This window comes from Bradyrhizobium sp. DOA9, assembly GCF_000617845.2.
Taxonomy (GTDB): Bacteria; Pseudomonadota; Alphaproteobacteria; order Rhizobiales; family Xanthobacteraceae; genus Bradyrhizobium.
Genome location: NZ_DF820425.1, coordinates 1190907 through 1246348, shown reverse-complemented (window position 1 = coordinate 1246348; position 55442 = coordinate 1190907). Strand labels below are relative to the sequence as shown.

The 55442-nt window shown below is 64.8% G+C and carries 57 protein-coding genes and 2 tRNA genes (2 of these 59 cut by a window edge); 33 read left to right on the top strand and 26 right to left on the bottom strand.

The window, feature by feature from the left end; translation table 11 throughout:
• From pheS to rpmI, 3 genes are all read right to left on the bottom strand, one after another.
• Positions 1 to 196, bottom strand: the 5' portion of a protein-coding gene (pheS, locus tag BDOA9_RS05765; RefSeq protein WP_025032996.1) for a phenylalanine--tRNA ligase subunit alpha. 887 nt of this gene lie to the left of the window's left edge; 196 of the gene's 1083 nt are visible here — the first part of the coding sequence; its start codon is at positions 194 to 196; its stop codon lies off the left edge, out of view.
• Positions 197 to 413: 217 nt separating this feature from the next.
• On the bottom strand, positions 414 to 773 hold the full coding sequence (gene rplT, locus BDOA9_RS05760; RefSeq protein WP_008143961.1) for a 50S ribosomal protein L20: 360 nt from the start codon (positions 771 to 773) through the stop codon (positions 414 to 416).
• Between the two features lie 89 nt (positions 774 to 862).
• Positions 863 to 1063, bottom strand: coding sequence for a 50S ribosomal protein L35 (rpmI, locus tag BDOA9_RS05755; RefSeq protein WP_008539890.1), 201 nt, complete (start codon positions 1061 to 1063; stop codon positions 863 to 865).
• Between the two features lie 275 nt (positions 1064 to 1338).
• Here rpmI and BDOA9_RS05750 point away from each other — a divergent pair, with 275 nt between their 5' ends.
• Positions 1339 to 1734 carry a hypothetical protein gene (locus tag BDOA9_RS05750; protein WP_025032995.1) on the top strand — a complete coding sequence of 132 codons (396 nt, stop codon included), beginning with the start codon at positions 1339 to 1341 and terminating at the stop codon, positions 1732 to 1734.
• A 65-nt stretch (positions 1735 to 1799) separates the two neighbouring features.
• On the opposite strand, the gene infC is transcribed toward BDOA9_RS05750, so the two are convergent.
• The gene (gene infC, locus BDOA9_RS05745; protein ID WP_082847910.1) at positions 1800 to 2339 is read right to left on the bottom strand and encodes a translation initiation factor IF-3; all 540 of its coding nucleotides are present in this window, start codon (positions 2337 to 2339) and stop codon (positions 1800 to 1802) included.
• A 251-nt stretch (positions 2340 to 2590) separates the two neighbouring features.
• Here infC and BDOA9_RS05740 point away from each other — a divergent pair, with 251 nt between their 5' ends.
• Together BDOA9_RS05740 and BDOA9_RS05735 are read left to right on the top strand one after the other, a co-directional pair.
• Positions 2591 to 3379, top strand: coding sequence for an alpha/beta hydrolase (locus BDOA9_RS05740; protein ID WP_025032993.1), 789 nt, complete (start codon positions 2591 to 2593; stop codon positions 3377 to 3379).
• 142 nt (positions 3380 to 3521) lie between these two features.
• Positions 3522 to 3989, top strand: a complete 468-nt coding sequence (locus tag BDOA9_RS05735) for a nuclear transport factor 2 family protein (RefSeq protein WP_025032992.1) — start codon at positions 3522 to 3524, stop codon at positions 3987 to 3989.
• Between the two features lie 53 nt (positions 3990 to 4042).
• Here the strand turns inward: BDOA9_RS05735 and BDOA9_RS05730 are convergent, their stop codons facing one another.
• The 3 genes from BDOA9_RS05730 to BDOA9_RS05720 are packed head-to-tail and all read right to left on the bottom strand — an operon-like array spanning position 4043 to position 6693.
• A complete protein-coding gene (locus BDOA9_RS05730; RefSeq protein WP_025032991.1) occupies positions 4043 to 4840 on the bottom strand; it encodes an acyl-CoA thioesterase domain-containing protein in 798 nt (265 codons plus the stop codon).
• Positions 4841 to 4876: 36 nt separating this feature from the next.
• Positions 4877 to 6052 carry a tRNA epoxyqueuosine(34) reductase QueG gene (gene queG / locus BDOA9_RS05725; protein ID WP_025032990.1) on the bottom strand — a complete coding sequence of 392 codons (1176 nt, stop codon included), beginning with the start codon at positions 6050 to 6052 and terminating at the stop codon, positions 4877 to 4879.
• Positions 6001 to 6693 (bottom strand): glutathione S-transferase family protein, encoded by a 693-nt coding sequence (locus BDOA9_RS05720; protein ID WP_025032989.1) that lies wholly within the window; start codon positions 6691 to 6693, stop codon positions 6001 to 6003. Before BDOA9_RS05720 ends, queG begins: the two co-directional genes overlap by 52 nt.
• 169 nt (positions 6694 to 6862) lie before the next feature.
• Here BDOA9_RS05720 and BDOA9_RS05715 point away from each other — a divergent pair, with 169 nt between their 5' ends.
• The 4 genes from BDOA9_RS05715 to BDOA9_RS05700 all read left to right on the top strand — a co-directional run bounded on the left by BDOA9_RS05715 (position 6863) and on the right by BDOA9_RS05700 (position 11041).
• A complete protein-coding gene (locus BDOA9_RS05715) occupies positions 6863 to 7669 on the top strand; it encodes an undecaprenyl-diphosphate phosphatase (RefSeq protein WP_025032988.1) in 807 nt (268 codons plus the stop codon).
• 167 nt (positions 7670 to 7836) lie between these two features.
• Complete coding sequence (locus tag BDOA9_RS05710; protein ID WP_025032987.1) at positions 7837 to 9162, top strand: FAD-binding oxidoreductase; 1326 nt, start codon at positions 7837 to 7839, stop codon at positions 9160 to 9162.
• 3 nt (positions 9163 to 9165) lie between these two features.
• Positions 9166 to 9906 (top strand): SDR family oxidoreductase, encoded by a 741-nt coding sequence (locus BDOA9_RS05705; RefSeq protein ID WP_025032986.1) that lies wholly within the window; start codon positions 9166 to 9168, stop codon positions 9904 to 9906.
• Between the two features lie 121 nt (positions 9907 to 10027).
• Positions 10028 to 11041: an IS5 family transposase gene (locus BDOA9_RS05700; protein WP_025032985.1), complete on the top strand. Its 1014-nt coding sequence runs from the start codon at positions 10028 to 10030 to the stop codon at positions 11039 to 11041.
• Positions 11042 to 11288: 247 nt separating this feature from the next.
• On the opposite strand, the gene BDOA9_RS05695 is transcribed toward BDOA9_RS05700, so the two are convergent.
• Positions 11289 to 12254 carry a complex I NDUFA9 subunit family protein gene (locus BDOA9_RS05695; RefSeq protein WP_025032984.1) on the bottom strand — a complete coding sequence of 322 codons (966 nt, stop codon included), beginning with the start codon at positions 12252 to 12254 and terminating at the stop codon, positions 11289 to 11291.
• A 150-nt stretch (positions 12255 to 12404) separates the two neighbouring features.
• Between BDOA9_RS05695 and BDOA9_RS05690 the strand changes: the two genes are divergently transcribed.
• Positions 12405 to 12491, top strand: a tRNA-Leu gene (locus BDOA9_RS05690).
• 125 nt (positions 12492 to 12616) lie between these two features.
• Here BDOA9_RS05690 and BDOA9_RS05685 read toward each other — a convergent pair.
• Both BDOA9_RS05685 and BDOA9_RS05680 read right to left on the bottom strand, forming a co-directional pair.
• Complete coding sequence (locus tag BDOA9_RS05685; RefSeq protein ID WP_025032983.1) at positions 12617 to 13129, bottom strand: lysozyme inhibitor LprI family protein; 513 nt, start codon at positions 13127 to 13129, stop codon at positions 12617 to 12619.
• 88 nt (positions 13130 to 13217) lie between these two features.
• On the bottom strand, positions 13218 to 14489 hold the full coding sequence (locus BDOA9_RS05680; protein ID WP_025032982.1) for an MFS transporter: 1272 nt from the start codon (positions 14487 to 14489) through the stop codon (positions 13218 to 13220).
• Between the two features lie 705 nt (positions 14490 to 15194).
• Between BDOA9_RS05680 and BDOA9_RS05675 the strand changes: the two genes are divergently transcribed.
• The 13 genes from BDOA9_RS05675 to BDOA9_RS05615 all read left to right on the top strand — a co-directional run bounded on the left by BDOA9_RS05675 (position 15195) and on the right by BDOA9_RS05615 (position 28924).
• Positions 15195 to 16454: a beta strand repeat-containing protein gene (locus BDOA9_RS05675; RefSeq protein WP_244521452.1), complete on the top strand. Its 1260-nt coding sequence runs from the start codon at positions 15195 to 15197 to the stop codon at positions 16452 to 16454.
• Positions 16454 to 17029 carry a hypothetical protein gene (locus BDOA9_RS05670; RefSeq protein ID WP_025032980.1) on the top strand — a complete coding sequence of 192 codons (576 nt, stop codon included), beginning with the start codon at positions 16454 to 16456 and terminating at the stop codon, positions 17027 to 17029. The genes BDOA9_RS05675 and BDOA9_RS05670 overlap by 1 nt, the downstream gene beginning before the upstream one ends.
• Positions 17030 to 17235: 206 nt before the next feature.
• Positions 17236 to 18552, top strand: a complete 1317-nt coding sequence (locus BDOA9_RS05665) for a UbiA family prenyltransferase (protein WP_025032979.1) — start codon at positions 17236 to 17238, stop codon at positions 18550 to 18552.
• A 105-nt stretch (positions 18553 to 18657) separates the two neighbouring features.
• Entirely contained in the window at positions 18658 to 19272 is a 615-nt protein-coding gene (locus BDOA9_RS05660) for a ribonuclease D (RefSeq protein WP_025032978.1), read from the top strand.
• A gap of 162 nt (positions 19273 to 19434) precedes the next feature.
• The gene (gene lptC, locus BDOA9_RS05655; RefSeq protein ID WP_025032977.1) at positions 19435 to 20166 is read left to right on the top strand and encodes an LPS export ABC transporter periplasmic protein LptC; all 732 of its coding nucleotides are present in this window, start codon (positions 19435 to 19437) and stop codon (positions 20164 to 20166) included.
• Between the two features lie 5 nt (positions 20167 to 20171).
• The gene (locus tag BDOA9_RS05650) at positions 20172 to 20876 is read left to right on the top strand and encodes an LptA/OstA family protein (protein WP_025032976.1); all 705 of its coding nucleotides are present in this window, start codon (positions 20172 to 20174) and stop codon (positions 20874 to 20876) included.
• Between the two features lie 224 nt (positions 20877 to 21100).
• Positions 21101 to 22117 (top strand): LPS export ABC transporter ATP-binding protein, encoded by a 1017-nt coding sequence (lptB, locus tag BDOA9_RS05645; protein ID WP_025032975.1) that lies wholly within the window; start codon positions 21101 to 21103, stop codon positions 22115 to 22117.
• 91 nt (positions 22118 to 22208) lie between these two features.
• Positions 22209 to 23834, top strand: coding sequence for an RNA polymerase factor sigma-54 (rpoN, locus tag BDOA9_RS05640; protein ID WP_025032974.1), 1626 nt, complete (start codon positions 22209 to 22211; stop codon positions 23832 to 23834).
• Between the two features lie 81 nt (positions 23835 to 23915).
• The gene (hpf, locus tag BDOA9_RS05635; protein ID WP_025032973.1) at positions 23916 to 24521 is read left to right on the top strand and encodes a ribosome hibernation-promoting factor, HPF/YfiA family; all 606 of its coding nucleotides are present in this window, start codon (positions 23916 to 23918) and stop codon (positions 24519 to 24521) included.
• Between the two features lie 228 nt (positions 24522 to 24749).
• Positions 24750 to 25211, top strand: coding sequence for a PTS IIA-like nitrogen regulatory protein PtsN (gene ptsN / locus BDOA9_RS05630; RefSeq protein WP_025032972.1), 462 nt, complete (start codon positions 24750 to 24752; stop codon positions 25209 to 25211).
• Between the two features lie 335 nt (positions 25212 to 25546).
• On the top strand, positions 25547 to 26830 hold the full coding sequence (locus BDOA9_RS05625; protein WP_025032971.1) for an O-antigen ligase family protein: 1284 nt from the start codon (positions 25547 to 25549) through the stop codon (positions 26828 to 26830).
• 13 nt (positions 26831 to 26843) lie between these two features.
• Entirely contained in the window at positions 26844 to 27863 is a 1020-nt protein-coding gene (locus tag BDOA9_RS05620) for a glycoside hydrolase family 5 protein (RefSeq protein ID WP_025032970.1), read from the top strand.
• Positions 27864 to 28084: 221 nt separating this feature from the next.
• A complete protein-coding gene (locus BDOA9_RS05615; protein ID WP_025032969.1) occupies positions 28085 to 28924 on the top strand; it encodes an outer membrane protein in 840 nt (279 codons plus the stop codon).
• A 213-nt stretch (positions 28925 to 29137) separates the two neighbouring features.
• Here the strand turns inward: BDOA9_RS05615 and BDOA9_RS05610 are convergent, their stop codons facing one another.
• A complete protein-coding gene (locus tag BDOA9_RS05610) occupies positions 29138 to 29773 on the bottom strand; it encodes a TetR/AcrR family transcriptional regulator (RefSeq protein WP_025032968.1) in 636 nt (211 codons plus the stop codon).
• 315 nt (positions 29774 to 30088) lie between these two features.
• On the opposite strand from BDOA9_RS05610, the gene BDOA9_RS05605 reads away from it, so the two are divergent.
• Positions 30089 to 30892, top strand: coding sequence for an SDR family NAD(P)-dependent oxidoreductase (locus BDOA9_RS05605; RefSeq protein WP_025032967.1), 804 nt, complete (start codon positions 30089 to 30091; stop codon positions 30890 to 30892).
• Positions 30893 to 30930: 38 nt separating this feature from the next.
• Positions 30931 to 32061, top strand: coding sequence for a DUF5938 domain-containing protein (locus tag BDOA9_RS05600; RefSeq protein ID WP_025032966.1), 1131 nt, complete (start codon positions 30931 to 30933; stop codon positions 32059 to 32061).
• 323 nt (positions 32062 to 32384) lie between these two features.
• Here the strand turns inward: BDOA9_RS05600 and BDOA9_RS05595 are convergent, their stop codons facing one another.
• From BDOA9_RS05595 to BDOA9_RS05545, 11 genes are all read right to left on the bottom strand, one after another.
• On the bottom strand, positions 32385 to 33317 hold the full coding sequence (locus BDOA9_RS05595; RefSeq protein WP_025032965.1) for an FAD binding domain-containing protein: 933 nt from the start codon (positions 33315 to 33317) through the stop codon (positions 32385 to 32387).
• The gene (locus BDOA9_RS05590) at positions 33314 to 36001 is read right to left on the bottom strand and encodes a molybdopterin-dependent oxidoreductase (RefSeq protein ID WP_025032964.1); all 2688 of its coding nucleotides are present in this window, start codon (positions 35999 to 36001) and stop codon (positions 33314 to 33316) included. Before BDOA9_RS05590 ends, BDOA9_RS05595 begins: the two co-directional genes overlap by 4 nt.
• Positions 35998 to 36639 carry a TetR/AcrR family transcriptional regulator gene (locus tag BDOA9_RS05585; RefSeq protein WP_025032963.1) on the bottom strand — a complete coding sequence of 214 codons (642 nt, stop codon included), beginning with the start codon at positions 36637 to 36639 and terminating at the stop codon, positions 35998 to 36000. Before BDOA9_RS05585 ends, BDOA9_RS05590 begins: the two co-directional genes overlap by 4 nt.
• A 493-nt stretch (positions 36640 to 37132) precedes the next feature.
• Entirely contained in the window at positions 37133 to 37405 is a 273-nt protein-coding gene (locus BDOA9_RS05580; protein ID WP_011083553.1) for a DUF1150 family protein, read from the bottom strand.
• 50 nt (positions 37406 to 37455) lie between these two features.
• Positions 37456 to 37881: an Hsp20 family protein gene (locus BDOA9_RS05575; RefSeq protein WP_025032962.1), complete on the bottom strand. Its 426-nt coding sequence runs from the start codon at positions 37879 to 37881 to the stop codon at positions 37456 to 37458.
• A gap of 269 nt (positions 37882 to 38150) precedes the next feature.
• Positions 38151 to 39239 (bottom strand): sn-glycerol-3-phosphate import ATP-binding protein UgpC, encoded by a 1089-nt coding sequence (locus BDOA9_RS05570; RefSeq protein WP_025032961.1) that lies wholly within the window; start codon positions 39237 to 39239, stop codon positions 38151 to 38153.
• Between the two features lie 6 nt (positions 39240 to 39245).
• Entirely contained in the window at positions 39246 to 40094 is an 849-nt protein-coding gene (ugpE, locus tag BDOA9_RS05565) for a sn-glycerol-3-phosphate ABC transporter permease UgpE (RefSeq protein ID WP_025032960.1), read from the bottom strand.
• The gene (gene ugpA / locus BDOA9_RS05560; RefSeq protein WP_025032959.1) at positions 40094 to 40975 is read right to left on the bottom strand and encodes a sn-glycerol-3-phosphate ABC transporter permease UgpA; all 882 of its coding nucleotides are present in this window, start codon (positions 40973 to 40975) and stop codon (positions 40094 to 40096) included. The genes ugpE and ugpA overlap by 1 nt, the downstream gene beginning before the upstream one ends.
• A gap of 49 nt (positions 40976 to 41024) precedes the next feature.
• Positions 41025 to 42341, bottom strand: coding sequence for a sn-glycerol-3-phosphate ABC transporter substrate-binding protein UgpB (gene ugpB / locus BDOA9_RS05555; RefSeq protein ID WP_025032958.1), 1317 nt, complete (start codon positions 42339 to 42341; stop codon positions 41025 to 41027).
• A gap of 379 nt (positions 42342 to 42720) precedes the next feature.
• Positions 42721 to 43926 carry a CaiB/BaiF CoA transferase family protein gene (locus BDOA9_RS05550; protein WP_025032957.1) on the bottom strand — a complete coding sequence of 402 codons (1206 nt, stop codon included), beginning with the start codon at positions 43924 to 43926 and terminating at the stop codon, positions 42721 to 42723.
• A 179-nt stretch (positions 43927 to 44105) separates the two neighbouring features.
• On the bottom strand, positions 44106 to 44531 hold the full coding sequence (locus BDOA9_RS05545; protein ID WP_018645071.1) for an organic hydroperoxide resistance protein: 426 nt from the start codon (positions 44529 to 44531) through the stop codon (positions 44106 to 44108).
• Between the two features lie 155 nt (positions 44532 to 44686).
• On the opposite strand from BDOA9_RS05545, the gene BDOA9_RS05540 reads away from it, so the two are divergent.
• On the top strand, positions 44687 to 45145 hold the full coding sequence (locus BDOA9_RS05540) for a MarR family winged helix-turn-helix transcriptional regulator (protein ID WP_025032956.1): 459 nt from the start codon (positions 44687 to 44689) through the stop codon (positions 45143 to 45145).
• A 2-nt stretch (positions 45146 to 45147) separates the two neighbouring features.
• Here the strand turns inward: BDOA9_RS05540 and BDOA9_RS05535 are convergent, their stop codons facing one another.
• The 3 genes from BDOA9_RS05535 to BDOA9_RS05525 form a co-directional block, all read right to left on the bottom strand.
• Entirely contained in the window at positions 45148 to 45384 is a 237-nt protein-coding gene (locus BDOA9_RS05535; RefSeq protein WP_025032955.1) for a GIY-YIG nuclease family protein, read from the bottom strand.
• A gap of 157 nt (positions 45385 to 45541) precedes the next feature.
• Positions 45542 to 45617 (bottom strand) — tRNA-Ala (locus BDOA9_RS05530).
• Between the two features lie 95 nt (positions 45618 to 45712).
• A complete protein-coding gene (locus BDOA9_RS05525) occupies positions 45713 to 46120 on the bottom strand; it encodes a TIGR02300 family protein (protein WP_025032954.1) in 408 nt (135 codons plus the stop codon).
• A 158-nt stretch (positions 46121 to 46278) separates the two neighbouring features.
• Between BDOA9_RS05525 and aroA the strand changes: the two genes are divergently transcribed.
• From aroA to trpB, 8 genes are all read left to right on the top strand, one after another.
• Complete coding sequence (gene aroA / locus BDOA9_RS05520) at positions 46279 to 47616, top strand: 3-phosphoshikimate 1-carboxyvinyltransferase (RefSeq protein WP_025032953.1); 1338 nt, start codon at positions 46279 to 46281, stop codon at positions 47614 to 47616.
• Positions 47613 to 48251, top strand: coding sequence for a (d)CMP kinase (cmk, locus tag BDOA9_RS05515; RefSeq protein WP_025032952.1), 639 nt, complete (start codon positions 47613 to 47615; stop codon positions 48249 to 48251). The genes aroA and cmk overlap by 4 nt, the downstream gene beginning before the upstream one ends.
• A gap of 267 nt (positions 48252 to 48518) precedes the next feature.
• The gene (gene rpsA, locus BDOA9_RS05510; RefSeq protein WP_025032951.1) at positions 48519 to 50225 is read left to right on the top strand and encodes a 30S ribosomal protein S1; all 1707 of its coding nucleotides are present in this window, start codon (positions 48519 to 48521) and stop codon (positions 50223 to 50225) included.
• A 209-nt stretch (positions 50226 to 50434) separates the two neighbouring features.
• Entirely contained in the window at positions 50435 to 51415 is a 981-nt protein-coding gene (sppA, locus tag BDOA9_RS05505; protein WP_025032950.1) for a signal peptide peptidase SppA, read from the top strand.
• A 172-nt stretch (positions 51416 to 51587) separates the two neighbouring features.
• Positions 51588 to 51893, top strand: coding sequence for an integration host factor subunit beta (locus BDOA9_RS05500; protein WP_025032949.1), 306 nt, complete (start codon positions 51588 to 51590; stop codon positions 51891 to 51893).
• 82 nt (positions 51894 to 51975) lie between these two features.
• Positions 51976 to 52368 carry a lipopolysaccharide assembly protein LapA domain-containing protein gene (locus BDOA9_RS05495; protein ID WP_025032948.1) on the top strand — a complete coding sequence of 131 codons (393 nt, stop codon included), beginning with the start codon at positions 51976 to 51978 and terminating at the stop codon, positions 52366 to 52368.
• A 67-nt stretch (positions 52369 to 52435) separates the two neighbouring features.
• Positions 52436 to 53107, top strand: coding sequence for a phosphoribosylanthranilate isomerase (locus tag BDOA9_RS05490; RefSeq protein ID WP_025032947.1), 672 nt, complete (start codon positions 52436 to 52438; stop codon positions 53105 to 53107).
• Complete coding sequence (gene trpB, locus BDOA9_RS05485) at positions 53104 to 54321, top strand: tryptophan synthase subunit beta (RefSeq protein ID WP_025032946.1); 1218 nt, start codon at positions 53104 to 53106, stop codon at positions 54319 to 54321. The genes BDOA9_RS05490 and trpB overlap by 4 nt, the downstream gene beginning before the upstream one ends.
• Before the next feature lie 79 nt (positions 54322 to 54400).
• On the opposite strand, the gene BDOA9_RS05480 is transcribed toward trpB, so the two are convergent.
• Entirely contained in the window at positions 54401 to 54745 is a 345-nt protein-coding gene (locus BDOA9_RS05480) for an endonuclease domain-containing protein (RefSeq protein ID WP_025032945.1), read from the bottom strand.
• A gap of 72 nt (positions 54746 to 54817) precedes the next feature.
• Here BDOA9_RS05480 and trpA point away from each other — a divergent pair, with 72 nt between their 5' ends.
• Positions 54818 to 55442, top strand: partial view of a tryptophan synthase subunit alpha gene (gene trpA / locus BDOA9_RS05475; RefSeq protein ID WP_025032944.1) — the 5' portion only. 212 nt of this gene lie beyond the right edge of the window; the window shows 625 of its 837 coding nt (coding positions 1-625); its start codon is at positions 54818 to 54820; the stop codon falls past the right edge of the window.

The window sequence follows — 55442 nt, the reverse complement described above, 5'->3', positions numbered from 1 at the left end:
CGTCCTTGGCCTGGTTGATCGCCGCGCCCTGCGTCTTGCGCTCGTCCGGCGACATCTTGCCGAGCGTGGCGAGCAGCGCCGAGATCGAGCCCTTCTTGCCGAGGGCCGCGACGCGCACGGCCTCTAGCGCAGCCTCGTCGGCAGCCGCGGCGATGTCGGCGATGATCTGGGCTTGGAGCTGGGCAAGATCGGTCATGGCAATCCCTTTTGGCCAGGATGCTGAGCCGATGATCCTAGCCCGTCACGCCCGGTCAAAAGCGCGAAGCGCGTCTTCGCGTTAGATTCGCCGGGCATCCACGTCGGAGAAGTGTATGCGCGAGAGATGACGGCCGGGGCGATGAAAGCGCGACGCGCGCCTGTGCCCGGCCATCAGAAGCTGAACGCTGCGCAAGTCGCGCAGTGAGTGGGGCGGCTTACGCCGCCAGCGCGGCCTTGGCCTTCTCGGCGATCGCCTGGAACGCCGCAGGCTCGCTGATCGCGAGATCCGACAGCACCTTGCGGTCCACGGTGATGCCCGACTTGGCCATGCCGTCGATAAACTTGCTGTAGGTCAGGCCGAACGGACGGACGGCAGCGTTGATGCGCTGGATCCAGAGCGCGCGGAAGGTGCGCTTCTTACGCTTGCGGTCGCGGAAGGCGTATTGCTGGGCCTTCTCCACCGCCGGCTTGGCGGCGCGGATGGTGTTCTTGCGGCGGCCGTAGAAGCCCTTGGCGGCCTTGTAGACTTTCTTGTGCTTGGCGTGGGCGGTCACACCGCGTTTGACGCGAGACATGACGAAATCCTTCAGAGATGACTTTGGTTATCGGATCGCCGCGCGGGCGCGGCAGGGATGGCAATGATCTTCGACGTTCTTGGACGCGATCAGGCGTTCGGCAAGAAGTACTTCTTGACGTTGTCGCCGTCGGTCTTGAACAGCACGCGCGTGCCGCGGAGCTGACGGATCTGCTTCTTCGTCCGCTTGATCATGCCGTGACGCTTGCCGCGCTGGGCGTGCATCACTTTGCCGGTGGCAGTCACCTTGAAGCGCTTTTTAGCGCCCGATTTGGTCTTCAGTTTGGGCATTTGGCTCTCCTAATGGCCACAGAGATCCGCCCGCGAAGGCGGCTGGACCGTCAAAATTGCTCGTTAGAGCGTTGATTGTGCTCAGGTTTTGCGACCAAGCGCGAAACCCGCACGAGACACCGCCACGGCAGCCCGTAAATCAGCCGGGCGATGAAGGCTGGGCTTATGACAGAGGACAGGCCAATTGGCAACGATGAACCGCCGAAACCGGCTCGCCGACTATTGGAGGTTGCCACCCCTCATGTCCAAGCCTTCTCGCCTGAAGCAGGTCCAAAATGGCTCACTTCCCGCAACTTCTGATTTCATTCGTCCGCCCGCGCCCTCTGGCGCTGTTCGCCGTGCTCGCCGCGGCTGCGCCGCCACAAACCGCCGACGCCCGCGCCGGCGGTTATGACGGCATCTGGAACGTCACCTTCGCCACCACCCGCGGCAATTGCAGCTCGGGCTACAGCGTTCCCTTCACCGTGACAGGCACCCGCGTCTCCTCCGCCGGCGGCGGCCGGGTCTCGGGCCGGGTCAACCGTTCCGGCGCCGTCGCCGTCCAGGTCTCCGTCGGCGCATCCCACGCCAGCGGCGGCGGCCGGCTCGCCGGTGTGAACGGCGCCGGCTCGTGGAGGGGCATCATTTCCGGCGACCAGTGCAGCGGCACCTGGCAGGCGACGCGGAGCTGACACACAAACGGCCCGCCGGGGATCCGGACGGGCCGTTGAATTCTCAAGTCCCAAAGCGTTGCGCGTCAGCGCGGCGCCAGCACCATCACGACCTGGCGACCTTCGAACCGCGCGTCCTGCTCGACCTTGGCGAGCTCGGCGACGTCGGTCTTGATCTTGTCGAGCAGCTTGGTGCCGATCTCCTGGTGCGCCATTTCGCGGCCGCGATAGCGCAGCGTGATCTTGACCTTGTCGCCCTCCTCGAAGAAGCGCTGCATCGCGCGCATCTTCACGTCGTAATCGTGATCGTCGATCATCGGGCGGAGCTTGATCTCCTTGATCTCGACGGTCTTCTGCCGCTTGCGGGCTTCCGCGGCTTTCTTCTGGGCGGAATACTTGTACTTCCCGTAGTCCATGATCTTGCAGACGGGAGGACTGACGTTCGGGGAAATCTCGACCAGATCCATGCCAGCTTCCTGGGCCATCCGGATGGCGACGACTGTCTCGACCGTGCCTTTGTTGTCACCGGTCTGGTCGATCAGCTGGATCTGCGCATTGCGGATATCATCATTGATGCGCGGCCCGTCTTTGCTGGCAGCGGGCGGAGCTTTATTAGGACGGCGAATGGGTGGTTCTCCAAAGTTGTGAAAGAAGCGGCTATTTTGAAGGAAGATGCGTTTGCCGGCAAGCAATTCGCTCGTACCGCAGTCGAAAAACCGTCAAATGCGAGGCATTTTGGTCACGGCCCTCGGCACGCTGACCGACATAGACACCTTGCCTCTGTTCCGCAAGCGTCCCAAAGGACCAATAGCGATGCCGGTCGTGCCTTCGGAACAGGTCCGGACAGCTCAAACCGCACAGCCAGAGTAAACGTTCCATGACCGACGCAATTCCCGATGCCGCGCTTGAGTTCATCGATGTGAGCGAAGGGCCGTCCGCACGCAGGATCGCGGTGCGCCGCCGTCCCGGAAAAGGTCCCGGCCTGGTCTGGCTGGGCGGATTCAAGTCGGACATGCAGGGCGGCAAGGCCGTGGCGCTGGATGCCTGGGCCCACGAGCACGGCCGCGCAATCGTCCGGTTCGACTATTCCGGTCACGGCGAATCCGGCGGCGATTTCGCCAATGGAACCATCGGCAGCTGGCTCGAGGACAGTGTTGCAGTGTTCGAACGCTTCTGTGACGGCCCGCAAATCCTGATCGGCTCCTCCATGGGCGGCTGGATGGCGCTGCTGCTCGCGCGCGAGATCAGGAAGCGTGCCGGCAAAGCATCGCTCGCAGGCCTGGTGCTGATCGCGCCGGCGCCCGATTTCACCGAAGAGCTGATGTGGAAGAATTTCCCGCCCGCGGTGAAGAAAGAGATCGAGACCAAGGGCTTCTGGCTGCGGCCGTCGGAATATGGCGACGGCTCGCCCTATCCGATCACGCGGAACCTGATCGAGGAGGGTCGCAATCACCTCGTGCTCGGCAGCGCCATCGACCTCGGCTGCCCCGTCCGCATCCTGCAAGGCGCGAAGGACCCTGATGTGCCCTGGCAGCACGCGTTCGCGCTGACCCATCGCCTGCCGGCCGACGACGTCGTGCTGACCATGATCCAGGACGGTGACCATCGCCTGTCCCGCCCGCAGGACATCGCGCGCATTCTTGCCGCGGTGGCGGAGATCGGGTGAAGTGTCTCTAAACAATCGGTGTCATCGTCCGCGAAGGCGGACGATCCAGTACGCCGCGGCCGTGATGATTTAACCGAGAGGCTCGGCGTACTGGATGCGCCTTCGCGGGGCATGACGGGGAACGGGGATGGAGGCAACGCCAATGACCACCACCGCCATGCTGCGCGCCTTCTGCGACGCCGTCGAGCAGCGCAACGGCAAAGCCTTCGCCGCGCTGTTCACCGAGGACGGCGTCTATCACGACGTCTTCTACGGCGCCTTCGCCGGCCGCGCGACGATCGCCGCGATGATCGACGACTGGTTCTATCGCACGGCGACGGATTTCCGCTGGGACATGCACGATCCCGTCACCGACGGCACCACGCTCTATGCGCGCTATACCTTCAGCTACAAATCGACATTGCCGGAAGCGAACGGCGCGCGGGCGATGTTCGAGGGCGTTGCGATCATGACGCTGAGCGACGGCAGGATCGCGAGCTATCACGAGGTCGCCAACACCGCGCCGGCGTTCGTCGATTTGAAGTTTGCGCCGGAGCGGATCGCCAAGATCGCCGCCAGGCAGGGCGCCGAGCTCAAGGCGCGGCCGGAGATGCAGCGGCATTTGGATTAGGTCGTCATTCCGGGGCGCGCCACTTGGCGCGAGCCCGGAATGACGGCGGTGAGCTACCGTTTCGACGGGTTCGCCATCGGCTTGCGCTGCGCGAGCGCGGCCACCGTCGCGGTGCCGATCGGGCCCTGTTCGTCATAGAGCCAGCATTCGCCGATCGCGACGCCGTCGGTGGCGTGGTGGTTCACCACCTCGAAGCCGATCCATTCCGTGACCGGCAGTCGGTGCAGATAGATCGTGACGTCGCTGTTGATATAGCCGAGCCCCTGGTCGCCGGCATTGGCGAACGGGCTGGCGAAATCGGCGCCGGTTGCGACATGCACGAACGGCGTCATCGCCACGCCCGCGACGAGCTCGCGCACCTCGCTCATCCAGAGCCGGCGCGGGCCGAGCGAGCCCATATGGCCGACGATCGGGCGCGTCGCCCATTTTCCGTTCATGCCGAGCCTGGGATCGGTGGGCTTGGGGATCTCGGCCGGCTTCGGTGCGTCCCAGTTCGGCGGCGACCAGACATTGCCATCGGGATTTTGCGTCTTGCGCAGCAACTGGCACGAGGCGCGCGCCATGCTGATGCCGCCGGAAAAGAACTCCGCTTCCACCACGCGGATGCGCATGCCGTCGCGCACCAGCCGCGTCGTCACGTGAATCGGCTTGTCGATGGTCGGCAGCCGGAACATGTCGACCGTGAGCCGCGCCGGCACGAATTCGGGCCCGGAATGGCGCTCCTCGATGACGAAGCCGAGCAGGCCGACGATGACGCGCCCGTGCAGCGATTTCGGGTCCCATGGACCGCTCGCGACTTCCGTCGGATGGAATGTGTCGCCGTCGCGGGTGAAGAAAGGCATGTTTGTCATGCGCGCGAGATTGCGGGAATGCGTGGGGAAATCAAGTCAGGAAGCAGCCCGCCACTCCTCACGCACACTGTCGTCGTGCTCGTTGCTCGCAGCAGCAGACTTCATCGTCTGAAATTCTTCCCGCGCCAGCAACTGCCCCAGCGCCCACACCGCCGCGCCGCGCACCAGCGGGCTTGCATCGTCGAGCAATCGCCGCGCTTCGTCTGCCAGCGCGGCGTCCCCGGAGTTGCCGATCGCAATCAGCACATTCCGCAAGAATCGGTCGCGTCCGATGCGCTTGACCGGCGACTTCGTGAACAGCGCGCGAAACGCGGCATCGTCGAGCCGCGCGAGCTCAGCGAGCGAAGGCGCGCGCAATTCGTCGCGCGCGGCGAGCTTGGCCTCGCGCCCCTCTTGCGCGAATTTGTTCCAAGGGCACGCCGCGAGGCAATCGTCGCAGCCATAGATGCGGTTGCCGATGCTTTTGCGAAACTCGCGCGGGATCGGGCCCTTGTTCTCGATTGTGAGATACGAGATGCAGCGCCGCGCATCGAGCTTGTAGGGTGCCGGGAACGCCGCGGTTGGACAGATGTCGAGACAGGCCCGGCACGAGCCGCAATGATCGATCTCGGGCTCGTCGCGCGGCAGATCGAGCGTGGTGTAGATCGCTCCGAGAAACAGCCACGAGCCGAACTCGCGCGAGACGAGGTTGGTGTGCTTGCCCTGCCAGCCGAGGCCGGCGGTCTGCGCTAAGGGCTTCTCCATCACGGCCGCCGTGTCGACGAACACTTTCACCTCGCTCGGCGCGGCCGCGACCAGCCAGCGCGCCAACGCCTTCAGCCGCTTCTTGATCAGGTCGTGATAATCGTCGCCTTGCGCATAGACCGAGATCGCAGCGCGCGTGCGCTGCTTCAGGACCGCGAGTGGATCGGTGTCGGGACCGTAATTGACGCCGAGCATGATCACGCTGCGCACGTCGGCCCACAGCCCGCGCGGATCGACGCGGCGCTCCGGCTGGTTCGCGAGCCAATCCATGTCGCCATGGCCGCCCGAGGCGATGAAGTCGAGGAAGTGTTTTCCGGCACTTTCGATCGTGCCCGGCGCGGTGACGCCGATGCAGTCGAAGCCGAGCGCGTGCGCTTCGCGCGCCAGCGCCGCCTTCAGTTCAGTCGGGTCAAGGCTCAGAAATCCAGGTCCACGTAGGTCCGCGACGCCGGCACGCCGGCCAGCCATTCGCTCAGGAGCGGACGGAACGACGGGCGGGATTTCACCCGCGCGTACCACGCCTTTGCTGCGTCGTCCTCGCTCCATGGCACGTCGCCCAGATAGTCGATCGCCGAAAGATGCGCCGCGGCGGCGAGATCCGCGTAAGTGATCCGGTCGCCGGCCAGGAAGTTACGCGTCTGTGCCAGCCAGCCGATATAGGCCAGATGATAGCGCACGTTGGCTTTCGCTGCGCGCATCACGTCGGCCGAAGGCGGCCCGCCGCCGTTCTCCTCGCTCATGAAGCGCTTGTAGATGCGCTCGGTGACGAGCGGGTGCGAGACTTCCTCGAAGAACTTTTCGTTGAACCAGGCCATCAGCCGGCGCACTTCGACGCGCTCGAAGGTGGTCTCGGGCATCAGGCGCTTGGCCCCCATCCCTGCGCCATAGGCCTCGTCGACATATTCGGCGATGATGGCCGCGCCCGGGATCGGCGGCTGTTCCTCGTCCACCAGCACAGGCGTGGTGCCGGCCGCATTGAGCAGCAGAAACGCCTCGCGCCGCTCCCAGCTGCGCTCTTCGATCAGCTTCAGGTCGAGCCCGTATTCGCCCGCGATCAGGCGGATAAAGCGCGAATGCGGACAGAACGGATGATGAAACAGCGTAAACATGAAGCCTTTGACTATTTGATGGTGCTTAAGAATCCATCAATGTTTGTGCGGCGCCACACTAGCCCTTCAAAACCGCGAAGCAAGGGCGTGATGTGGCATTTTGCGATTGCGGCATGGGGTCGAATAGGCGAGAAGAGCCCCGCTTTTCCAGCCGAAATGGACCGTAAATATGTCAGACGCAATACGGGCAGTGATCCTCGGCATCATCGAGGGCGTGACCGAGTTCCTTCCCGTATCCTCGACCGGCCATCTCCTGCTTGCGGAGCGCTTCTTCCATCTCGGCGAAGGCGCGTTCTGGGATTCGTTTACAGTCCTGATCCAGCTGGGCGCGATTCTCGCGATCGTCGGGCTGTATTTCAGGAAGCTGTGGGACGTCGTGATCGGCCTGTTCACGGGCGATGCCTATGCGCGCCGCTTCGTGATCGGCGTGCTGGTGGCGTTCCTGCCGGCCGTGATCGTCGGCCTCCTCGCCGGCAAATACATCAAGCTCATGCTGTTCAATCCGTGGGTCATCTGCTTCACGCTGATCGTCGGCGGCGCCGTCCTGCTCTGGGTCGACAAGCTCGAGCTCAAGCCGCGCGAGCACGACGCCACCAGGTTTCCGCTCCTGATGTATCTCTATATCGGCATTGCGCAGTGCGTGGCGATGATCCCGGGCGTGTCGCGCTCCGGCGCCAGCATCGTCGCTGCGATGCTCTTGGGCGCCGACAAGCGCGCGGCGGCGGAGTTCTCGTTCTTCCTGGCGATTCCCACCATGATCGGCGCGTTCGCCTATGACTTCTACAAGAGCCGCGCCGAGATGACGATGGACCACATCAACATCGTCGTGATCGGCTTCGTGGTGTCGTTCATCACCGCGATCATCGTGGTGAAGACGTTCCTGACCTACGTCACCCGCCACGGCTTCGTGCTGTTCGCCTGGTGGCGCGTCATCGTCGGCACCCTCGGCCTGATCGCGCTGGCGCTGGGCCGGTAGGCATCTCTGATCGGACAATGCTGACCGGGGTTCTCGGTTCACCTCTCCCGCCGGGGAGAGGTGGGCATCGAGCCTCCGGATGGCTCCGCGCTTTCAACGCAATATAAGGTTTTGATCGGTACTCAGTTTCCCAAGCCAGGCGGCGCGCCCGGCGCAGGAGCTGAGCCATGACCCTCGTCAGCGGCTGGGGGCGCTTCCCGGTCGTCGATACCGAGATGCTGCGGCCGCGGTCGTTCGAGGCCGTAGGTGAAGCCATGGTGTCCGGCACCGTCGCGCGCGGCAATGGCCGTGCCTATGGCGATGCCGCGATCGGCGTCGCCAGGACGGTCGCGATGACGGGTTTCGACCGCATCAGGTGGTTCGATCCGGCGGCTGGCTGCACCCGCCTCGAGGCCGGCGTGCTGCTCTCGGACCTGATCGAGACCTTCGGCCCGCGCGGCTTTTTGCCCTTCGTGCTGCCCGGCACGCGCTTCGTGTCGATCGGCGGCGCCATCGCCGCCGACGTGCACGGCAAGAACCACCATTGCGAAGGCGGCTTCGGCCGCTACGTCGACGCCATCCTGCTGCGCACGGGCGCGGGCGAATTGATCGAAGCCTCGCGCGAGCAGAACTCCGACGCCTTCTTTGCGACGATCGGCGGCATGGGCCTGACCGGGGTCATCCTCGAAGCGACGATGCGGCTGCGCAAGGTCGAAACGGGGTGGATCCGCGAGCGCGTGATCTCGGCGTCGGATCTCGACGCGGCGATGCGCGCGCTCGATGCCGGCGATGCCGCGACCTATTCGGTGGCGTGGATCGACTGCGCCGCCCGCGGCAGGGATCTCGGCCGCGCGCTGATCTATCTCGGCGAGCCCGCCGGCAAGGACGAGCTGCCTGCCGGCGCCGCGGCGTTCCCCGCCGGCAAGCATCCCGGCCTCGGCGTGCCCGTCGATCTGCCCTCGATGACGCTGAACCGCTTTGGCATTCGCGCGTTCAACGAGCTGTATTACCGCATGGGCGCGCGCCGCGCCGGCGGCAGCCACGTGGTCTCGCTCTATCCTTATTTCTTTCCGCTCGACAGCATTGCCGACTGGAATCGCATCTACGGCAAGCGCGGCTTCCTGCAGCATCAATGCGTGATCCCAGAGAACGGCGCGCGCGCCGTGCTCGGCGAGATCCTCGATCGCGTGGCGCGGCGCGGCGATGCCTCCTTCCTCGCGGTGCTGAAGAAGCTCGGCCAGGGCGAGGGCATCCTGTCGTTTCCGCTGCCCGGCTACACGCTGGCGCTGGATTTCCCCGTGCGGGGCGACATCCTGAATTTTCTCGACGAGATCGACCGTCTCGTCGTCGCGGCCGGCGGGAGGCTCTATCTCGCCAAGGATGCCCGCCAGTCGCGCGCGACGCTCGAAGCCGGCTATCCCGCCCTGCAGCGCTTCAACGCGATCCGCAAAGCGCTCGACCCTGCCGGCAACATCCGCTCCAAGCTTTCACAACGCCTGTTTGATGAGGTCTAGGCCGTGACGTCGCGCAAGTCTGTACTGGTTCTGGGCGGCTCATCCGACATCGGCCGCGCCGCGGCGCGCGCCTTTGCCAGAGCGGGATACGATGTGGGGCTCGCCGGCCGCGATATCGCCGCGCTGGAGCCTGATGCCGCCGATCTGCGCGCGCGCTACAATGTCGAGGCTGGTCTTCACACATTCGACGTGCTCGACACCGCCTCGTTCGAGGGCTTCGTCGCGGGCCTTCCTGCGCTGCCCGATGTCGTCGTCTCGATCGTCGGCCTGCTCGGTATGCAGCAACAGGCCGAGAGCGATCTCGCCCACGCCACCGCGATCATGCGTTCCAACTACGAAGGTCCCTCGCTGATCCTCGGGCTGTTCGCGGAGAAATTCTTGAATCGCGGCAGCGGCACGCTGGTCGGCGTGTCCTCGGTCGCCGGCGATCGCGGCCGCGCCTCCAACTATGTCTATGGCTCGGCCAAGGCCGGCTTCTCCGCCTTCCTGTCCGGCCTGCGCGCCCGCGCCAGCCGGGGCAGCGTTCACGTCGTCACGGTCAAGCCAGGCTTCGTCCGCACCAGGATGACGGAAGGCATGAAGCTGATCGGCCCGCTCACCGTCGAAGCCTCCGTCGTCGGCGCTGCGATCCTTCGCGCCGTCGAGAGCAAGACCGACATCGTCTATGTCAGCGCAAAATGGCGCCTCGTGATGCTGATCATCAAGACGCTGCCGGAAGCGGTGTTCAAGAAGCTGAGGTTTTGACGCCCTTGCAGGAGCGGGGCTGTAACCGCGCCCGGTGGTGCGCTCCCTCCCCCGCTTGCGAGAGCTTTGCACAAGAGGAGGATTTGCGATTCTCTAGGGCCTGTGGTGGAGGCGGATTCGGATGGCATATCGAGAGGTTGGGCAACCGAGCTTCGCGGACGCGCTGGTATCGCGGCGAGGGAAGGGTAACGCGGTGCTGAAGCGGATTGGCGAACTGGTCGACTGGGCGGCTGTGGAAAGAGTGCTGGGTGGTCTTCCGGAGCCGGAGCGTGGCCCTCCGCCCTATCCGCGACTGGTGCTGTTCAAGGCGCTGCTGCTGCAGCAATGGTATGGGCTTTCCGATCCGGCGCTCGAGGAAGCGCTCGACGACCGGGCCTCGTTCCGAGCCTTCTGCGGCTTTGTGCTGAGCGACGAGACGCCTGACCACACGACGATCTGGCGATTCCGCGAGGCTTTGCAGCGAGCCGGTCTGGACGAGAAGCTGTTCGCCGAGATCCTGCATCAGATCGACGCACGCGGGCTGGTGCTGCGCCGGGGCACATTGATCGATGCGAGCCTGATCTCGGCAGCAGTAAAGCCGCCGAAGCCGCCAGAGGACCCGCAGCCGCCCGGCCCGGACGGCCGTGAACCGAGCAAGCTGGTCAACAGCAAGCGCGATCCAGATGCACGCTGGACCAAGAAGGGCGGCAAGCGGTACTTCGGCTACAAAGCCCATATCGGCATGGATCAGAGTTCGGCCATCGTCCGCCGCAGCAAGCTGACCGACGCTGCGGTCAACGACACGGTGCCCGCCGACGAGTTGGTCTGTGGTGATGAGAAGGCGGTCTATGCCGACCAAGCCTATGACAAGCACAAGCGCCGCAGCGGGCTCGCCGCGCGAGGAATCAAGCCGAGGCTGATGTTCCGGCCGAACAAGCATCATCCGCTCACCGAGCGGCAGAAGCGCTTCAACAATGCCGTGGGAAAGCGCCGCGCACCGGTCGAGCAGGTCTTCGCGCGCCTCAAGGGCAGCTACCGCTGGGCGCGCGCTCGCTATCTGGGTTTGGCGCGCAATCAGACGCATCTGCGCCTGATCTGCCTCGCCATGAACCTCAAACGATGGGCGGTGCTGTGCCCGATAGGAGCCGCAGCGTGACCACCACCCGCCGCTACCCCGCGGCCACGAAAAACAGACGCCCCACCCCTCTGGGGCTACGCGAGGCCGTTCAAAAAAAGCCCCATATCGAACTTCACTCCAGCACAACTCATTACGCAAAGCTCTCGCTTGCGGGGGAGGGTCGGGGAGAGGGTGTCTCCACGGAGAGACTCCCGATGACGAGAAAGCCCTCACCCCGCCGCTTCGCGGCGACCTCTCCCGCGCAAGCAAGCGGGAGAGGTGAAACTCACACACTCATGCGCTGGAACTGGCCCTGCGGGCGGAAGCGCCAGAGATATTGCGGGGCAATCGCCTCCAGCGAATCGGCCTGGATGCCGAGGCCTTCCAGCGTCAGCCCGGCCGCCTTCGCCGCCTCCGACACGACATTGTCGCGCTCGAGCAGCGTGACCTGGTCCGGCGTCAGCTTGAACGCGCCCGGCGCGAATTGCAGGAAGTTGGCCTTGAAGCGGGCGAGGCCGAACGGCAGCGGCACCAGCATCCGCTTGCGGTCGGTGATTTCGAGGATCGCCTCGATGATCTCGCGCATGGTCAGCACTTCCGGCCCGCCGAGCTCGTAAGTCGCGCCCGCCTTGGCCTTGCCGTCGGCCGCATCCGCGATCGCGGTGGCGACATCGCCGACATAGACCGGCTGCATCTTCGTTTCGCCGCCGACCAGGGGCAGCACCGGCGACATCCGGGCCAGCGCGGCAAAGCGGTTGGTGAACTGGTCCTCCGGGCCGAACATCACGGAGGGGCGGAAGATCGTGGCTGAGGGAACCGCGGCCAGGACCGCCGCTTCGCCGGCCGCCTTGGCCCTGGCATAGCGCGAGGGCGACTGCGCATCGGCCCCGATCGCCGAGACATGCACCAGCTGGGCGCCGGCGGCGGCCGCCGCCTTGGCGACGGTCTCGGCGCCCCTGGCCTGGACGGCGTCGAACGTCTGCCCGCCGCTCTCGGTGAGCACGCCGACCAGGTTGATCACGACATGCGAATCACGCAGCGCCGCCTCGACCGAGGCCGGATAGCGCAGATTCGCCTGCACATTGTGGACCTGCCCGACCCGGCCCAGCGGCTGGAGGTATCCGGCGAGTTCCGGCCGCCGCACCGCGACCCGGACCCGGTAATCCCGCTTGCACAGGGCGCGGACGACGCTGCGGCCCAAAAACCCCGATCCGCCGAAAACCGTGACGAGCGTGTCCAGATTCGATGCCATGGGAGCCGTTCCTGCGGAAAAGAGTGCGTCGTGCAGGCTTGTATCGGGCCGGTTTGCGATGCGCAATCGGCATCCCGACCCCGGCCTCACGCACGAATTGACAACGGCGTCACCGAACCGTAGTAACCGCCTCCGTGCCCCAAACGGCATGCCCAGGTGGTGGAATTGGTAGACGCGCTGGCTTCAGGTGCCAGTGGCTTAACGGCCGTGAAGGTTCGAGTCCTTTCCTGGGCACCATCTCCTGCTCAAGCGATTGAAATCGCTCATCCGCAGGACATCGAGCTGCTGACCGGTCCACGACACCGAACCCATGTCGGAACATGACGGCAAAGGCCGGTGAACCCCGAGCCCCCTGGGAGGCCTCAGTGCTCGTTGACCGCAGCGCCGAGCTTGATCAGGCTCAGCGTGCGGTTCGCGGTCTCGCGCAGGCGGCAGTAGCTCGCGCCGCCCCGGTACATGCCGGGGTCGACGTTGTCGAAGACCGCGCATAGGCGATCACGCGACGCGGCGAAAGTTTTCTGCGAGTCATTGACCGCCTTGATCGCGTCGGCGAAACCGCCGGCCTGAGCCTTCTTCAGCGCCTCACTGGTTTTCTGCGTCCAGACCGCGAGTTCGCGCGCCGCGCAGGCCTTCCATCTGGCGACATCGTCATTCGCGCCCTCCGCCGCCTTGATGCAGGGGTCGGCGACGAGCCCGATGCAGGCGGCGCCGAAACCGCCGGTTTTCTCCACCTTCTTCAGGCAGGCATCGATCACGGCAAGGTCGGCTGGCGCGGTGCTGCGGGTGGTGTCTTTTTGGGTAGTGTCTTGGGCGAAAGCCATCGATGCCAGCGGGAGGCCTGCGGCGAGGATCGCGGCGGCAAGTTTGAATTTCACTGGAGATCTCCGTTCGGCGCATCGATGCAACCTTGGTCACCGAAGGCTAGGGGTGGGTTCACCCGAATGTGGAGCAGGAGCCGCCCCCTCACACCACCGTCTTCCCCGTCCGCTCCGCCACCGCCTTCTGCACGAAATACATCATCACCAGCGTGACGATCGTCGTGGTCACGACGACGTAGCCGATCCGGTCGAAATGGAGCAGTGTGCCGTCCGCGCCTTGCGCGATGATCGCGCCGGCGAGTACCGAGCCGAGGCCGCCGGAGAGCTGCTGCAGCGAGGCGCTGACCGCGCTGAACGAGCCGCGCTGGCCGGGCTCGGGGATCGCCGACATCAGCGCCTGTGACGGGATCATGCGCGAGAAGATGCCGACGAACATCAGCACGTTGACCAGAATCGCGGTCGCCAGCGAAACGTGGCCGAGATGGGTGTAGATCAGCACCATCAGGACGGTCATGGCGCAGCCGAACACGAAGGTCGGATATTTTCCGAACGCGTCGCTCGCCCTGCCGACCAGCGGCCCGGTGACGATGCTGAACAGGCCGGAGACCAGATAGATCGTCGGCAGGTGCGTGATGTCGATGCCGAGATTGTGCACGGTGTAGGCGCTGGAGAACGGCATCAGCATGTAGCCGCCGGTCGCCAGCAGCGTCGTGACGGCGAAGGCCAGTGTATAGCGCGGCTGCGCGACCGTCGCGATCAGATGGTGGAACGGGTTTCGGTCCTGCTTCAGCTTCAGATGCGCGTCGACCGGGTCCATCGCGAAGGCGATGACGGCGATCGCGGCGATCGACACCACGACGATCGCGATGAAGCAGACATGCCAGCTCCAATGGTTGGCGAGGAACAGTCCGGCGGGAATGCCGAGCACCTGGCTGGCGGCGAACGCGGTCTGGATGAAGCCCATGACGCGGCCGCGCAAATGCAGCGGGAACAGGTCGGTGACGATGGCGAGCACGACAGAGCCGATCACGCCGCCGAACAATCCGGTCACGATCCGCCCCAGCAGCAGCACGTGATAATTCGGCGCGGCGGCGCAAAGCATGGTGCCGAGCGTGAAACCGACATAGAAGAACAGCAGCAGGCGCTTGCGATCGAAGCGATCGGCAAAGCCGGCGGCCAGCACGCCCGAAATGCCCGCACTGAACGCGTAGGCCGACACCGCGACGCCGAATTGGGTGGCCGTGATGCCGAGCGCGGGCATCAGGATCGCGCCGAGCGGCGACATGATGATGAAGTCGAGGATGATCGTGAACTGCGTGAATGCGAGCAGCGCGATGAGGAGCGCCTGATAGCGCGAGAAGCCGCGCTGGCGTTCCGATGGATCGTCGATCGGCGCGGCGCGCGTCTGTTCGGTCATGGATCTCGATTCGTGGGTCGGCGGGGGAGGGAAACTGGCAGATGGGGTGAGCCCGCCCGATTTTCCACGGGACGCGCGCCATGGGCTCCGCCGAAACGGGCAGTTCGTGCGCCATTGTGGGTTCCATGCAACAGCCGGGCATTCGACAAACCGTCCGCCTCTTGGCGAAACGCGTGCACGGACTGAGAAGCCGGGACACCGGGCGGCTCCCATGAATATGGGAGGACGATAGGCCGCGCAGGCTTTCGTGCATCGTGCGTCTTCCCAAAACCACCGGCCGCATGCTTTGAGAGTTGCCAAACGTCGATCGCGTTTGGCGGCGGCTTGGGGCTGGAAGTGACGGTCTTCATTCTTCCTCGTCTTGCCGGTTGCGGGTTTGGAAGACGGGGATGGGGACCGAACATGACGATTTCACCGCGAGCGCCAGTCACAGCATTTCTCGCAACGGCGCTCATGGCCGTGGTCGCGGCCTGCGCCTGCGCGCCGCAGGCCCGGGCTCAGTTCGTGTGCGTAGATGGGGCCGCGTCCGAGCAAGGCGCCTCGGCCGCCGGATCAGCGAGCAATTTTGCCTGCGGGCCTTCCGCCTCCGCTCCGGGTGCGGGCAGCAACAACTCCGCGATCGGGAGCGGCGCTTACGCTGACGGAAATGCCAGCAGCAATATTGCCGTCGGTTCCGCCAACGCCAGCGGCCACAGCAGCTCCAATATGGCGACCGGAAACAATGCCAACGCCAGCGGCAACAACAGCTTCAACAGCGCGACCGGAGCGGGAGCCATCGCCAGCGGTGACACCAGCAAAAACATCGCGTCCGGTAACAACGCGCAGGCCAGCGGCGACAACAGCAACAATATCGCGACCGGCGCCGGAGCCAACGCCAGCGGCAACAACAGCGGCAATCTCGCGTCCGGGCTGACAGCCCTCGCCAACGGCGACAACAGCAGGAACGTTGCGACTGGGCGCAGTTCCAATGCCTCCGGCAACAACAGCAGAAATGTTGCGAGCGGGTTTGTCGCCAGGGCTTACGGCGACAACAGCTCCAACACCGCGACGGGGACCAACGCCAACGCCTACGGCAACGGCAGCGCTAACATCGCGACCGGCCCAAACTCCAACGCGACCGGCGACAACAGCTTCAATATCGCGACCGGCGTGAATACCAACGCGAGCGGGTCCGGAAGCTATAACGTCGCCACCGGCAACGCCGCCACCGCATTTGGCACCAACAGCTCGAACGCGGCGGCCGGCTATCTGGCGAATGCCAACGGCGCCAATTCGAGGAATATCGCGAACGGCACGCAATCCAATGCCAGCGGGACCGGCAGCTTCAACATTGCGGTCGGAAACGGCGCCAACGCGAGCGGAAACGGTGTCGCGAACACCGCGGTGGGCAACGGCTCCAACGCAACCGGCGCGAATTCCTCGGCCTTCGGCAATGGCGCCTCCGCAACCTTCGCGAACTCTACCGCGATCGGCAATGGCGCCGCCGCGACGCGCGCCAACCAACAGGTCTACGGCACCGCGAGCAATACCTACACGATGACGGGCGTCACTTCGGCCGCGAGCACGGCCGCGCAGTCCGGACCGGTGCAGCTCGTCACCACGGACGCTGCCGGCAATCTCGCTTCCACCTCGCTCGGTGCGCTCGGGCTCGCGGGCTCCGGAGATATCGCAAACATCAACAACCAGCTCGCCGGCATCAATGCCCGCCTCAACGAGATCGACGGCAGGACCGGCAAGGCGATCAACGGTGTCGCAATGGCTCTTGCGATGTCCGGCTCGCCCTGGCTGATGCCGTCCGAAAAGATCGCGATGAGCATGAACTGGGGCACGTTTGAGAACACCAATGCGCTCTCCATGAGTGCGGCGCTGCGCGTCAGCGAGCACGTGCAGGCCAGCGGCGGCCTGACTTACGGCACCAACGGCGGCGGGTTGGGCGGCCGCCTCGGCATGCGCGTCGGCTGGTGATGGCGGGCTTCGGCAAGTCGGCGCAGTTGATCGCGCGCGCCATGATAGCACTGGTGCTGCTGCTGTCCTGCGGAAGTGACGGAGCGATGGCGCAGCAGAAGGCGCCTGCGCCGGCTGCGGCTTCCGCACAGCCGTCGCTGCCTGTCTCGCTGGAGCAGGCGCTCTATCTGATCCGCTCGACGCTGCTCACGCTCAACGATGCCAACCGCACCGGCAACTACACCGTGCTGCGCGACCTCGCTGCCCCCGACTTTCAGGCGCGCAACACCGCCGCCGATCTCGGGCTGAATTTTCTCGACCTGCGGCGCCGCAACTTCGACCTCTACGGCGCGGCATTGCTGGCGCCGCAATTCACCGATGCGCCTGCACTCGACCAGTGGGGAATGCTGCGTCTTGCGGGTTACATTCCGACCCAACCGCAGCAGATCAAATTCGATCTCACCTTTCAGACCGTCGCCGGGCAATGGCGTCTGTTCGCCATCGCCATCGCCACGCCGGACGCTGTATCCGCCCAAACCCAAGCCCAGACAGCTCCTTCGAAGCCGGCCGCGCCGGCGCAGAAGAAGTCGCCGTGAGAGCGGGGCGCCATCTCCCCTTCTATCCTTTGGGAATACAGAAGTTGAGGCCGAATCCGGCGGATGCCCGCGGGAGGCCCTCCGCGGCTCTCCACCCCGATTAAGCCGCCCTTAGCGAATGCCCCCTAGGCTCGCCGCCGTCCATTTCCCTGCTCCCCGGCCAGCTCTCGGGCCGGTCAGTTGGTGGCAAGTCAGAGCGTTTTCGGATGGAGCAGCCTGCCCGGCAGTACGATTCTGGCGCGTCCACGCCGTCGCCGACGGTTGCCCGGACGCTCGTCATCGAGCTCGAAGGCGCGCTGCTGCGCTCGGAGTTGCTGATGGAGGCGCTCTTCAGCGCCCCGGCACGCATGCTTGCCCGCTTCGGCGCGGGCGGGCGACCAGGCATGGCGGCGCTCACCGATATCCTGGCACACGCCGAGATCGATTACGCCCATCTGCCCTATGATGCCGAGGTGCTGAACCAGGCACTGGCGGCGCGGGCGCGGGGCGAGAAAGTCTATCTGGTCGCTCACCGCTTTGCCCATCAGGCCGCGGGCATCGCCGCGCATCTCGGCCTCGACGGCGTCGTGACGCCTGCCGAGCTTGCGACCGGCAACCTTCCATTCGATCGTGCTTTCATCGCGCGCATCGACGCGCGGAGCAGCAAGCGTGCGAGCCTGAAGACCTGGGCGAAGGCGCTTCGCGTCTATCAATACGCCAAGAACACGCTGGTGTTCGTGCCTGTCGTCACTGCGCATCAGATCAACTTTGCAGCGCTCGGCTCGGCGCTGCTGGCGTTCCTGGCGTTCTCGGCCTGTGCGTCGGGCGCCTATCTGATGAACGATCTGCTCGATCTCTCTGCCGACCGCCAGCATCCGACCAAGCGCCATCGCGCGCTCGCCGCCGGCGACCTGCCGATCTCGTCCGCGCTGCTTGCGATCCCTGCGCTCTGGCTGTTCGCGGCCGCCGTCGGCCTCTGCATCTCGCCATTGTTCCTCGGCGTGCTCGGCGCCTATCTCGCCACCACGATCGCCTATTCGTTCGTGCTCAAGCGCAAGATGCTGGTCGACATCGTCACGCTGGCCGGTCTCTACAGCCTGCGCATCGTCGCCGGCGCGGTCGGCGTCGGCGTGGTGCTGTCGGAATGGCTGCTGATCTTCTCGCTGTTCGTGTTCACCTCGCTGGCGCTGATCAAGCGCTTCAGCGAGCTCGGCATGCGCGAGAGCGCGGGGCTGACCGATCCCTCCAACCGCGACTATCGCGTCACCGACCTGCACGTCCTCGCGGCGATGGCCGCGGCGAGCGCGATGAACGCGGTGACCGTGTTCTCGCTCTACGTCTCCTCGACCGCGGTGACGCCGTTGTACAGCCGACCCTGGTTGCTGTGGCTGCTCACACCGCTGCTGCTCTACTGGTTCGGCCGCGCCCTGATGATGGCGCATCGCCGCGAGATGCCCGACGATCCCATCCTCTATGCCTTCCGGGACGGCCCGAGCCGCATCGCGGTCGCGGCGATGATCTGCATCATGCTGGCGGCGATCTGACCCGACCCCGTGCTTGCGCGGCCCGCCGGCAATGGCTACACCGCGGGCAATCCGAATTCGCTATTGTACCGACTTGACCGATTCGACCCGAGGTTTTGAAACGCCATGACCGTACGCCTGCACCGCGGCGACCTGCCCGACCTCACGCGCTACACCGGAGCGGTGGCGATCGACACCGAGACCATGGGGCTTAACCCGCACCGCGACCGGCTCTGCGTGGTGCAGCTCTCGCCAGGCGACGGCAGCGCCGACGTGGTGCAGATCCCCAAGGGTCACACCGACGCGCCGAACCTGAAGGCCCTGCTGGCCAACCCCGCGATCACCAAGATCTTCCATTTCGCCCGGTTCGACGTCGCGGTGCTGTACCAGACCTTCGGCGTCATGACCGGGCCGATTTATTGCACCAAGATTGCCTCCCGCCTGACCCGCACCTACACCGACCGCCACGGCCTGAAGGACCTCGTGCGCGAGGTGCTCAATGTCGACCTCTCCAAGCAGCAGCAGTCCAGCGATTGGGGTTCGGACAGCCTGACCGAGCCGCAGCTCGCCTACGCCGCCTCCGACGTGCTGCATCTGCATGGCTTGCGCGAGCGGCTCGACGCCATGCTGGTGCGGGAAGGCCGCAGCCAGCTGGCGCAGTCCTGTTTCGACTTCCTGCCGACCCGCGCCCTGCTCGACCTCCAGGGCTGGGCGGAAGAGGACATTTTCGCGCATTCCTGAAGGCCCCGCGCGGCGAATGGCCGGACCTTGCCGCCCCGTTTCGGACACTTTCGTAACGGCCTGTCGCCGGCTGCATATTTGGGCGGCGCCGGATAGAATGGGGTGTCCCCTCGACCGGACAAGGCGGACTCCTCGTCAGGAGCCAGGCAAGCAGGAACCTAGGTGAATTCGGCCCAGAACCCCGCCTACGACGCCGCGCTTGCGGCCAAGTTCGCCAGCGCGGCGCGCCACAGCCGCCTGGTGCGGATTCTGCGCATCGCGGTGCCGAGTGCGGTGCTGCTGTCCATGGCCGCCATCGTCGGCGTCTCGATCTTCAATCCGTTCCGCATGCTGATGCCGAAGCTGCCGCTCGACTCCGGAAATCTGGTGGTGTCGGGCACCAAGATCACGATGGAATCACCGCACCTCGCCGGTTACACGCCCGACCAGCGGCCCTACGAGCTCTGGGCCAAGACCGCGACGCAGGACATCACCGATCCCGATCATGTCGATCTCAATGACCTCCGTGCGAAAGTGCTGATGGAGGACAAGTCGACCCTGTTCCTCGACGCCCGCACCGGCCGCTTCGACAACAAGCAGCAGCAGCTCGACCTGCGCAAGGACATCTTGCTGCGCACCTCGACCGGCTATGAGGCGCGGCTGAACTCGGCCTTCGTCGACATGGGCAAGGGCACGGTCTCCTCGGACGAGCGCGTCGACGTCAAGCTGACCAACGGCACGCTGAGTGCGGATCGCCTGCGAATTACCGAGGGCGGCGAAGTCATCCGCTTCGAGGGCAACGTGGTGATGCACCTCGACAAGCTCGACGAGCCCGCCGCTAGTCAGCCGCCACCAGCTGAGCCGGCGCCGACGAAGACACGCACGCCTCAAAACAAGTCTGCCAATTCGAAGTGATTTTCATGATGACCTGTTTCCCGCGTGACGTTTTTGTCAGCAAGGCCGCGCTCGCGATCGGCCTCGCGCTGCTCGTCACGGGTGCGGCCCTCGCGCAGAGCACGATGCAGGGTGTGCCCAATGCGATGCAGGGCTTTTCGCAAAACCGCGATCAGCCGATCCAGATCGAAGCCGCCTCGCTCGAGATGCGCGACAAGAAGAAGGAGGCGACCTTCGCCGGCAATGTGAAGGTCGTGCAGGGCGACACCACCATGACCTCGAAGACGCTGGTGGTTTTCTACGAGTCCGGCGGCGACAAGCCCGCCGCGCCGCAGCCCGCAGCGAAGGGCGCGAAATCGGCGCCGATGCAGTCGGCGCAGCCGGGACCGGGCGGCAGCTCCTCGATCAAGCGGCTCGAGGCGCGCGGCAATGTCGTGGTCACCCAGAAGGACCAGGTGGTGACGGGCGAGACCGCGGTGTTCGACACCAAGACCAACCTCATCACCATGCTCGGCGGCGCGGGCGGCCAGGTGGTCCTGACCCAGTGCAAGAACGTGCTGCGCGGTGATCGCTTGATGGTCGACATGACCACCGGTGTGTCCCGCGTGGAATCCGACAACGGGCGGGTGCAGGCGCTGCTGCCGCAGGGCGGCAGCAATGATTGCGGCCAGGGGAGCAAACCTGGCGCGGCGCCGCCCTTGCAATTGCCTGGCGCAAGTAAACAAAAGTGAATTCAACAACTTGGTTCGGGTGCTCCCGATCCGAGGTTGAAGCTTGGCGAGCGAGCCTGTATCTAGCGCGCAGGGCTTTCGAGGCGGGATCTGCCGCTTTTCGGGCGTGTTTCACTGGGCATGAGACATCCCTTCACCCATGCTGCGTCAGCGAATCGCTCTGGCTGGCGCGGCAGATCGCGCGGATTTCGCTCAAGGCGACGCGTAAAGGCTAGAAGGCGGGGATGGTCGATCTCTTCAGCATGTTCCGTCGGCGCCCCGCCAAGCGCGGCCGGCCAGGATTTGCGCGTCAGGACATTACTGCGCTCGGTGACAGCGTCGGCGGCCTCGTGCCCAGTCCTGTCAGGGATGCGCCGCCGATTGCCCGCGATCAGCCGCGCGCGCCTGACCAGTTCCAAGGTGACTACAAGGGCGACTACGACGCCGACTATCAGGCCGAGCCGCGTCCGCAGGCCGTTCATCCGGTCCGCACGGCCGCCAGGTCCAACGGTACCGGTGGGCCGCAGCTGTTGAACCGGCCCGGCTTCCTGGCTGTGCATAGCGTGGAAAAGGCCTTCGGCAGCCGCCAGGTGGTGCGCGGCGTCAGCATCTATGTTCGCCGCGGCGAGGCGGTCGGCCTGCTCGGCCCGAACGGCGCCGGCAAGACCACCGTGTTCTACATGATCACCGGCCTGATCAAGGCCGATCGCGGCGCGATCGAGCTCGACGGCCACGACGTCACCAGGCTGCCGATGTATCAGCGCGCGAGGCTCGGCATCGGCTATCTGCCGCAGGAAGCCTCGATCTTCCGCGGTCTCACCGTCGAGCAGAATATCCGCGCCGTGCTCGAAGTGGTCGAGCCCTCGCGCAAGAAGCGCGAGCAGCAGCTCGATTCGCTGCTCGACGAGTTCAATATCACGCGGCTGCGGAAATCACCGTCGATCGCGCTGTCCGGCGGTGAGCGCCGCCGCGTCGAGATCGCGCGCGCGCTGGCGACGCGGCCGAACTACATGCTGCTCGACGAGCCCTTCGCCGGCATCGACCCGATCGCGGTCGGCGACATCCAGGATCTCGTCCGCCATCTGACCAATCGGGGCATCGGCGTGCTGATCACCGACCACAATGTCCGCGAGACGCTCGGCCTCACCGACCGTGCCTATATCGTCTATGCCGGGGAAATCTTGACGGAGGGAACTCCGGATGAGATCGTCGCCGATCCGGACGTGCGCCGCCTTTACCTTGGCGAGGAATTCCGCCTCTAGCCCGTTTTTGCGTTTCGTCAAGACGTGTACATCGGGCTCGGACTAGGATAAGCAAAAATCGGACCAAATTTTTGGGAACGGTTCTTGCTTCATGGCGCTTACGCAGAGATTAGAGTTCCGGCAGTCGCAGTCGCTGGTCATGACGCCGCAGCTGATGCAGGCGATCAAGCTGCTGCAATTGTCCAACCTCGATCTCACCACCTTCGTGGAAGAGGAGCTCGAGCGAAACCCCCTGCTGGAACGGGCCAGTGACGAAGTCCCCGCGGGAGAAGCCCCGGCCGAGGCCGGCAGTTACGGCGATTCCGAGGGTGGCCAGGGCGAGGCTCAGGGCGAGGACGGCTTCGGCGGCAGCGCGGAAAGCTTCGAGCCGGGCCAGGAAGAATGGATGAGCAAGGATCTCGGCACCCGCGCCGAGATCGAGCAGACCCTGGACACCGGCCTCGACAACGTCTTCTCCGAGGAGCCGGCCGAGGCGGCCGCACGCAACGCCCAGGATGCCGCGCCGACCACCTATACCGAATGGGGCGGCGGCGCCTCCGGTGACGAAGACTACAATCTCGAAGCTTTTGTCGCGGCCGAGACAACGTTGTCGGACCATCTCGCCGAGCAGCTCTCGGTCGCCTTCACCGCGCCCGCGCAGCGCATGATCGGCCAGTACCTGATCGACCTCGTCGACGAGGCCGGCTATCTGCCGCCCGATCTCGGCCAGGCCGCCGAGCGTCTCGGCACGTCGCAGGCCGAGGTCGAAAACGTCCTTGCCGTGCTGCAGAAATTCGACCCGCCCGGCGTCTGCGCGCGCTCTCTGAGCGAATGCCTGGCGATCCAGCTGCGCGAGCTCGACCGCTACGACCCCGCGATGCAGGCGCTGGTCGAGCATCTCGATCTGCTCGCCAAGCGCGACATCGCCTCTCTGCGCAAGATCTGCGGCGTCGACGACGAGGACATCGCCGACATGATCGGCGAGATCCGCCGCCTCAATCCCAAGCCGGGCATGAAGTTCGGCTCGGCGCGCCTGCAGACCATGGTGCCCGACGTCTATGTCCGCCCGGGCCCCGACGGCGGCTGGCATGTCGAGCTCAACAGCGACACCTTGCCGCGCGTGCTGGTCAACCAGACCTATTATTCCGAGCTGTCGAAGAAGATCGGCAAGGACGGCGACAAGTCCTATTTCACCGACGCGCTGCAGAACGCGACCTGGCTCGTGCGCGCGCTCGACCAGCGCGCCCGCACCATCCTGAAAGTGGCGACCGAGATCGTGCGCCAGCAGGACGGGTTCTTCACCCATGGCGTCGCGCATTTGCGCCCGCTCAATCTGAAGGCCGTCGCCGACGCCATCCAGATGCACGAATCCACGGTGTCGCGCGTCACCGCCAACAAATACATGGCGACCAACCGCGGCACGTTCGAGCTGAAATATTTCTTCACGGCCTCGATCGCCTCGGCGGACGGCGGCGAAGCGCATTCGGCGGAAGCGGTGCGTCACCACATCAAGCAGCTGATCGATTCGGAGGAGCCCTCCGCGATCCTGTCGGACGACACCATCGTGGAACGCTTGCGCGCCTCGGGCATTGATATTGCCCGCCGCACGGTCGCGAAATACCGCGAAGCCATGCGCATACCTTCCTCGGTGCAACGCCGCCGCGACAAGCAGAGTGCCCTTGGTAACGTCCTCTCTACCGCGTTGTCCGATCGCTCCCGCAATCCCGAACCGGCCTGATTGCGCTGGCGCCAAATCGCGCTACTCTCGATGCCCCATCGAGACCGATCCAAGCTGGGCACCAACCAAGCGAGGCATCACATGACTCTCAGAATCTCGGGAAAGAGCATCAGCGTCGGCGAGGCCCTGCGCGGCCGCGTCGCCGACCGCACAGACGAGGTGCTGCGCAAATATTTCGACGGCAATTATTCCGGCCACATCACGCTCAGCAAGGACGGCTTCGGCTTTCGCACCGATTGCGCGCTGCATCTGGATTCGGGAATCACGCTGGAGGCCGATTCGAACGCACCGGATGCCTATGCCAGTGCCGACCAGGCGCTGGTGATGATCGAGAAGCGGCTGCGTCGCTACAAGAACCGGCTCAAGGACCGCTCCGCGCGCAAGGCCCATGCCGCCTCCGAGGCGATGGCTGCGCTCGACGCCACCAGCTACGTGCTGGAAGCGCCCGGAGAGGGCGAGGAGGAAGTCACCGGCTACAGCCCCGTCATCATCGCCGAGCAAACCACGTCGTTGAAGCGGCTCTCGGTTAGCGAAGCCGTCATGGAACTCGACCTCAGCGGGGCACCCTGCCTGGTATTCCAGCATGGCTCGTCCGGCCGGGTGAACATCATATACCGCAGGGCGGACGGCAATGTGGGCTGGATCGACCCGCCGGAAGCCAAGGTGGACGGCCAGGCCGGCGGCTAGGCCCCTGGGGCCGGCACCGTACCATCCCGGTCCTTAACAATGACGGGGGCAAAGCTGCACGCGGGAGTTGGCACCGGGATTGCGTTGGAGTAGAAGCCCCCCACATCTGGACTTGGCAGGGCTTGGGCTAAGTCCCCCTCCTGCTTCATGTTATTGACGCCGGCCGGGCTTGGTCTATCAAGCTGCCAAATCGGAACCTGACGGTTTAATTCACCTCGGAAAGCCTCCATGCCGATTACCGATCTGGTCGCACCCGAGGCGATTCTCCCGGCATTGAAAGTCAACAGCAAGAAGCAGGCTTTGCAGGAGCTCGCGGCCAAGGCCGCCGAACTGACCGGGCAGAACGAGCGCGCGGTGTTCGAGGTGCTGCTGCAGCGAGAGAAGCTCGGCACCACCGCGGTCGGCTATGGCGTCGCCATTCCCCACGGCAAGCTGCCCAAGCTGGAGAAGATCTTCGGCCTGTTCGCACGCCTCGACCGCCCGATCGATTTCGAGGCGATGGACGGCCAGTCGGTCGATCTCGTCTTCCTGCTGCTCGCCCCCGAAGGCGCCGGCGCCGATCACCTCAAGGCGCTCGCCCGTATCGCGCGCCTCTTGCGCGACCAGGACATCGCCAAGAAGCTTCGCGCCTCGCGCGATGCGCAGGCGATCTATTCCGTGCTGGCGCTGCCGCCGGCAACGGCGGCGTAACCTTCCGTCCTTCTCACCGGTCAAGGGCCCGATCGCGTCTCGCACCTGATTGTGAGCAGCGTCGCGTCATGCCACCTTGATCTCAAAGGTAGAAGCTACGAAAATCTTCCCGCTTGAGACGCACGGCACATTGGGCGGCGCCAACATCCGCTAAGAGCGTTTGAAGCTGTGGACTGAGCGAACGTGACTGGGAATGGAATGACGCCGTTGCGCCTCGCGGCCGCGGCGGGAGAATGGCCCTGGGAATCAGGCCTGGACCAGCCGGGACCCGGCGGCAGCGCGTCGCTCGCGATGCCCGCTGAGGAAAGCTTCGCCGTGCTTCAGGCGGTCAGCTCATGACCAGCCTGCACGATTCCGAGGAGGACGCCAGCGCGATCTTGAATGCGCCCCGCGCCGGCGTGGAAAGGCTGGCCAGAAACGTCATGCGCGGCTCGATCACCGTCAACGTGATCGCGTCGATGGGTGTCTTCCACCCCGCGCTGCTTCCCGCAGAATGGAGCTTTGTGCAACAGGCCGTTGCGCTTCTGATGTGGGTCGTTCTGATCTACGCCAGTGCCTTCGTGCGTCCCTGCCTGCGCCTAGAGCCCAATCCCGATTTCATCGCGCTGGTCGCATTCTATGCTCTCGCCGCTGTTTCCGTGCTCTGGACCGGCCTCGCCACGGCGGCGATCATGAAGAGCGCGGCCCTCGTGGTGACGACTTTCGGTGCGTACTGCCTCATCACGCGGATCGACATCGACGAGATCGTCGGAGCGACGGCGCTGGGGCTCTTCATCCTGGTTGCCGCCTCGGCCCTGTGTACGGTCTTCGTGCCCGAGATCGGCGTCGATCAGAGCTGGATGCACAATGGCCAGTGGCAGGGAATCTATGAATCGAAGCAGACGCTCGGCTTCATCAGCGCCTATCTGATGTTCTTTGCCTTTTATCAGAAGATGTCGGGCCGGGGCTGGATTGTTTTCCTCCTGACCTTTCTCCTGGCATCGACATGCGTCATCGCCTCGGAATCCCGTGGTGCCGGCGCCGTCGCGATTGCCGCGGGCGCACTGCTCGTCACCTCGATGTGGTCGATCCGCTGCATGAGGATCTACGCGGTGCTGCCGGTCGTCATGTGCCTCCTGGCTGCGCTGCTGATCCTGTATTTCTACGTCACCGGGTACGATTCATTCCATCTCGGCGAATCGACCATCGACTTGACCGAGCGAACGTTCATCTGGCAGTACGCCATCGGCCATTTCGACGATGCGCCGCTGCTCGGCTTCGGCATCAACGGATTCTGGACACGCCCCGCGATTTACGACTATTTCAACCAGAACCACGGCTGGGTGCTGGACAATTACCATAGCGGCTACATCGCGGTTTTGATGGAGACGGGTTTCCTGGGATACGTGCTGTTCGTGGCGAGCGTCTATCTGTTCTCGGAAAAGGTCCTGTACCTGATCGCCACGCGGTCGATCGACCGTCGCCACTGCGCGCTCATCATCGGATTCGTCGTCCTCAGCTTTCAATCGAACTTCACGGAGACGATGTTCCTTCGCTCGACGATGTTCACCTCGGTGCTGCTCGTCGCCTTCTTCTTCGCGGTGTGCCGGCCGGTGCCGCAACAAGACCTGCAGCAATGATGGGGCAGCCAGGATGAAAGCCGTCTGCGTCCGCCGGGCTGTAACGTGCAGTCTCGCCTTCGCGCTCTCCGTGCTTGCAATCTGCTCTCCGGCTGAAGCAGCCGGACAGGCCAAATCAGCTCCCCCAAAATTGGGGCGCGGCATCAACATCCTCGGCTACGACGGCATCTGGGAGGGGGGCCGGAACGCGCCATTTCGTCTCGAAAACCTCACTGCGATCAGGCGCGCCGGGTTCTCGCACGTTCGGATCAATTTCTTCGGCTTCAAGTTCATGAACCCGGAGAATGCGCTGGACGAGATCGTCTTGAGGCGGCTCGATGCCGTCATCGAGGAGGTGCTCGCCCGAAATCTCATCCCCATCCTGGACGAGCACGACACCCATGTCTGCCAGCGCGACGTCGCCGCGTGCGCCGGGAGGCTGAAGGCATTCTGGACGCAGATCGCCGCGCGCTATGCCGGGAAATATCCGACGCTCGTGTTCGAGGTGCTCAATGAGCCGGGCGGGCAGATGACGTCCGCCGCCTGGAACGCCCTTCTGAACGAATGTCTCGGCATCATCCGCGCCACCAATCCCCGCCGGCCGGTGGTCGCTGCGGTCCTCAACGTCGACGAGATGCCCGTCGAGGACCTGGTCCTGCCGTCGGACGACCGCAACCTCATCGTGACGTTCCACTATTACGCGCCGTTCCGCTTCACCCATCAGGGCGCACCGTGGTCGCCGACGTTATCGCAGATCGGCCCGCTCGATTGGGGCTCGCCGGAGGACGAGCAGAAGGCGCGCGCCGATTTCGAGAAGGTCAGGTCCTGGTCCGAACGGGAAAATCGCCCGATCTATCTCGGCGAGTTCGGCGTGTACGAGGCCGCTCCAGCTGAGGCACGAACGCGATATCTGTCGTTCGTGGCGCGAAGCGCGGAGCGGCTCGGCTGGGCCTGGGCCTATTGGCAGTTCGATCATGATTTCGCAGCCTTCGACAGCGCGCGGCAAAGCTGGAAGCCGGAGATCCTGCGGGCGCTGATTCCAAACCAGCGCTGAAACGCGACATGACCTGAACTCAAACCGCGCGATGCGATCATCGCTCCGCCTTACGCGCCATCTTCCAGTTTAAGACGCCGACAGGCGGCGCCTTGCGTTCACTTCTGAGCAGTACTCCATTACCAAATGTGTCGGAGTGTTGCTGCCCGAATACAGCGCACGGTGGCCGGCCGATGTACCTTGCCGGAGATTTCTATCGCTGATTGCTTCGGGGGTGACGAATGAAACGACTGCTGCTGGCGACGTCGGCTCTGATTGTCGCAGGCTCTGCTCAAGGTGCCGATCTGGGAGCGCGTCCCTACACGAAAGCGCCGGTTGCGGCGGTCGTGCCTTTCAGTTGGACCGGCTGTTACATCGGCGGCCATGTCGGCGGCGGTGCAAGCAGGACGGGTTTCACGGATACCGGAATCGGCACAGCGGCGCTGATCGTGCCCGCAATGACCATAGGCAATGTGCCTGGTGATCGCATTGGGGTGAACGGAGACGTCGGAGTTGTAGGGGGCGTTCAGGTCGGTTGCGACTACCAATTCGCCAGTAATTGGGTGCTCGGGATTGCCGGCGATTTCACGGCCACCGATCTTCACGGCATGGCCAACGATCCCTTCTTCCCCGGATTTACCGGCGCGCCCGCCACTCTATCGAGCCGCACCGATTGGGTCGCCAGCGTCACGGGTCGGATCGGCTATGCATGGGATCGCTTCCTCGTTTATGGCAAGGGCGGCGTCGGATTTGCGCATGACCGCTACAGTCTTGATAATTTCACGTTGATGGGCGGCTTCCTTTGTCCTGGCGCGGGATTCTTCGTTTTTGTTCCCTGTAATTCAAGCGCCAGCACCGATCGCGTGGGCTGGGTGGCAGGTGCTGGTGTCGAATGGGCCTTCGCTCCCAACTGGTCGGCCTTGATCGAGTACACTCACTACGGCTTCGACAGCAAGCGCGTGGGGTTCGCCCATCCAGTCGCCCCCAGCTCCTCGTTGATCGACATTCGTCAGGACATCGACATCGTGAAGGTGGGCATCAACTATCGGTTCGGTGGATCAGCCGTCATCGCGAAGTACTGAATGATCGCGTAAGCAGACAAAGGGAGCGGCCGGGCTCAGCTTGATGGTGCGCAGGAAATAGCGCCCGGCCGGAAACCACAATTGCTGCTTCGCGAGACGTCCCACTTTCGGCGGCATGCCGCATCCAAGCCGTTTCGAGTCGGACGATCAATTTGGATGGCTCAACGTACAAGTCTCGCGCGGCGACGCCTTCTTGGGCGCCGCTCGTGCGCTTCAGCAGACCGTCGGCAGCAGGCGCCGGACTTCGTCCAGCAATTCCGGAACCGCCCTCTTGTCACCGGCGAGGTGCTTGAGCAGCGCACTCTGGAATAGCCCGTCGAACAGCGCATAGAGCGCGCCTGGCGACGACGCCGGCCGCTTGCCGCCGAGCTCGGCATAGCGGGAGGCAATGCGCCAGATCATCGCTTCCAGGCTCTTGTCGATCTCGAGCACATCCTTGCGAAACGCCGCCTCGAACATCGCCTGCGCGCGCAAATCGTACCAGAGCCGGTGCATGCGGGCTTCGTTCTGCAGCGTTGCTGCGAGCTTGGCGAGGAAGCCCTCCGTCAATTCGTCGCGGCTCGTCGCTGTCGCGACGACCTCGTCATAGCGCGTCACGCACTTCGCCTTGTAGTGGCGAACGCAGCAGCAGATCAGGTCGAGCTTGTCGCTGAAATAATAGTGGAACACGCCGTGCGTGAACGCCGAGTTCTGCGCGATCTCGCGCAGGCTGGTCCGGGCGAAGCCGAGCTCTCCAAGCGTTTCGAGCGCGGCCTCGGCAAGCTCGATGCGCCGCGCGTTGAACTTGTCGTCCCGGACGATCTCCGCCACGGCCGCCCGCTTCGCCGCTCCTGTCGCTTGCCGCGCCATCGTCGCGCTGTCTCCCGTGTCTAGGTCGCCGCGATCACATCGGCCATCATCGTCTACAGACCATCCTCTTTGACAACTGTCAAATTTTCACCTTGACAACCGTCAAGTTCCGGGAGGAGTGTGCGCGCCAAGAATTTGGACAGTCGTCAAGACGTCCGCAAACGGAGGAGATGACCACCGGCGCCGCGCCGCCGGAATGGACTCGCATGCCGTTGCGCAAACCCCGCCGGCACCGTGCCGCCAATCGCGGCACGCATCGATCATCAGCGAACAGATCATTCCAAAAGATCAGTCCAAGCAAAGGGAGGACGTGCGATGAGTGAGAAGAGTCTCGATGGCCGCAAAGCCCTGGTCACCGGCGGAGCCCGCGGGATCGGAGCCGCTATTGCAGAGGCACTGGCGCGCTCCGGTGCGGCGGTCATGATCGGCGACATCCTCGACGACGTCGGCAAGGACAGCGCCGGCCAGATCGCCAGGCTCGGTGTGAAGACCGGCTTCGTGCATCTGGATGTCGCCGACGATGCGCAGTGGGAGAAAGCGACTGCTGCGACGGTTGCCACCCTCGGCGGCTACGACATCCTCGTCAACAATGCGGGCATCGAGATCACCTCGCTGATCTCGGAGGTCAAGGCCGAAGATGCGCGGCGGATGTGCGACGTCAACATCGTCGGCACCGTGCTCGGCATGAAGCACGCCTTCCGCGCGATGCGGCCGGGCGGAGCGGCGGGCAAAGGCGGCGCGGTCGTCAACATCGCTTCCGTCGCGGCGACGATCGCCTTCCCGAGCATCGCGGTCTATTCCGGCACGAAATCCGCGGTCGATCGCATGACGCGGGTCGCCGCGATGGAGGCCGGCAAGCTCGGCTATGGCGTGCGCGTCAACTGCATCTATCCCGGCTTGATCCCGACCGACATGGGCCTGCAGCTGGCGGGCGACATCGTGAAGATCGGTCTCGCGCCCGACGTCAACGCCGCGGTCGGCTCGGTGGTGGAGCAGACGCCTCTCGGCAAGCTCGCGGAGGTCGGCGACATCGCCAATGCCGCGGTGTTCCTGTGCTCGAACGAGGCCCGCTTCATCACCGGCATCGGACTGCCGGTCGATGGCGGCATGGGAATGTGAGCTGCAAGCCCGACAACGAACATTTCGGAGGAACGACAATGAGCGCGAAGAAGCCCGTCATCGTCTATGGCGCGTCCGGCTACACCGGTCGCCTGGTCTGCGAATATTTACGCGAGTACAACATCCCCTTCATCGCCGCCGGCCGCAGCGCGGAGAAGCTCAACGCCGCAATGAAGGCGAACGTGGCCGGCATCGAGACCGCCGACTACGAGGTGGTGGAGGTGCCGCACACCGTGAGCGCACTGACGGAGCTGTTCAACGGCGCCTCGGTGGTGCTCAACACCGTGGGCCCGTTCGCCAGGTTCGGTGCCGAGGTGGTGCAGGCGTGCTGGGCGTCCCGATGCCACTACACCGACACCACCGGCGAGCAGGACTGGCTGATCACGCTGGAGCAGGAATGGGGCACGAAGTTCGCCAATGCCGGCCTGCTGCTCGCCCCTGGCATCGCCCAGATGTACACCACCGGCGAGATTGCCGCGCAGCTGTGCCTGGAAACGCCCGGCCTCGACACGCTTGATATCGCCGTGTTCTGGGGCGGCAGCCCGACCATCGCCTCGACGCAGACCATCCTGGTCAATGCCGCGATGGCAAAGGCCTACTATCTCGAACAGAACAAGTATGTCGAGCACCAGGTGGATGCCGGTCTCTATAACCTCGCCATCCCCGGCCAGCATGAGCTCGCGCTGGCGCTGCCCTGGGGCGGCACCTCGCACCCGGTGTGGTTCAAGCGCGATCCGCGTGTGGCCAACGTGAAGGTGCTGGGCGGCGTGTTCAACCGCGCGCTGATGCTGGGCGTGCCGCAGATCGTCGCCGCCGCGCTCGACGCGACCAAGGACATGAACCCCGACGACCGCTATGCCGCGCTGGCGCAGACTGCCGCAGGCGTGATGAACACGATGCCGCCGCGCGAAAACCCGCGCGTCAACAAGTCGCTGGATTCGGTGCATGCCTCCGGCCCATTGGGGCGCGCGCACTGCGTCATCAACGGCAACAGCAATTACAAGCAGACCGGCATGCTGCAGGCCTATGCCGCGGCGCACCTGCTGCAGCAGCCGCCGAAGCGCGTGGGCTTCGCCTCCGGCTGCCAGGCCTTCGGCCACCACGAGCTGCTGGGGCAATTGCGCAGCTTCGGGCTGGTCAGCAAACCGATCCTGACCGTGCACGACTAGGAGGCGCGGCGGCGATCGTCCTTCACCTCTCCCCATCGGGGAGAGGTCGATTTGCGCAGCAAATCGGGTGAGGGGGCTCTGCTCCAACGAGGGTCCGTAACCCCTCACCCGGCGCTGCGCGCCGACCTCTCCCAAGGGAGAGGTGGACCTTCGCCGCGGCCTCGACCAAGGCGCGCTTGCGGGCGGGGCAATTGCACACGACTTGTGGCAGCGGCCCGGTGCGCACGCCCCGAAGGATGGCCACAGGCGATATTGCTCCCATAATGCGATAGCCCCCTTGCAGGGGCCGTATGCCCGCAAGATCGATGCCCGCGCGCGACCGGTTAATTCGCAAGCTGCTCCAGCACGTCGCGCACCAGCCCTTGCAGGAGGTCGAGCTTGTAGGCCGTCATCGGCAATGGCTTGGCACCCGAGCTCGCTGCTTTCGCTGCTTCCGCGATCGACGCCGCATTGGCCATCTTGCCGCTGAGCTGGACTTCCACGGCGGTGAGGCGAAGCGGCACGGGCGCGACGCCGCCGGCAGCGAGACGCACGAAGTGAAACTTGCCGCCGGCGATCACGACGCGGGCGCAGAGCTCCACCAGCGGCCATTCCGCATGGGTCCGGCTGATCGCCCGCTTGTAGGAGGCGCGCTCGCCTTGAAGCGGAGCAGGCAGCGCAATGCTCTTGATCATCTCGCCTGCTGCGAGTGCATGATCGGCGTGCGAGATCGAGCCGTCGCCGAGCAGATCAGCGATCGAGAGTCCGCTGCGCCGGTCCGTGGCGACGATCGCATCATAGGCGAGCAGAGCCGCCGCCATGGTCGAGGGATGCGGCGCGACGCACGGGCCGAGATCGAAGGCAACGCCATAGAGATGATTGCCAGACCGGGCAGGGCAGGTGCTGCCGCCTTTCTTCAGGCAATCGATGTCGGCCCGGCGGAAATACCAGCAGCGTGAACGCTGCGCGAGATTGCCGCCGAGCGTTGCAACCTGGCGCACCTGTGGCGTAGCGAGCCCTTGCGCGCTCGCCGCAAGCCCGGGATAGGCAGCGGCGATGCGCGCGTCGGTCGCGATCGTGGCGATGGTAGCAAGCGCGCCGATCCGGGCTGCTCCGTCGGCGTCCCAGCTGATCGTCTTGTCGCCGGTGGCCGAGATATCGATCAGCATTCCCTGCGACACGCCGCTGCGGCGGCGTTCGCTGACGTCGGTGCCGCCGGCGCGGAATTCAGGCGCGGGCGTTGCCGTGGGCTTGGCGGTCACGACGGCGACACTCATGCTGCATCCCTCCCTTTCAACGCGGCCACCAGACGATCGGGCCGGAACGGAATTTCGGTCAGTCTCACGCCGATCGCATCGCGGATGGCGTTGGCGATGGCGGGCGAGGTCGGCACGGTCGCGACTTCGCCGATGCCGACGCTGCCGCCCGGCACATGCTCGAAACCGGCCTCGTCGAAATGCACCTCCAGTTTCGGCATGTCGGCCATCCCCGGAATGCGGTAATCCTCCATGCTGCCGCTCAGGATGTGGCCGCTCGAAGGATCGGCTTCCCGCGTTTCATAGAGCGCGTAACCGATGCCCTGGATCACTGCGCCCGCGGCCTGGCTTCGCGCCAGCATCGGCGCGGCGAGCTTGCCGATCGAAAGGCCCGTATAGGCGTTGAGCACGCGCACATGGCCGAGCCAGGTATCGACCTCGACTTCCATCACCTGCACCGAGCTCGGCACGCCGGCGCCGACCACCATGTGGTTCATCAGACGCAGCACCCAACCGAACACCCGGCCCATGATGCCGGCCTCGTGCAGCGCGGGCCTGACGCCTGATGGCGGCTTGCCGTCCTCCTGGCGCTTGGCCGACACGGCGATATCAGGGGAAGCCGCGATCATCTCGCGCCACGGCGCGTTCGAGCCCGGAGCAGGCGTGCGAAACGCGGTGCGCTTGATCTCCGCTTTCAGCTTGTCGATGGCGAGCAAGGTCGGCGGCACCACCGAGGCGGTGACGCGGCTGCCGCCGGAGCCCGGCCCTCGCGGGAGGTTGGAGCGGCCGATGCGAACCTCCACATCCTGCGGCTCGAGATCGAACGCCTTGGCGACGGTATTGGCGATCACGCTGCGCGTGCCCGTGCCGATATCCTGCACCGCGCAGCTTGCGACGATGCGGCCGCCCTTGACCGCGAGCTCGACCGAGGAGCCGGTCTGCCAGAGATAGAGCCAGTAGCCGGTGGCGACGCCGACGCCGCGCCGGTAGCGGCCGGTCTGCGCGGCGGCCGGCTTGCGGCTCTTCCAGACGTCGAGGCCGGCAGCCCAGTCGTACAGTCGCTGGCGGTTGGGATCGGGATCCCACAGCTTGCGCAGGGCAATCGGATCGACCTTCATGCGCAGCGCCGCTTCGTCCACCGCCTGCTCCAGCGCAAACGACATCGGCGGACCGCCGGGGCCGCGGAACGGCGCGCCGGGCGGCAAATTGCTGAGCACGTCGAAGTCGACGAGCTCCTTGGCTTCGGCCGGATAGATCAGCCGCGCCAGGCCCGCGATCAGCGAGTTCACGGCGGCGCCGGTATCGGCATGGGCGGTCAGCGACAGCGCCTTGAGGCGGCCTTCCGCCGAAGGCAGCAGCGACAGCTTCAGCTCGGCGGCCGGACGATAGCCGGTGACGGAAAGCTCTTCTTCACGATCGAAGGCGACGCGCACCGGCGCCTTCGCGGTGCGCGCAAGCTCGATCGCGGCGATGGTCTCCAGCCCGACGCTGCCCTTGGAGCCGAACCCGCCGCCGACGTGATCGGCGATCACGCGTACCTTGTCGTGCGGAAGGCCAAAACGCTTGGCGATCTTCTCCATGCTCTCGTGAATGGCCTGGGTCGAGATGTGCACAATGAGCTGATCGCCATCGAACCTGGCCACGGCGGCATGTGGTTCGAGGCTTGCGTGCTGTTGCGTCGAGACACGGAAGGTCTCCTCGACCAGCAGCGGATTGCGTTGCGCCCGCGCCTCGTCGAGCCAGCTTCTGGCCTGCTTGGCTTTCTGCGAGAACGGCGCCGAAGGTCCGCGCACATTGCCCTTCCACGACACCGGAGCGCCGCCGGCGCCTTCGGACACGTTGCCGGCACGCTTGCGGTCCTTCTTTTCGAACACGATTGGCGCATCGTCGCGCCGCGCTGCATCGAGCCCGATCACCGCGGGCAAAGGTTCGGTTTTGAAGCTGATCGCGGCGATGGCCTGCAGGGCGGTGCGGCGGTCCGTGGCCGCGACGGCTGCAATCGGCGCGCCGACGAAGCGGACGATGTTGTCATCGTCGAGCAGCGGAACGACCGCGGCAACACCGGCCATGGCGCGCGCCGGCGCCAAATCAAGCCCGGAGATCTTCGCATGCGCGACGTGCGAACGCAGGATGACGCCTTCGAGCTGGCCGTCATGGTGGATGTCGACGGTGTAGCGGGCGAGGCCCGTCACCTTGTCGCGGGCTTCCAGCCGCGGCGCGATGGGCTCATTGCCGTCGAAGCGGCCTGAACAAGCCTCCGCCACCGCGCGAAAAATGCCTTCATAGGCGCCGCAGCGGCAGAGATGTCCCGAGAGCGCGGCGGCGATCTCCTCGCGCGAGGGTGTCGCGGCGCCCCTGGTCGCGCGCCAGCCGTCATGGAAGGCGGCGGCTTCGACGACAAAGCCGGGCGTGCAGAAGCCGCATTGCAGGGCGTCGTGCGCCATGAACGCCTTCTGCACCGGATGCAATCCGGCAGCTCCTATGCCTTCGATGGTCGTCAGCGATTTGCCCGCGGCGGCCTGCGCCGGCAACAGGCAGCTTACGACCGGCGTGCCGTCGAGCAGCACGGTGCAGGCGCCGCAGATGCCGGAGCCGCAGACGAGCTTGGTGCCGGTGAGGCCGCCATCGCGGATCACGTCGACCAGGAGCGCATCCGGATCGTCGGGCAGCACCAGAGGCCGTCCATTGATGGTCGTGCTGGTCATTTTCGAGCTCCCGTTTTGCCGTGGGACTTCCTTGCGGACGGCGCCATCGCGCCGGCGATCAGCATGCGCAGCATGGTCTCGAGCTGTTTCAGGAACGCCTCGACCGGCTGCATGGAAGGGAACGCGGATTTGGCGCCGTGGATCGCCATCTCGACGCAGCGCGCGAGCTCGCGTACGCTGACGCCGCTTTCGAGCTTGAGCTTTCGCTTGCGGCACACCCGCGCGATCGTGGTTGCGATCTCGTCGGCGAAACGGTTGGAATAGCTCTGGTAGAGGTCGCGCGCCTGAGCGAAGTGCTCGGAAAACAGCTCCTCGGTATGGGGCGAGTCCTTGAGCGAAGCGAGCAGCGACTGCATGCGCGCACCGATCTCGGCGACCAGGATGTCGGCAAGCCCGTGGCCCGCTTCTTCCGCCGCCTTCGCGGCCGCGATTTCTGCCGCGAGCCCCTGCTGGTAGATCCGCTCGAGCACGGCGCGAAACAGCGCCTCCTTGGAGGCGAAGTGATGATAGAGCGCCTGCCGCGTCAGTCCGGCCTCCTCCGCCGCAAGCTCGATCGAGGAGCGGCGGAAGCCGTGGCGCCGGAACACGCGCAACGCGGCGTCGAGGATCCGGTCCTGGGGCGGGGCCTTGGCCTGCATTTTGTCAGATTTGACAAAGACGGATGAACTGTCAAATCACAGATTGATGACGGTCGCGCGCGCGCACTAGACGAGGCCGCCCCCGCACGCGCAGGGGAATCTCATGTGGAGTTCACGAGGACCGTGGGCTTGCTCCGCCTCTCCCGCTTGCGGGAGAGGCCGACGCGCCCCGGGCGATGCGAAGCATCGTCCCGCGCGCGGCGGGTGAGGGTTCTTTCCTCTCGGGGATTGCCCCTTTGCGGAGACACCCTCTCCCCAACCCTCTCCCGCAAGCAAGCGGGAGAGGGAGCCCACCGCCGATGCCGCCGCATCGTGCCCGCCATCCATATGCAATGTCCCTGCCGCACGCAGGGCCCTCGCCGACATCCCGTTGGCTGGCGATGGCGACGCGAAGACATCACGTCTCAGAAGACATCACGTCTCAAATGAAAACGGGCATGCCCTCCTGCGAAGGCATGCCCGTTTGAAACCGTATTCGTGCGACGCGCGCGCTTTAGTGCACGCTCACCGCTTGCAGCTCGTTGCTCCAGGCGTTGGCGACCGCGGCTTCGCGGCTGTCGGTCAGCATGATCGGCGTGCCGTCGGCGGCATGGAGCGCGAAAAGCTTGAGGCCCGGCGCGATCTTGGGCGCTTCGGGGAACAGGCCCGGCACGTCCTCGGAACGGATCTGCTTCACATAGGCGATATGGCCTTCGCCCAGGGTTGCCAGCGTCTCCGGAGAGACGTTCTTGGCTTCGTATTCGAACGCAACGTGACCTTCACTCATGGTCTCGACTCCTCTGGAACACTAAGCGGTCGAGTCCGCTACTCGTTCCATTATTCGTGCTCATTGATAGCGATTGTCTTAACGATCCGCTCTGGTTCTGGCCGGGCCAGATCGATCGACAACAGCCCGTTCTTCAGATCCGCGCCCAGCACCAGCATCCCCTCCGCCAGCACGAAGGTGCGCTGGAAGTGGCGCGCGGCGATGCCGCGATGGATGTATTGCCGGGATTTGTCGTCCTGCTGCCGCCCGCGGATCACGAGCTGGTTTTCCTCAATGGTTACATCGAGTTGGTCGCGCGTGAATCCGGCGACCGCCAGTGTGATGCGCAAACGCTCGGGCTGGCCGTCCGTGCGGTCGCACCTCTCGATATTGTAGGGAGGATAACCGTCGGCGCCTTTGACGACGCGGTCGAGCACGCGCTCGATCTCGTCGAAGCCCAGCAGGAAGGGACTGGAGAGCGTTGGAACACGAGACATAGTTTACAAAGTCCTCTCGAAGCGACTTTGGTGCATCAGGGCCCGCGAGCGGCACCCCTTGATCAGCAATATGGGCATGTTCCCCTGTGGGTTCAAGGACGTAGCCCGGGGGCTGTGGACGGGGCATGTCCGTCGTCGCCCGAAATGCCTCCGGTTCGACATGGCTGGCACGACGCGCTTGCGAGGCGATTTATCCCAACAAAAACAGTCCCCCTTCTACTGTGCATGGGGTTGTTTTCGCATTTCGTTGTTTGGTTCTTCGGAGCCCCTCAGGCCTCGAGCCGCTTCCGGCCGTCGTCGCTGAACAGATGCAGCTTGGCCCGCGCCGCCGCGACACGGATTTTTGCGCCGATGGCGGGCGCTTGGGTTCCCGGGATGCGGACGATGACCTCGCCAGGCGGCAGCTCGCCGGGCGTGGCGGCGACGCGCTGGTCCTCCTGCTCGCGGGAGCCGTAGACGAAGGTTTCGGCGCCGACGCGCTCGATGGCTTCGACGGTGAGCGGCAGCGCGACGCCGCCGGCCGGGACGTCGTCGGTGATGACGAAATCCTCCGGGCGGATGCCGAGGATGCCGGCATCGGCAGCATTGCTGCCGGCGAGCTGCGAGCGGATCTCCTCGGGCCGCGTCGACATCAAATTCATCGGCGGGGCGCCGATGAAGGAGGCGACGAAGGTCGTGGCCGGCTTCTCGTAGATATCAAGGGGATTGCCGACCTGCTCGACCTGCCCGCCGTTCATCACCACGAGGATGTCGGCGAGCGTCATCGCCTCCAGCTGGTCGTGGGTGACGTAGATCGACGTCGTGTTGAGCCGGCGCTGCAATTTGCGGATCTCGACCCGCATCGCGATGCGCAGCTTGGCGTCGAGATTGGAGAGCGGCTCGTCGAACAAAAAAACCTTCGGCTGGCGCACGATGGCGCGGCCCATGGCGACGCGCTGGCGCTGGCCGCCGGAGAGCTGGCGCGGCTTGCGCTCCAGCATCGATGAGAGCTCGAGCACGCGCGCGGCTTCCTCGACGCGGGTCTTGATCTCGGCCTCGGCCATGCCGCGGTTGCGCAGGCCGTAGGCCATGTTGTTGTAGACGCTCATATGCGGATAGAGCGCGTAGTTCTGGAACACCATCGCGATGTCGCGATCGGCGGGCTCGATTCCGTTGACGACGCGGCCGCCGATGTCGATCTCGCCGCCGGTGACCGTCTCCAGGCCTGCGACCATGCGCAGCAGCGTGGACTTGCCGCAGCCGGAAGGGCCGACCAGCACGCAGAACTGTCCGTCGCCGACATCGACGTCGACGCCCTTGATGGCCTCGAAGCCGCCGGGATAGGTCTTGCGGACGCTGCGCAGGGTGACGTTGGCCATAAGTCTCTACTTCTCCGTCTCGACCAGTCCGCGCACGAACAATTTCTGCATCACGACGACGACGAGCACCGGCGGCAGCATGGCCAGCACGGCGGTTGCCATCACGATCGGCCATTCGGTCAGCGCGTCGGTGGTGGTGATCATCTTGCGGATGCCGATCTGGATGGTCTGCATGTCGTCGCGCGTGGTGATCAACAGCGGCCAGAGATATTGATTCCAGCCGAGGATGAACAGGATCACGAACAGCGCGGCCATGTTGGTGCGCGACAGCGGCAGCAGCGTATCCCAGAAGAAGCGGAAGGGGCCGGCGCCGTCGATGCGCGAGGCTTCCAGCAGCTCGTCCGGCACCGTCATGAAGAACTGGCGGAACAGCAGCGTCGCGGTCGCCGAGGCGATCAGCGGCAGCGACAGCCCGGCATAGCTGTCGAGCATGTGCAGGTCGGCGACGATCTTGTAGGTCGGATAGATGCGCACCTCGACCGGGAGCATCAGGGTGACGAAGATGAGCCAGAAGATCGGCATCCGGAACGGAAAGCGGAAATACACGATCGCATAGGCCGAGATGATCGAGATCGCGATCTTGCCGACCGCGATCAGGAGCGCCATCACCAGCGAGTTCAGCATCATGTTGCCGACCGGCTCGCGGGTCGAGCCGCTCGTGCCGACGAAGATGGTCTGGTAGTAGGTCTGGAAGAAATGACCGCCGGGCAGCAGCGACATCTGCCCGTTCGCGATCACCGCGTTGTCCTGGGTGGAGGCGACGAAGGCGAGATAGACCGGGAAGGCGACGATCGCGATTCCGATCCACAGGATGATGTGCGCGACGTAGCGCCGGAAGCCCTCTTCCTCCACCATCAGTAGGTCACCTTGCGTTCGACGAAGCGGAACTGGATGCCCGTCAGCACGATCACCATGATCATCAGGATCACCGACTGCGCCGCCGAGCTGCCGAGGTTTCCGCCGAGCAGGCCGTCGGTATAGACCTTGTAGACCAGCGTCTCCGTCGACTTGCCCGGACCGCCGCGGGTCATGGTGTCGATGATGCCGAACGTGTCGAAGAAGGCGTAGACGATGTTGACGACCAGCAGGAAGAAGATGGTCGGCGACAGCAGCGGGAAGGTCACGGTCCAGAACCTGCGCATCGGGCGCGCGCCGTCGATCGCGGCGGCCTCGAGCACGCTTCTGGGGATGCTCTGCAGGCCGGCGAGGAAGAACAGGAAGTTGTAGGAGATCTGCTTCCAGGCGGCGGCGAGGATGATCAGGGTTGCGGCCTGGTCGCCGTCGAGCAGCGGATTCCAGTCGACGCCCAGCGCTCGCAGGTAGCGCGAGAGCACGCCGAGCGAGGGATGCAGCATGAAGATCCAGAGCACGCCGACGACCGGCGGGGCCACCGCATAGGGCCAGATCAGCAGCGTGCGGTAGAGCATCACACCGCGCAGCGGCTTGTCCGCCATGACGGCGAGCAGCAGCGCGAACGACAGCGACGACACCGCGATCGCGAACGAGAAGAAGAAGGTGCGCAGGATCGCCTCGAAATAGGCGCGCTCCCTGAACAGCTCGAGATAATTGTCGAACCAGACGAAACTGGTCGACAGGCCGAAGGCGTCCTGGAGCAGGAACGACTGGATCATGGCCTGCAAGGCCGGCCAGTAGAAGAAAATCAGGACGATCGAGAGCTGCGGCGCAACCAGCGCATAGGGCAATAGCTTCGATTGGAAAATGGCTTGCTTTTGCATGATGCCCCGGAAGCGGCAGGCCGGGGTGACCGGCCTGCCGCTGGTCGCCTTACTTCACGGCGGTCTTTTCGAACTGGCGCAGCATGGTGTTGCCGCGCTCGACGGCCGCGTCCAGCGCCTGCTTGGCGGTCTTCTTGCCGGCCAGTGCCTGCTCGATCTCCTCCGCCCAGACGTCACGGAGCTGCACCATGTTGCCGAGGCGCAGGCCACGCGAATTCTCGGTCGGCTCCTTGTTGGTCAGCTCGAGCAGCGGAGTCTCGAGATAGGGCTGGTCCTTGTAGAAGCCTTCGGCCTTGGCCTTCTCGTAGGCCGCCTTGGTGATCGGCAGATAGCCGGAGGCCTTGTGGATGTAGACCTGGCGATCGGTGTCCGAGAGGAAGGTCAGGAATTTTGCGACGCCCTTATAATCGTCCGCCGGCTTGCCGCCCATCACCCAGAGCGAAGCACCGCCGATGATCGAGTTCTGCGGCGCGCCCTGGGCGTCCGGATAATAGGGCATCGGCACCGCGGTGAAGGCGAACTTGGCCTGCGCCTTGACGTTGCCGAAGAACGCCGACGAGGTCAGGTAGAGCGGACATTCGCCCGACGTGAAGCGGCCTTCGCCGGTGTTGGTGCGGCCGGCATAGTCGTAGGTCTTGTCCTTCTGGAGCTCGACCAGGTTTTCGAGATGCTTGACCTGGAGCGGCCCGTTGAAGGAGAGCACGGTGTCGAAGCCGTCGAGACCGTTGGCTTTGCTGGCGAGCGGCACGTTGTGCCAGGCGGACAGCTGCTCGAGATTGACCCAGGTGACCCAGGAGTTGGAGAAGCCGCAGGTGGCGTGGCCGGCCGCCTTCAGCTTCTTGGCGGCGTCGAACACGTCGGGCCAGGTCTTCGGAATCTCGACATTGGCCTTCTTCAGCGCGTCGAGGTTGACCCACATCACCGTCGACGACGAGTTGAAGGGGAAGGACAGCATCTCGCCCTTCGAGGTCGAGTAGTAGCCGGTGATCGCGGGCAGATAGGCCTTCGGATCGAACTTCTCGCCGGTCTCGGCCATCAGCTTGTAGACCGGCTTCACCGCGCCGGTGGCGGCCATCATGGTGGCGGTGCCGACCTCGAACACCTGCATGATATGCGGCGCGTTGCCGGCGCGGAACGCGGCGATGCCGGCGTTCATCGTATCGGCGTAGTTGCCCTTGTAGGTGGGAATCACCTTGTAGTCGCTCTGCGTGGCGTTGAAGTCGTTTGCGAGCTTGACGATGACCTCGTTGTTGGCGCCGGTCATCGCGTGCCACCACTGGATTTCGGTCACGGCAAGTGCCGGCGAGGCGCCGAGACCAACCGTGAGCGCGACAGCAGCAGTCGCGCCAAAATGTCGAAGAGCCATCAAGAAAACCTCCCTTGCCCGTCACTAAGAAGCGCTTGCGCTAGCAGCGCCGTATGACGTTCACATGACTGTGTAAGCGGGAGAAACGAAAGCAGCAAGCGCTCCCAAATGGGAAGTCGTCAAATAGGCGAAGGCCGAGCGGTCAGCCAATTCCGTTCGCGCTGCACATGCGTGCGCGCGCCGCAGTGCGGCATTGGTTGATGAGGTGCGCGACTGGAGCCGCGGGCTCGAAAACCTCGCCCGCTTGCGGGAGAGGTCGCGCCGCAGGCGCGGGTGAGGGCTCTATCCTCTTGGGGAGTCCCTATGCGGAGACACCCTCTCCCCAACCCTCTCCCGCAACCGGGAGAGGGAGCGCACCACCGTTGACGCTCGTCTTATCTCAGCGTTTCCGCTCGGGGCCGCAGACCGTGCCCTTTTCGACCATCGCGTCGATCTCGGCCTTGGAGTAGCCGAACTCGCTGAGCACCTCGGCCGCATGCTGGCTGAATTTCGGCGGCACGCGGCGCAGGCTGGGCTTGCTGCGGTCGAGCCGGATCGGCGAGGCGACGCCCTTGTACCAGTCCTTCTCGATGATATCGCCACGCGCGATCGTGTGCGGATTGGTCAACGCCTGGTCGATCTTCTGCACCGGACCTGCGGGCAGGCCGGCCGCGAGCAGGCGATTGCACAGCGGCTCGGCCTCGTGCTGGCTGAACACGGCGGCGAGCTCGGCGCGCAGCGCCTCGCGATTGGCGATGCGGTCCTTGTTGCGGGCAAAGCGCGGATCGGTGCCGAGCTCGGGCTTGCCGATCTCCTTGGCGAGCTTGCGGAAGGTGCCGTCATTGCCGACGCCGATGAAGATGTTGTCGGTTTTGGTCGGGAAGATCGCGTAAGGCACGAGGTTCGGATGCTCGTTGCCGGTGAGACCAGGCGGCTTGCCATGCATGAAATAATTCGCGGTGTGCGGATGCATGATGGCAAGGCCGGTCTCGTACAGCGTGGTCTCCAGGAACTGGCCCTTGCCCGAGCGCTGCCGCTCCGACAGCGCCATCAGGATGCCGATCGCCGCATAAAGTCCGGTGGTGATGTCGACCAAGGGCACGCCGATCCGCATCGGTCCGCTCTCGGGCGAGCCGGTCGCCGCGATCATGCCGGTCATGGCCTGGATGATGGCGTCATAGCCGGGATTGCCGCCGCGCGGGCCGTCGGCGCCGAAGCCGCAGATCCGGCAATGCACGAGGCGCGGGAATTTCTTGCTGAGGACGTCGTTGCCGATGCCCCATTTCTCCAGCGTGCCCGGCTTGAAATTCTCGATCAGGACGTCGGCAGTCTCCAGCATCTTCAGCAGCACGGCGCGGCCGCCCTCGGAGGCGAGGTCGAGGCCGATCGAGCGCTTGTTGCGGTTGATGCCGACGAAATAGGCCGCATCCTCCTCATGGAAGGGAGGGCCCCATTCGCGCACCTCGTCGCCCGCCGGCGGCTCGACCTTGATGACGTCGGCGCCATGGTCGGCGAGGATCTGGGTGCAGTAGGGACCGCCGAGCACGCGCGTGAGATCGATGACGCGCAGTCCGCTCATGGCGCCCGTTGCGGCTTCAGAACTCATACCTTCGCTTCTCCTGTGTCGGCGTTCGAGCACAGGCCTAGCGAGGTTTGTTTGCGCCAGCAATGGGTCCTCGCGTGGAGCCGCATGCGCCGCCGCGCAGCCATGCCGCGAGGCGGCAAATTCAGCCGGAAGCGGCCGGCCCGAGCCGGATTTCGGGCCAGCCAATTCGCGCTTTCCGATCAGACGACCGTCAGGCGAACGTCGACATTGCCGCGTGTGGCATTGGAGTACGGGCACACCTGGTGCGCCTTGGCGACCAGCGCCTCGGCCTCCGCGCGGGCAAGGCCCGGCAGCGAGACCGCAAGGTCGATGTCGAGGCCGAAGCCGCCTTCCGAGCGCGGGCCGATGCCGACGGTCGAGGTGACCGACGCATCGGCCGGAACCTTGGGGCCGCCCTGCGAGGCCACGAACTTCATCGCGCCGATGAAGCAGGCGGCATAGCCGGCCGCGAACAGCTGCTCGGGATTGTTGCCGGCGCCGCCGCCGCCGCCGAGCTCCTTCGGCGTGGTGAGCTTGACGTCGAGCGCGCCGTCGAGGGTTGCAGCATGGCCATCGCGGCCGCCGGTGGCCTTGGCGCTGGTCTTGTAGAGGACGTTCACGGACATTGTCGTCTCCTCGGGTCTTTCAGGGTTAAGGTGCGAGCTTTATCGCAAACAACTAGATTGTGCGCAATCTAATTCGTCGCGCCTCACATTTAATTGTTCGCAATTGAATATGCCGTCGGCCGGCCCCAGAATGGGAGAAACGCGCGAGATTCGTGATGGTCCGGAAATCAACGGCGGTAGACCCGCTTCGGCTCGACAACCAGATCTGCTTTGCGGTCTATTCGGCCACGCACGCCTTCAACCGCGTCTACAAGCCGCTGCTCGACCGGCTCGGCCTGACCTATCCGCAATATCTGGTCATGCTGGTGCTGTGGGAGCGCGACGACGTGCCGGTGAAGGAGATCGGCGAGAAGCTGTTCCTTGATTCGGGCACGCTGACGCCGCTGCTGAAGCGGCTCGAGGCCGCCCATCTCCTCAGACGCACCCGCTCGCGCGAGGACGAGCGCCAGGTCCTGATCGCCCTGACGCCGCAGGGCCACGCGCTGAAGGAGAAGGCGCGCAGCGTGCCGCAATCGATCCTGGCGGCATCGGAATGTTCGGTCTCGGAGCTGGTCGCAATGAAAGACGAGATCGTCGCGCTGAGGGATCGGCTGAATGCGGTGATCGGGGAGTAGCGTTAGAGCCGTTTCTTGGCGAAGGCGCGGCCGGACGCCGACTTCAGATACTTCTCGAATGCGACGGCCTGCTTCTCGTTGCTGAATGCGACGTAAGTCTTGAGACGCCAAGGCCCATATTTCGAGGTGTGAGGCACTTCGCCGGCATTGTGCTTTGCCAGCCTGGCCCGCAGGTCGTCGGTGATTCCGACATAAAAGTGAAAGGAATCGAGGGTCTCAAGGATGTAGACGTATTTCACGGCACACTCCCCAGTTGTTGAGGAGATGTTACACCCGCGATCGATCTGATGAAGCCCGGCTTCGCCCTTCGGGCTACGCCGCGGCAGCCTTCGCTCACTTCGCTACGATGGAGCGGGGTTGGCCTGCCGAGCCGTAGCTCGCGAAGCGAGCGAAGGCTGGTGGAGCCAGGCGGGATCGAACCGCCGACCTCTTGCATGCCATGCAAGCGCTCTCCCAGCTGAGCTATGGCCCCTTAACCTTAGACGGGGTGAGCCTGGTCGATCCCCCCGGACCGGCGAGCCTTTCCGACTCGCGCGGTGCACCCTTTTTCACAGATCAGGGCTGATCTCAAGTCTCTTCATCACCGCCGACATCACCAATGATGTCGGTCACGTCCTCATCGCCCTCTTCCTCGTCGGCAATGAAGGTCGAATCGTCGTCATCATCGTCGTCGATGGTCTCGTCGACCTCGATATCGTCCTCCGATTCGGGCACGATGGCCTTGACCTTGCCGGTGTTCTCCTCGGCATCGGCTTCCTCGAGCGAGACCAATTCCTCGGCCTCTGCCGGCTCCGGCGCGTTGTCCTGGGCCATGTTGCGGGCCTCGGCCCCACGCGGGGCGCGCGCAGGAGCGACGGGGGCAATCGGCACCACTTCGCCGGTATAGGGCGAGATCACCGGATTCTTGTTGAGGTCATAGAACTTCTTGCCCGTGGTCGGGCAAATACGTTTGGTTCCGAGTTCGGACTTGGCCACGGCAGGAATCCTGGGAATGTCTGAAAAGCGGTGCTTCACTTGGCTAGTTGGCGGCCCGCTGTCAATAGCGCATTACGGGAGAACGACATGCCCGTGACGGGGCGCGGACCATGTGATACCTGCGCGCCAGCCCACGGGGCCTATTCAAGGACACAATCTTGACTCATTCCGACCAACCGAGGCCGCTCCAGTCTCGTGCCAGCGGTCCCCTGACCGGGAAAGTACGGGTGCCCGGCGACAAGTCGATCTCCCACCGCGCCCTGATCCTGGGCGCGCTCGCGGTCGGCGAGACCAGGATTTCGGGCCTGCTCGAGGGCGAGGACGTCCTCAACACCGCCAAATCAATGCAGGCGCTGGGCGCCAGGGTCGAGCGCACCGGTGACTTCGCCTGGACGGTCAACGGCGTCGGGGTCGGCGGCTTCGCCCAGCCCAAGGCGCCGCTGGATTTCGGCAATTCCGGCACCGGCTGCCGGCTCGTCATGGGCGCCGTCGCCGGCTGCCCGATTTCGGCGGTGTTCGACGGCGACGCCTCGCTGCGCAGCCGCCCCATGCGCCGGATCCTCGATCCCCTGGAAAAGATGGGTGCGAAGGTCACCGCAGGCGGCGAGGGCGGGCGTCTGCCGCTGACTCTCCAGGGCGCACGCGATCCCCTGCCGATCACCTACAAGACCCCGGTCGCCTCGGCCCAGATCAAATCGGCCGTGCTGCTGGCGGGCCTCGCTGCACCCGGCGCCACCACGGTGATCGAGACCGAGGCCAGCCGCGACCACACCGAGCTGATGCTGAAGCATTTCGGTGCCGACATCACCTCGGTCCAGGAAGGCCGGCACGGCCGCCGCATCTCGCTGGTGGGCCAGCCCGAACTGCATGGCTCCAATGTCGTCGTCCCCGCGGACCCCTCCTCGGCCGCGTTCCCGATCGTCGCTGCGCTGATCGTCGAGGGCTCCGACGTCGTGTTGTCCGACGTCATGACCAATCCGCTGCGCACCGGCCTGTTCACCACGCTGCGCGAAATGGGCGCCTCCATCGAGGAGAGCGAAGTGCGGGGCGATGCCGGCGAGCCGATGGCGCGCTTGCGCGTGCGCGCCTCGAAGCTGCGCGGCGTCGAGGTGCCGCCGGAGCGCGCGCCGTCGATGATCGACGAATATCTGGTGCTGGCGGTGGCGGCCTCGTTCGCCGAAGGTACCACGATCATGCGCGGCCTGCAGGAGCTGCGTGTCAAGGAATCCGACCGGCTTGAAGCCACCGCCGCCATGCTGCGCGTCAACGGCGTCAAGGTCGAGGTCTCCGGCGACGATCTCATCGTCGAGGGCCGCGGCCACGTCCCGGGCGGCGGCACCGTCACCACCCACATGGACCATCGCATCGCGATGTCCGCGCTGGTGATGGGCTGCGCCTCCGATCAGCCCGTGACCGTCGACGACACCGCCTTCATCGCCACCAGCTTTCCGGATTTCATTCCGATGATGCGTTCGTTAGGGGCCGAGTTTTCATGATCATCGCCATCGACGGGCCCGCGGCCTCGGGCAAGGGCACGCTCGGCAAGCGTCTCGCCCATCATTACGGCTATCGTCATCTTGATACCGGCGTGATCTATCGCGCGGTCGCCTATGCCCTGATGCAGTCAGGGCACGATCTCAACGACGAGGCGGCTGCGGTGCAGGCCGCGTTGGAGCTCGATCCCGAAAAGTTCGGCAATCCCGCCCTGAAGACCCAGGAGGCCGGCGAGGGCGCCTCGATCGTGTCGGCGATCCCCAGGGTTCGCGAGGTCCTGGTCAATTTCCAGCGTCAGTTCGCCGCCGATCCGCCCGGCGCCGTGCTCGATGGCCGGGATATTGGAACCGTGATCTGCCCGCATGCCGACGTGAAGATTTTCGTGGTCGCCGACCCCAAGGTCCGCGCCCGCCGCCGCACCATGGAGGCCAAGGCCAGGGGCGAGGAGGCCGATGAGGCGGCGGTGCTTGCCGACATCATCCGGCGCGACGAACGCGACAAGAACCGGCCGATTGCGCCTTTAAAGCCGGCCCCGGATGCTTACTTGCTAGATAACTCCCAACTGGATATAGAAGGCGGCGTCCGGGCCGCCATCGACATTATCGAGGCTGTCCGAGCGGGCCGGTCGCGGGGTTAAGCCGCCACCGTCATTGGAGGAAGTGCCCGCTCCCGCTCTTTGAGGTCGATACGCTTCGTCCCGGTTTCGGGACCGGCGCGATCCAGGTTCCGGACAAAGCTTTCAACGTATCGAACGCGCGGGCCTCAGCCGGCCCGCTTCCGCTGTTCTGGTCGCTAGATCGGGGCAACGAGCGGTCGCTCGAAGGTCTTGCGGACCTTCCGACACTGCGCGCGCGATGCGCCCATGAACCCAACGGCCGGCAAGACATCCGCAACTGGAGAACAAATGGCTTCGACTTCTGCTGATACCTATAGCCCCTCGCGCGACGATTTCGCGGCGATGCTCGACGAGTCCTTCGCAGGCGGAAACCTGCAGGAAAGCTCCGTCGTCAAGGGCAAGGTTGTTGCAATTGAAAAGGACATGGCCGTCATCGACGTCGGCCTGAAGACCGAGGGCCGCGTCGCCCTTCGCGAATTTTCCGGCCCCGGCCGTGACAGCGAGATCAAGGTCGGCGACGAGGTGGAAGTGTTCCTCGATCGCATCGAAAACGCCCTCGGTGAAGCCGTGCTGTCGCGCGACAAGGCGCGCCGCGAAGAGAGCTGGGGCAAGCTGGAGAAGGCGTTCCAGAACAACGAGAAGGTCAACGGCGTCATCTTCAACCAGGTCAAGGGCGGCTTCACCGTCGACCTCGACGGTGCCGTGGCCTTCCTGCCGCGCTCGCAGGTCGACATCCGCCCGATCCGCGACGTTGCGCCGCTGATGAACAACTCGCAGCCGTTCCAGATCCTGAAGATGGACCGCCGCCGGGGCAACATCGTCGTGTCCCGCCGCACGGTGCTGGAAGAAACCCGTGCCGAGCAGCGCCAGGAACTGGTGCAGAACCTCGAAGAGGGTCAGGTCATCGACGGCGTGGTCAAGAACATCACCGACTACGGTGCGTTCGTCGACCTCGGCGGCATCGACGGCCTCCTGCACGTCACCGACATCGCATGGCGCCGCGTCAACCACCCGACCGAGGTGCTCTCGATCGGCCAGACCGTCAAGGTCAAGATCATCAAGATCAACCACGAGACGCACCGCATCTCGCTGGGCATGAAACAGCTGCTGGACGATCCGTGGCAGGGCATCGAAGCCAAGTACCCGCTGGGTGCCCGCTTCACCGGCCGCGTCACCAACATCACCGATTACGGTGCGTTCGTCGAGCTCGAGCCGGGCATCGAAGGCCTGATCCACGTCTCCGAGATGTCGTGGACCAAGAAGAACATGCACCCCGGCAAGATCGTGTCGACCTCGCAGGAAGTCGACGTGCAGGTGCTGGAAGTCGATTCCGTCAAGCGCCGCATCTCGCTCGGCCTCAAGCAGACCATGCGCAACCCCTGGGAGGTCTTCGTCGAGAAGCACCCGACCGGTTCGGTGGTCGAGGGCGAGGTCAAGAACAAGACCGAGTTCGGTCTGTTCCTGGGCCTCGAGGGCGACGTCGACGGCATGGTCCATCTCTCCGACCTCGACTGGAAGCTTCCGGGCGAGCAGGTGATCGACAACTACAAGAAGGGCGACATGGTGAAGGCCGTGGTGCTCGATGTGGACGTCGAGAAGGAGCGTATCTCGCTCGGCATCAAGCAGCTCGAAGGCGACCCCTTCGCCGAGCCGGGCGATGTCAAGAAGGGCGCGGTCGTGACCTGCGAAGTGCTCGAAGTGAAGGAGAGCGGTATCGAGGTGAAGATCGCCGGTACCGACTTCACCACCTTCATCAAGCGCTCGGAGCTCGCCCGTGACCGCAACGACCAGCGCGCCGAACGCTTCGCCGTCGGCGAGAAGGTCGATGCCCGCGTGATCCAGTTCGACAAGAAGGCCCGCAAGGTCCAGGTGTCGATCAAGGCGCTCGAAGTCGCCGAAGAGAAGGAAGCCATCGCGCAGTACGGCTCCTCGGATTCGGGTGCGACGCTCGGCGACATCCTCGGCACCGCGCTCAAGAACCGCGACAGCAAGTAAGCAAACGTCCGTTTTGCTGCATCAAGCCCCGGCGCAAGCCGGGGCTTTTTTGTGTGTGCTCGTCCTACTGTAGCCCGGAATACGCTGCGCTCCAGCCGGGCTACGCAGCCGCAGGCCTTGTTTTCTTCAAATTGCGCCGCAATTGATGTATCCACATAAGCCGATGGTCACGCCGCAACGCGCCTGATCTTTCATTTGGAGATATTCCGATGTCGCTCGATTCGGACATCATCGTCGATCGCCGCAGGATTCGCCGCAAGCTGACGTTCTGGCGTGTGATGGCAGCGCTGATCGCGATCGCGGCGATTGCAAGCTTCGCGCTGATGGCGACGCCCGGTGCACGCGGCACCTTCGCATCGGCCGGCTCGATCGCGCGCGTCCATATCGAGGGATTGATCCGCAGCGATTCCGATCGGACGCAGGCACTGGAGCGACTGGAGAATTCGCAGGCCGCCGCCGTCATCGTTCACATCAATTCGCCCGGCGGCACCACGGCCGGCTCCGAGCAGCTCTATGACTCGCTCGTTCGTCTCAAGGCGAAAAAGCCGCTGGTCGTGGTGGTGGAGGGCCTGGCTGCCTCCGGAGGCTACATCACGGCGATTGCGAGCGACCATATCGTCGCCCAGCAGAGCTCCCTGATCGGCTCCATCGGCGTGCTGTTCCAGTACCCCAACGTCACCGAGCTCCTGAAGACCATCGGGGTCAAGGTCGAGGAGGTGAAGTCCTCGCCGCTGAAGGCCGCGCCCAACGGTTTTGAGCCGACCAGTCCGGAGGCGCGCGCCGCCCTCGATGCGCTGGTGAAGGATTCCTATGCCTGGTTCAAGGGAATGGTGAAGGAGCGGCGTGGCATGGATGACACGCAGCTCGAAAAAGTTGCAGATGGCCGCGTCTTCACCGGGCGCCAGGCGATCGATCTCAAGCTGATCGACCAGATCGGCGACGAGAAGACGGCCGTGACCTGGCTGGTCGAGCAGAAGGGCGTCAAGAAGGGGCTTCCCGTGCGCGATTACAAGCTCCAGCCGCGCTTCGGCGACCTGCCGTTCCTGAAGACCGCGGCCGCATTGACGCTGGAAGCGCTCGGTTTGGGCTCGATCGCCCACCAGATCGGGCAAACCGGGGTCGCGCAGGCGGTGGATCGGCTCGGAATGGATGGAATGCTGGCCTTATGGCAGCCGGCTGCGTCGAACTGACCGGAGACAGGCGAGTTCCAGAGCTTTTTCCCGTCTGGCGCGTGCCGGCGCAGCCTGCTTTTTCGGCATTTGTCACGCATTTTCACGATGCCCAACCTTGATTTAGCGTCTTGACAGATCACGGTATTTTCACGGAAATGGTCATCCGCACGCTCCCGGGTCCTATCTCTCGATGATCAAATCCGAACTTGTTCAGCGTATCGCCGAGCACAACCCGCATCTGTACCAGCGGGATGTCGAGAACATTGTGAATGCGATTCTCGAAGAGATCGTAGCGGCGCTTGCACGCGGTGATCGCGTCGAGCTGCGCGGCTTCGGTGCTTTCTCGGTCAAGCATCGCCCTGCGCGCGCAGGGCGCAATCCACGCACCGGCGCCCATGTGCCCGTCGATCAGAAGAGCGTTCCGTTCTTCAAGACCGGCAAGGAGATGCGCGAGCGGCTGAATCGCGACCATCCGGATCCCGGCGGCGTAGACTAAGGCGCGATGTGAGCGCGCTTTAGGGTTTTTCGCGGTCGCACAGGATGCGGCCGCAAGCTTGATTCAAGGCGAGCGAAGCGAGATGCGAAAGTTCCTGACCGCGCTGATCGTGATCCCGCTGGGCCTGATCCTGGTGGCGTTCGCCGTCGCCAACCGGCATTTCGTCACGGTCTCCTTCGACCCCTTCATTGCCGACGATCCCTCGCTGTCGATCACCCTGCCGCTGTTCCTGCTGCTGATCCTGGTGGCGGCCCTGGGCGTCGTCGCGGGCGGCTCCGCCGTCTGGTTCGGCCAGCGGCGCTGGCGGCGCGCGGCGCGCCGGAATGACGCGGAGGCCCGGATTGCCAGGGCCGAACTGGCCGATCTGCGGGCCCAGGCGACGGCGTCGAAACCGGAGGCCCAGCGCCTTCCCGTTCCCTCCGGGATGGGCCTGTACGGGCCCGTCGGGCGAGACAAGCAGCGCGCGACGTTGTAGAAGCGGCCCCGACCGAAAAACCCGGTTTTCCGGCCGCGGACCCGCGGCCTCCACCCGCTTTGAGACCATGTCCCTGCTCGTCAAGATCTGCGGCCTGTCCACGCGCGAGATGCTCGAAACGGCGCTCGACGCCGGCGCCGACATGGTCGGGTTCGTGTTCTTCCCGCCGTCGCCCCGGCACCTGTCCCTGGAGCTCGGCCGTGATCTCGGCCGTCAGGTGCAGCGGCGCGCGCTCAAGGTGGCGCTCACGGTCGATGCCGATGACGCCACGCTGGACAACATCATGGACGCGCTGTCGCCGGACATTTTCCAGCTCCACGGCAAGGAGAGCGTGGCGCGGCTGCGCGACATCAAGCAGCGCTTCGGCCGCCCGGTGATGAAGGCGGTGCCGGTCGCAACCTCAGCCGATCTCGCGGTGCTGCCCGGCTACGCCGCCGTCGCCGACCGCATCCTGTTCGACGCGCGCGCGCCCAAGGATGCGACGCGGCCCGGCGGTCTCGGGGAACCCTTCGACTGGCACCTGCTCGAAAACCTCGATCTGAAACTGCCCTACATGGTCTCGGGCGGGCTGCACGCCGACAATCTCACTGAGGCCCTGCGCGTCACCCGCGCCGGCGGCGTCGACGTGTCCTCGGGCGTCGAGAGCGCCCCCGGCGTGAAAGACCCCGACATGATCAAGGCCTTCATCCGCGCCGCGCGCGCCAGCCAAGATGCCAGTCAAGAGTTGAGCGTCAGATGAACATCGCCAAACCAAACTCCTACCGCAGCGGCCCCGACGAGCGCGGCCATTTCGGCATCTTCGGCGGACGCTTCGTCGCCGAAACCTTGATGCCGCTGATCCTCGACCTGGAGCAGGCCTACACCGCGGCCAAGGCCGATCCGGCGTTTCAGGCCGAGATGAACGGCTATCTCAAGAACTATGTCGGCCGGCCCTCGCCGCTCTATTTCGCCGAGCGCCTCACCGAACATCTCGGCGGCGCCAAGATCTACCTCAAGCGTGAAGAGCTCAACCACACCGGCTCGCACAAGGTGAACAACGTGCTCGGCCAGATCATGCTGGCACGGCGCATGGGCAAGAAGCGCATCATCGCCGAGACCGGCGCGGGCCAGCACGGCGTCGCCACCGCGACGCTGTGCGCGCGCTTTGGCCTGCAATGCGTGGTCTATATGGGCGCCGTCGACGTCGAGCGGCAGCAGCCCAACGTGATCCGCATGGAGATGCTGGGTGCCAAGGTGATGCCGGTGCAGTCGGGCACGCGCACGCTCAAGGACGCCATGAACGAGGCGCTGCGCGACTGGGTCACCAACGTCCACAACACCTTCTATTGCATCGGCACGGTGGCGGGACCGCATCCCTATCCGACCTTGGTGCGCGACTTCCAGTCGATCATCGGCAACGAGACCAAGGCGCAGATGCAGGAGATCGAGGGACGCCTGCCGGATTCGCTGGTCGCCTGCATCGGCGGCGGCTCCAACGCGATGGGCCTGTTCCATCCGTTCCTCGACGATCCCTCCGTCGAGATCTTCGGCGTCGAAGCTGCCGGCCATGGCCTGACGCAGCTGCATGCCGCCTCGATCGCGGGCGGCCGTCCCGGCGTTCTTCACGGCAACCGCACCTATCTCCTGATGGACGCCGACGGCCAGATCCAGGACGCGCATTCGATCTCGGCCGGTCTCGATTATCCCGGCATCGGCCCCGAGCATTCCTGGCTGCACGAGGTCGGCCGCGTGAATTATCTTTCCGCAACCGACGACGAGGCGCTCGCGGCGTTCCAGCTGCTGTCGAAGTTAGAGGGCATCATCCCCGCGCTCGAGCCCGCACACGCCATCGCCAAGGTGATGGAGCTCGCGCCGAAACGGCCGAGGGACCACCTCATGGTCGTCAATCTCTCCGGCCGCGGCGACAAGGACGTCCCGCAGGTCGGCGACATCCTGAGGGGCAAGAGCAAGTGAGGCGGGTGTCGCGCTCTCTTCACCTCTCCCCGCAGGGGAGAGGTCGGCTGCGTAGCAGCCGGGTGAGGGGTCTATCCGCTCACTCGAACCTTAATGATGTCCGGATGAGCTCAAGGACACCTTCAAGATTTTCGTACACGTCCGTGTTCGATACGCGAAGGACAAGGAAGCCGCAGGCCTCAAGAACTTCGGTCCTCACCTTGTCGCGTTCGATTTCGGTCGAGCTGGAATGGGTGACGCCGTCAACTTCAATGATGAGCTTGCCGTCCAGCGTCACGAAATCGACCACATACCGGTCGATCGGATGCTGGCGACGAAACTTCCAGCGGGCGAGCTGCCGGTTGCGCAGCGCCTGCCAAAGCTTCGCTTCGGCGCTCGTCTGCGACTCGCGGAGCCGTCGCGCTCTGGACTTGAACCTCTCCATCCCCCTCACCCGGCTGCTTCGCAGCCGACCTCTCCCCGGAGGGGAGAGGTATAGCACCGCGGCCGCTGAAACATGACCACGCGCATCGACACCCGTTTTGCCGAGCTGAAAAGCCAGGGACGTGCGGCCTTCGTCACCTATGTGATGGCCGGCGATCCCGATCCCGCGACCTCGCTCGAGATCGTCAAGGCGCTGCCGAAGTCCGGCGCCGACGTCATCGAGCTCGGCATTCCCTTCACCGATCCGATGGCGGATGGTCCTTCGATCCAGGCAGCCGGCCTGCGTGCGCTCAAGGTCGGCATGACCTTGAAGAAGACGCTGGAGCTGGTGCGCTCCTTCCGCAAGGACGACAATGTCACGCCGCTGGTGCTGATGGGCTATTACAATCCGATCTACATCTACGGCGTCGACAAGTTTCTGGCCGATGCCAAGACATCGGGCGTCGACGGCCTGATCATCGTCGATTTGCCGCCGGAGGAGGACGACGAGCTCTGCATTCCCGCGCTGAAGGCGGGGCTGAACTTCATTCGCCTGGCGACCCCGACCACCGACGAGAAGCGCCTGCCCGCGGTGCTCGCGAACACATCAGGCTTTGTCTATTACGTCTCGATCGCCGGCATCACCGGTGCAGCGGCGGCGGACGCCAATGCCGTCGGCGAAGCCGTCGCGCGCATCAAGCGGCATACTGGCTTGCCGA

Coding starts and splice junctions, on each gene's coding strand:
- rplT (WP_008143961.1), bottom strand. CDS start 773: ATGTCTCGCGTCAAACGCGGTGTGACCGCCCACGCCAAGCACAAGAAA.
- rpmI (WP_008539890.1), bottom strand. CDS start 1,063: ATGCCCAAACTGAAGACCAAATCGGGCGCTAAAAAGCGCTTCAAGGTG.
- BDOA9_RS05750 (WP_025032995.1), top strand. CDS start 1,339: ATGGCTCACTTCCCGCAACTTCTGATTTCATTCGTCCGCCCGCGCCCT.
- BDOA9_RS05740 (WP_025032993.1), top strand. CDS start 2,591: ATGACCGACGCAATTCCCGATGCCGCGCTTGAGTTCATCGATGTGAGC.
- BDOA9_RS05735 (WP_025032992.1), top strand. CDS start 3,522: ATGACCACCACCGCCATGCTGCGCGCCTTCTGCGACGCCGTCGAGCAG.
- BDOA9_RS05730 (WP_025032991.1), bottom strand. CDS start 4,840: ATGACAAACATGCCTTTCTTCACCCGCGACGGCGACACATTCCATCCG.
- queG (WP_025032990.1), bottom strand. CDS start 6,052: ATGGCTGGCCGGCGTGCCGGCGTCGCGGACCTACGTGGACCTGGATTT.
- BDOA9_RS05720 (WP_025032989.1), bottom strand. CDS start 6,693: ATGTTTACGCTGTTTCATCATCCGTTCTGTCCGCATTCGCGCTTTATC.
- BDOA9_RS05715 (WP_025032988.1), top strand. CDS start 6,863: ATGTCAGACGCAATACGGGCAGTGATCCTCGGCATCATCGAGGGCGTG.
- BDOA9_RS05710 (WP_025032987.1), top strand. CDS start 7,837: ATGACCCTCGTCAGCGGCTGGGGGCGCTTCCCGGTCGTCGATACCGAG.
- BDOA9_RS05700 (WP_025032985.1), top strand. CDS start 10,028: ATGGCATATCGAGAGGTTGGGCAACCGAGCTTCGCGGACGCGCTGGTA.
- BDOA9_RS05695 (WP_025032984.1), bottom strand. CDS start 12,254: ATGGCATCGAATCTGGACACGCTCGTCACGGTTTTCGGCGGATCGGGG.
- BDOA9_RS05680 (WP_025032982.1), bottom strand. CDS start 14,489: ATGACCGAACAGACGCGCGCCGCGCCGATCGACGATCCATCGGAACGC.
- BDOA9_RS05675 (WP_244521452.1), top strand. CDS start 15,195: ATGGCGACCGGAAACAATGCCAACGCCAGCGGCAACAACAGCTTCAAC.
- BDOA9_RS05670 (WP_025032980.1), top strand. CDS start 16,454: ATGGCGGGCTTCGGCAAGTCGGCGCAGTTGATCGCGCGCGCCATGATA.
- BDOA9_RS05665 (WP_025032979.1), top strand. CDS start 17,236: ATGGAGCAGCCTGCCCGGCAGTACGATTCTGGCGCGTCCACGCCGTCG.
- BDOA9_RS05660 (WP_025032978.1), top strand. CDS start 18,658: ATGACCGTACGCCTGCACCGCGGCGACCTGCCCGACCTCACGCGCTAC.
- BDOA9_RS05650 (WP_025032976.1), top strand. CDS start 20,172: ATGATGACCTGTTTCCCGCGTGACGTTTTTGTCAGCAAGGCCGCGCTC.
- lptB (WP_025032975.1), top strand. CDS start 21,101: ATGGTCGATCTCTTCAGCATGTTCCGTCGGCGCCCCGCCAAGCGCGGC.
- rpoN (WP_025032974.1), top strand. CDS start 22,209: ATGGCGCTTACGCAGAGATTAGAGTTCCGGCAGTCGCAGTCGCTGGTC.
- hpf (WP_025032973.1), top strand. CDS start 23,916: ATGACTCTCAGAATCTCGGGAAAGAGCATCAGCGTCGGCGAGGCCCTG.
- ptsN (WP_025032972.1), top strand. CDS start 24,750: ATGCCGATTACCGATCTGGTCGCACCCGAGGCGATTCTCCCGGCATTG.
- BDOA9_RS05625 (WP_025032971.1), top strand. CDS start 25,547: ATGACCAGCCTGCACGATTCCGAGGAGGACGCCAGCGCGATCTTGAAT.
- BDOA9_RS05620 (WP_025032970.1), top strand. CDS start 26,844: ATGAAAGCCGTCTGCGTCCGCCGGGCTGTAACGTGCAGTCTCGCCTTC.
- BDOA9_RS05615 (WP_025032969.1), top strand. CDS start 28,085: ATGAAACGACTGCTGCTGGCGACGTCGGCTCTGATTGTCGCAGGCTCT.
- BDOA9_RS05610 (WP_025032968.1), bottom strand. CDS start 29,773: ATGGCGCGGCAAGCGACAGGAGCGGCGAAGCGGGCGGCCGTGGCGGAG.
- BDOA9_RS05605 (WP_025032967.1), top strand. CDS start 30,089: ATGAGTGAGAAGAGTCTCGATGGCCGCAAAGCCCTGGTCACCGGCGGA.
- BDOA9_RS05600 (WP_025032966.1), top strand. CDS start 30,931: ATGAGCGCGAAGAAGCCCGTCATCGTCTATGGCGCGTCCGGCTACACC.
- BDOA9_RS05595 (WP_025032965.1), bottom strand. CDS start 33,317: ATGAGTGTCGCCGTCGTGACCGCCAAGCCCACGGCAACGCCCGCGCCT.
- BDOA9_RS05590 (WP_025032964.1), bottom strand. CDS start 36,001: ATGACCAGCACGACCATCAATGGACGGCCTCTGGTGCTGCCCGACGAT.
- BDOA9_RS05585 (WP_025032963.1), bottom strand. CDS start 36,639: ATGCAGGCCAAGGCCCCGCCCCAGGACCGGATCCTCGACGCCGCGTTG.
- BDOA9_RS05580 (WP_011083553.1), bottom strand. CDS start 37,405: ATGAGTGAAGGTCACGTTGCGTTCGAATACGAAGCCAAGAACGTCTCT.
- BDOA9_RS05575 (WP_025032962.1), bottom strand. CDS start 37,881: ATGTCTCGTGTTCCAACGCTCTCCAGTCCCTTCCTGCTGGGCTTCGAC.
- BDOA9_RS05570 (WP_025032961.1), bottom strand. CDS start 39,239: ATGGCCAACGTCACCCTGCGCAGCGTCCGCAAGACCTATCCCGGCGGC.
- ugpE (WP_025032960.1), bottom strand. CDS start 40,094: ATGGTGGAGGAAGAGGGCTTCCGGCGCTACGTCGCGCACATCATCCTG.
- ugpA (WP_025032959.1), bottom strand. CDS start 40,975: ATGCAAAAGCAAGCCATTTTCCAATCGAAGCTATTGCCCTATGCGCTG.
- ugpB (WP_025032958.1), bottom strand. CDS start 42,341: ATGGCTCTTCGACATTTTGGCGCGACTGCTGCTGTCGCGCTCACGGTT.
- BDOA9_RS05550 (WP_025032957.1), bottom strand. CDS start 43,926: ATGAGTTCTGAAGCCGCAACGGGCGCCATGAGCGGACTGCGCGTCATC.
- BDOA9_RS05545 (WP_018645071.1), bottom strand. CDS start 44,531: ATGTCCGTGAACGTCCTCTACAAGACCAGCGCCAAGGCCACCGGCGGC.
- BDOA9_RS05540 (WP_025032956.1), top strand. CDS start 44,687: ATGGTCCGGAAATCAACGGCGGTAGACCCGCTTCGGCTCGACAACCAG.
- cmk (WP_025032952.1), top strand. CDS start 47,613: ATGATCATCGCCATCGACGGGCCCGCGGCCTCGGGCAAGGGCACGCTC.
- rpsA (WP_025032951.1), top strand. CDS start 48,519: ATGGCTTCGACTTCTGCTGATACCTATAGCCCCTCGCGCGACGATTTC.
- sppA (WP_025032950.1), top strand. CDS start 50,435: ATGTCGCTCGATTCGGACATCATCGTCGATCGCCGCAGGATTCGCCGC.
- BDOA9_RS05500 (WP_025032949.1), top strand. CDS start 51,588: ATGATCAAATCCGAACTTGTTCAGCGTATCGCCGAGCACAACCCGCAT.
- BDOA9_RS05495 (WP_025032948.1), top strand. CDS start 51,976: ATGCGAAAGTTCCTGACCGCGCTGATCGTGATCCCGCTGGGCCTGATC.
- BDOA9_RS05490 (WP_025032947.1), top strand. CDS start 52,436: ATGTCCCTGCTCGTCAAGATCTGCGGCCTGTCCACGCGCGAGATGCTC.
- trpB (WP_025032946.1), top strand. CDS start 53,104: ATGAACATCGCCAAACCAAACTCCTACCGCAGCGGCCCCGACGAGCGC.
- BDOA9_RS05480 (WP_025032945.1), bottom strand. CDS start 54,745: ATGGAGAGGTTCAAGTCCAGAGCGCGACGGCTCCGCGAGTCGCAGACG.